This is a genomic window from Pseudomonas sp. FW305-25, from assembly GCF_017351415.1.
Classification (GTDB): Bacteria; Pseudomonadota; Gammaproteobacteria; order Pseudomonadales; family Pseudomonadaceae; genus Aquipseudomonas; species Aquipseudomonas chlororaphis.
Map to the genome: position 1 here is coordinate 1 of NZ_JACNDE010000009.1, position 56233 is coordinate 56233.

Here is a 56233-nt window from a genome sequence, read left to right on the forward strand (position 1 = left end):
CTCAGGGGGCATCGACTCCGGTCGGCTTCGCTTCGACCTCCATACGATGTCCTCGACTGCGTCGAGGGGCGCTGCGCGCCATCCCCCTGATGAACGCCTCCACTCGGCCTCCCGATGGGGCGGGTGGATCAAAAGCTAAAGCCTGGCGCGACCTACCGGTCGGCGCTAACCCCTGTAGCCGCTGCCGAGCCTGCGAGGCTGCGATCGACTGCGCAGCAGGCGCAGGGATCTTGAGCCCGCTGGAGGACCTTCGGTCCTATCGCAGCCTGCGGCAGCGGCTACAGGGTTCGCTACTCCTTACGGAGTATTGAGCTGAACCGGCATGACGCCGAGCATCGGGGTGTAGCAAATAGCCTGCTCCGTCGGGTTATCCACACTCAACACGCGTTTGCATCATGACGCCTGCCCAAGCGTTGATCCGCTGGTTTCACCACGCGGTTGGCGCGGGCCAACGGCCATGCAAAGGAAGCGAAATACGCTGGGAGGCGACTGTGCACATAGACGAAATAACCTTTGCCGTGACCGAAACCCTGGCCAGCCTGCTGGAGGTCGATTCCGGGTCGCTGGACGTCGAGCGCTCGTTCCACGAGATGGGCGTCGACTCGGTGCTGATCGTCGGCCTGTCCGCCGAGTTCGAGGACCGTTTCGGCATCTCCCTGGACCCTGAGCTGGCCTACCTGCACGACACCGTGAGCAAGGTCAGCCAGCACCTGTACGGCGTCATCAACCAAGGCGCGTTCGGCGCGGTGGGGGAGGTCAGTCATGGCTGATTCATTGCTCAATATCACCCGCCAGGAACTGCTGGAATTCGTCGGCCTCAACGAGACCGTGGTACGCGCCCAGGGCACTCGCATCGAAACCGCCAGCGGCCAGACCCTGATCGATTTCGTCGGCCAGTTCGGCGCGGTGCCCTTCGGTTATGGCGCGGCGCCTGTTACCGAGGCGATCCACACTTTTCTCGCCAGCGGCCAGGCCTCGCTGGTCCAGCCGCTGATCAACCCCGGCGCGGAAGAACTGGCGCGGCGCCTGATCGAGCTGGCGCCCGGCACCCACTCGAAGGTGACCTTCACCACCAGCGGCGCGGAAACCGTCGAAGCGGCGATCAAGCTGTGCCGCGCCGCGACCCAGCGCGAACTGGTGATTGGCACCCTGACCGGTTTTCACGGCAAGACCCAGGGCGCGGTCGGGGTTACCGGCAAGGCCACCTACCGCGAGCCGTTCCAGATCCGCGCCGACGGTTTCAGCCATGTGCCCTATGGCGACCTGGAGGCCCTCGAGGAACTGCTGAAAACCCGGCGCGCCGCGGCCTTTTTCGTCGAGGCGGTGCAAGGCGAGGCGGGCATGATCACCCCACCGCCAGGCTACCTGCTGGCGGCGCAGAACCTCTGCCGCCAATACGGCACTTTGTTCGTGCTCGACGAGATCCAGACCGGCCTGGGCCGTACCGGTGAGCTGTTCGCCGCCACCGCCCACGGTCTGGAGCCGGACGTGGTGCTGTTGGCCAAGGCCTTGGGCGGCGGCGTCGCGGCCATTGGCGCGTGCATCTACGGCGAGCAATGCTGGAGCCGCGATTTCGACCGGCACCACAGTTCCACCTTCGCCGTGAACGGCTTCAGCGCCGCCATCGGCCTGGCCGTGCTCGACCAGCTCACGGCCAACGACGGCGCCCAGCTCAAGCATGCGGCGGAGCAGGGCGCCTACCTGTACGCCGGGCTGTCGCGGCTGGTGCAGGACTATCCCGAGGTGTTCCACAGCCTCGACGGCCGCGGCCTGATGCTCGGCCTGAAGTTTCGCCGTTGGAGCGGCGAGCGCCTGTACACGCTGTCCCTGGCCAGCGCTTTCGGCGCCCTGGTGCCGATCGTCTGCGGCTACCTGAAAAGCCGGCATGGGGTGTACTGCCTGCCGACCCTCACCGAGGGCAACGTGCTGCGCATCCAGCCGCCGCTGTGCATCGAGCGCGCCGATATCGACCTGCTGCTCGAAGGCCTCAAGGCGGTGGCGGAATTGGTGGTGCATAACCAGCAACACCGCTTGATTCTCGAAGCCCACGGTTATGCCGGGCCACGGGGGGCCCTGAGCCCCTGGATCGCAGCGGGCAAACCACGCAGCAGCGGGCGTTGCCTGGGGCGCTTTGCCTTCCTGCTGCACCCGACCACCGCCGAGAGCGTCAACGGCGACAGCGTGGTGGATGGCCTGGGGCTGTCGGCGGCGGAAAAAACCTTTATGCAGGGCTGGCTCGACGACTTCTCCGAATGGGCCAAGCCCGACCTCGACGCCGGGGTGTCCTATCACGCCCGCCGGGTCTACAACGATGCCGGCGACTACGTCGAAGGCTGGCTGGTCGGCAGCCTGCTGCAACCGCGCGACCTGATGCGCCTGAGCCTGGGCAAGCGGCGCAAGCTGCTGGCCAACTACCTGGACAGCGTCGCCGAGCTGGAGGTGGATTTCGTCGGGTTGGGGGCCTACACCTCGGTGATTTCCAGTGCCGGCGTGGATGTCATCAATGAGCGGTTCCACACCACCACCGGCAACAGCCTGACGGCCATGGTTGGTGTCGATGCGCTGCTGAGCACTTGCGCCAACCGCGGCGCGCCGCTGGCCAAGCGCCTGACCGGGGTGATCGGTGCCTACGGTTCGGTGGGTCGCCTGGCCAGCCTGCGCCTGGGGCGCTTCTGCGAGCACCTGGTATTGCTCGGCAATGGGGCCAATCGGGGCGCCATGGACGAGCTGCGGCTGGTGGCCGGCGAGTTGTATCGCGATGCCTTGCTGCAGATCCAGGGCGGCCACAGCAGCGGCATCGCCAAGACCCTGGTGCTGCTCCTGCCGAGCCTGGCCAGCGTCGAGCAACTGCTGGATCGCGACCTTGGCGACGAGGAGCAATTGCGTACGCTGTTCGACAGCGTCGATGCCCTGGCCCAGGGCAAGCCGCAGGTGCAGCCGCCGCTGGTGATCACCGCGGACCTGGGCCACTGGCTGCCGCGTCTGGAAACCGTGCTCTCGGCCACCTCCAATGGCTCGGCCTTTATCGACCCGCTGGTGCTGCATCAGAACGCGATCATCTGCGACTGCGCGCAGCCGCCGGACATCGGCCACGTCACTCTGGCACTGCGCCCGGACGTCACGGTGATCGAAGGCGGCCTGATCCATCTGCCCGACCGCAGCCAGCGTTTCGGCCAACAGAACCTCACTGGTCTGCCCACGGGCGTGACCTTCAGTTGCCTGGCCGAAACCATGGTCCTGACCATGGCCGGCCTGCAGCGCGACTACAGCATCGGCAAGCGTCCTCCACTGGAGGATGCCGAAGCGATCTTCGACCTGGCCCGAGCCTTCGGTTTCGCCCCCGCGGTGGAGCAGTTGATCGAAAAAGCCGGTTAACCCTGACAACGAGAAAGGAGTCCACACCATGTCGATGCACAACGCCCGCAACGTCACCGAGAAGTACCTGCCGGGCCTGCTCGCCGCCCTCCGGGAGCGCGGCCTGATGGCCCTGGAGCAAGCCGATCCGGCCGTGCTCTGCGGGCTGTTTCGCGACTACCGCGCCGCCGGCCTGATCATCCCCGAGACCTACGGCGGCCTCGGCGCCTCGCCGGAGGAAACCGTGGAGATCCTGCGCGCCATCGGTTCGCTGTGCCCATCCCTGGCGGTGATGATGACCATGCACCACCACACCATCGCCACCATCGTGCAACTGGGCGGGTTGATCCCGGCGGCGGAAGAGCTGTTGTGGGGCATCACCCAGAACCAACTGCTGATCGCCTCGGCCTTCGCCGAGGGCAAGCCGGGCTCGGAGATCTTCAACCGCAGCGTCAAGGCGCGGCCGGTGGAGGGCGGTTTTGTCCTCGACGGCAGCAAGAAGCCCTGCACCATGAGCCACCACATGGACGTGATCGTGGTCGGCGTCGCCTGTGAACAGGACGACGGCAGCGTCAGCCAGGGCTTTGCCGTGGTCTTTGCCGATGGCAGCACGATCACCCGCGAACCCTTCTGGAACGCCACGGTGCTGCGTGCCACCGACAGCAACGAACTGGCGTTCAACGGCGTGTTCGTGCCCAGCGAGCGCATGTTGTTGGCCGACGGCGCCGACAGCGAAGAAGTGGCCGCCACCGCCATGGAAACCTCGCTCAACGGCCTGAGCTGGTTCCAGCTGATGGTCGGCGGCAGCTACCTGGGCGTGGCTTCGGCGCTGGTTGACCGGTTGCTGAGAAAGCCCTTCGCCGACCCCGCGCAACTGGCCCTGCTGTGCATCGAACTGGAGGGCGCCCATCAGGCGCTGCTCGGCACCGCCGGCGAATTGCAGGCACAACAGGATGCGCCGATGAACACCTACCACAAGGCGCTGTGCACGCGCTTCCTGGTGCAGGCGGCGATCGAGCGGGCGACCAACCTCAGCGTCGAGCTGTTGGGTGGCATGGCGTTCATCGCCTCCGACGAAGTGGCCTATCTGCTGGCGGCCTCCCGGGCGATCGGCTTCCACCCGATCTCCCGCAGCGCCGCCACGCCGTTGCTGGCGCAGTTCCTGCGCGAGTCCTACAGCGCCTGATTCGCCTGCTACCGCAGCCGGAGCTTCGGCGCCCCTGGCGTCGCTCCGGCCTCGGCAACATGCCTAATGGAGTAGAAGCATGAGTAGCGATTTTCTCTATCCGCCGCGCCCGGCCAATGTCGGTCGCGGGTTTCACTGCCTGGCTATTCCGCTGTTCAGCCTGCTGCTGGTGTTCAACACCGCGGCCATCGTCGTGATTCTGGCCCTGTCGTGCACCTTGCAGGCCGGGCGCCGGATGCTGTCGTGGCTGCCGGGAATGAAGGCTCTGGGCAACTGGCTGGTGACGAGCTATCACCGCTTGTTGCAACCCCTGGCCGACCGCTTGCTCAAGGACCCGCGGGACGAGCCGATCCTGGCCGCCGCCATCAGCCTGGGCCTGACCGCCGGGCCGGTGCTCATCGCCCAGCTGTGGCTCAAGGAAATCTCCTGGCTGCTGGTGCTGCTGTTCTACGCCTTCGTCTATGGGCCGAACATTCGCGGCTTTGTCCGCTCCTTCAGCGCCATGCATCAGGAAGGCCACGTGCCCGGTGGCATCTTCAAGCGTTCGAGCCTGCTCGATCGCTGGGTCGGCAATTCCTTCCTGTACATGTTCTTCGCCATTCCCATGGGCCTGATCCCCCATGCGGCGGCGCACCTGCAACAGCATCACCGGGAAAACGCCGGGCCGCTGGATGTCTACGCCACCGCGCGCTACGACCATGCCAGCGCCTGGGATTTCGCCGTGTATATGGTGCGCGAGGTGATGTACCAGCAGTTCATGGTTTCGCCCTGGCTGTACTTCAAGAGCAAACACAAGCGCAGCCAGGCCCGGGCCATGGTCATGGGCAACCTGGTGCATGTCGGGCTGTTCGTCGCGCTGGCGTGCTACAGCCTGCCGATCGCCGTGCTCTACATGCTGGTGCCCTGGTGCGCGAGCAACTTCCTGATGGGCGTCATCCACTGGAGCCAGCACGCCTTCTACGGCGGCCAGCAAGACCCCAAGGACTGGATGTACAACACCGTGACCCTGCTGGAAACACCGGTGAACATCCTCAACGAGGGTTACCACGCCTGCCACCATCACTGGTCCGTCGGCCACTGGTCGGAGAGCCCGGCGCTGTTCGAGCGGCTCAAGCCGGAACTGGCGGCCGCGGGTTCCATGGTGTTTCGCGACCTCAGCGTATTCGGCCTGTTCGTGCTGCTGATGCTGCGCCGCTTCGATGCGTTGGCGGACAAGCTCGACTGGTGGCAGCCGCTGGACCACGCAGAGAAAGTCCGCCTGCTGCAATTCCGGGTGCTGCCGGCGCCCATCGCGGCCCATGAACATGCCCATCAACGGCGCCTCGCCACACCGCGCAACGCCGACGAACCCACCCCCGCGCACAGCGCCCTGGGCCAGCCATGAACCGTCCCCTGACTTTGAAAGTCGCCGCCATCGAACGGGAAACCGACGACGCGGTCACCATTCACCTCAAGCAGCCGCTGCTGCGCAAAGTCCGCTACAGCGCCGGGCAGTACCTGACCCTGGAGGTCGACGTCGACGGCGCCAAGGGCTGCCGCGCCTATTCCATCAGCAGCACGCCGGGGCTGGACAAGACCCTGTCAATCACCGTCAAGCGCGTGGCCGGCGGCAAGGTTTCCAACCGCCTGGTGCAGGAGCTGAGCGCCGGCGACGCGGTGCAGACCCTCGGCACCCACGGCCGCTTCACCTTCGCCCCGCAGCCGGGCCGGGGGCGGCACCTGGTGCTGCTGGCGGCGGGCAGCGGGATCACGCCGATCTTCTCGATCCTCAAGTCGGCGCTGCACTTCGAGCCGGACGCCCAGGTGTCGCTGATCTACGGCAACCGCAATCAGCAGTCGGTGATCTTTCGCGACAAGCTCGACCAGCTGCGCCAGACCTTCGGCGAGCGCTTGCAACTGGTGCATGTGCTGTCGCGGCCGGACACCCCGGGGGCCCACGAAGGGCGCCTGACCCGGCAGCGGGTGATCGAGATTCTCGGCGCGCTGCCCGGCCCGCAAGCCCGCGAATACTACAGCTGCGGCCCCAGCGGCATGATGGACGAGGTGACCGCCGCCCTGGAGGCCCTGGGTATCGCCCCGGAAAGCGTGCACCAGGAGCGTTTCACCCCGGCCAAGGCGCCAGTGGCCAGCGGCGACACGGAAAAACGCGTGGAGCTGCTGATGCAGGGCCAGGCGTTCAGTTTCACGGTCGCCCCGGGCCAGACCCTGCTCGACGCGGCCCTGGCCAGCGGCGTGCAGCCACCGTTTTCCTGCCGCAGCGGTTTCTGCACGGCCTGCGTCTGCACCCGGCTGGCGGGGCAGGTACGCATGCGCGAGGACCATGGGCTGTCGGCGGACGAACTGAACCGGGGCCAGGCACTGTTGTGCGTGGGCTATCCATTGACGGACGACGTGCGCCTGCAAGTCGATTAGCGATACAGACAGAGGAAGGTCAATTCATGAATCATTCAACCCACCACGCCGCCGAGGACGAACTGCGGCTGGCCAAGCGCGCCGAACTGCGGGTCGACCGCGAGCGCCAGGCCCAGCTGCAGGCACTGATGCAGCCGCAGCCGCTGAAGTTCGTGCTCTGGTCGGTACTGCATGTGCTGGTCTGGTGCGCGGCGGCGCTGTACATCCTGCTCGGCGACAACCCCTGGGGCCTGGCGCTGGCGGTGCTGGTGCTGGGCAACCAGCTGCATGCCTTCACCGTGCTGCAGCACGATTGCGGGCATGCCAGCGGCTTTCGTTCGGCGGCGCTGAACCTGTGGGTCGGGCGCTTCATGGCCTGGTTCATCGTGTTCCCGTTTTCCTCCTTCACCGAGTGCCACAAATACCATCACCGCTACCTGGGCGACCCGGACAAGGACCCCGACGACTGGAACTACACCGGCGGGGTGAAGTGGATGTTCCTGCGCATCGCCGTGTTCGTGCCGCGCTTCATCTACTTTTCCCTGGTGCGCTACGGCAAGGCGGTGCGCAACCGGGTGCTGCGCGAGCTGGCGTTCAATCTGCTGTCGATGGCGGCGATCGGCGCCTGGTGCTACAGCCAGGGGCTGATGCTGCAATTCGTGCTGATCTTCATCGTGCCGCTGCTGTTGCTGGCGCTGGTGATCAACCCGATTTCCCGGGGCTATGAGCACTTCCCCATGGCCACCCTGGCGGTTGGCGACCCGGAGCGCCTGGACCTGGCGAAGAACACCGTGACCGTCAGCGACCGGCTGATCGGCCTGTTGTGGGCCAATATCAACTACCACGTCGAGCATCACATCTACCCCGGCGTGCCCTTCGTCAACCTGCCGCGGCTGGCGGCGCTGCTGGACAACAAGCCCTACCTGCGCGACCGCTGGCTGCTGGCGCGGATGTTCGCGCGACGTCCGGTAACAACTTGCGCCGAACCTCGGCGAGCGGCGTGAGCTACATTTACAGCGCCCGAAGGAGCGCCACTCACCGAGGATTCACGGATGACCTGTATTTTCTGCCAGATCGCGGCCGGCGAATTGCCCAGTGCCCTGGTCTATCGCGACACCCACTGCATGGCCTTCATGGATGTGCATCCGCTGGGGCAGGGGCACTTGCTGCTGATCCCGCTGGCCCATGTGGAAAAACTCGAGCAACTGCCCACGGTCATCCGCCAGCACCTGTACCAGGTGTTCGATACCCTGCTCGCCGCCCAGCGGCGCGCCGGCTTCGGGGTGGAAGGCACGCACCTGATCGTCAACGACGGCAAGGCCACCAACCAGCACATTCCCCACGCCCACCTGCACCTGGTGCCGCGGCAAAGGGGCGATGGGCTGGGTTTCGGCCTGCGCATGTTCATGCACTTCACCGGCATATTCGGCCGCCGCACGCCCCTGCAGACCCTGCGTCGCCAGGCCCTGGTGATCGCCGCCGAACTCGACCCGCAGGCGCTGGAGAACCTGGCGCACCGGACCAGCAGGCTGCACGCAACGTCAACCTAACCGCCAGGGCCGGTGAGCGGCCCACCCTCGATCCACAGAACTTCGGAATGAACAGCCGTGCATGCGCTGCGGGCGGTCTCGCCCGGCGTTTGTGCCGCCAGGAGTCAGGAACATGAGTGCGCTACTTCAGGAGCAGGCCGACCCCGCGCGGGTCTATCGGGTCGTGATCATCGGCGCCGGCTTCTCCGGCATCGGCATGGCGATCAACCTGCGCCAGCGCGGCGAACAGGACTTCCTGATCCTCGAACAGGAAGCCGGCGTCGGCGGCACCTGGTGGGTCAATCAGTACCCCGGCTGTGCCTGCGATATTCCTTCCCACCTCTATTCGTTTTCCTTCGAGCCCAACCCCGACTGGTCGCGGCGCTTTTCGCCGCAGCCGGAGATCCGCGATTACCTCAGGCACTGCGCCGACAAGTATCAGGTGCTGCAACACTGTTGCTTCAACACCGCGGTCACCGGCCTGCGCTGGCTGGAAGAGCGCGCCCTGTGGCAGGTGACGGATGCCCGTGGCGGCGTGCGTTTTGCCCAGGTGGTGGTGGCCGGCACCGGGGCCTTGTCGACCCCGGACTATCCCCGACTGCCGGGGCTTGAGCGCTTCAAGGGCCGGGTCTTTCATTCCCAGCATTGGGACCATGACTACGTCCTGGCCGGCAAGCGAGTGGGGGTGATCGGCACCGGCGCCTCGGCGATCCAGTTCGTGCCGCAGATCCAGCCGCGGGTGGCCAGCCTGGCGGTGTTCCAGCGCACGCCGCCGTGGATCATCCCCAAGCCGGACCGGGCCTTTTCCACGACCGCCCAGCGCCTGCTGCGGCGTTTTCCCGCGGTGCAGCGGCTGTTGCGCGGGCTGATCTACACCGCCCATGAAACCCGGGTGTTCGGCTTCGTGTTCAACCCGCGGCTGATGGCCTTGCACAAATGGCTGGCGCTCAACCTGTTGCGGCGCCAGGTCAAGGACCCGGAACTGCGCCGGCGACTGACCCCGGACTACGCCATCGGCTGCAAGCGCATCCTGCTGTCCAACGATTATTTTCCGGCCCTGGCCCAGGCCAACACCCGGCTGGTCACCAGCGGTATCCGTGAAGTCACCGAGGACGCGCTGATCACCGTCGACGGCCAGCGCCATGCCCTGGATGCGCTGATCTTCGGCACCGGCTTCAAGGCGCGCACGCCGTTCCCGGCGGGGATGATCCTCGGGCGTGGCGGGGTGGACATAGTCAACACCTGGCAGCAGGGCAGCGAAGCCTACAAGGGCACCACGGTCAGCGGCTTTCCCAATCTGTTCCTGTTGATGGGCCCCAACACCGGCCTGGGGCACAACTCCATCGTCTACATGATCGAGTCGCAGATCGCCTACATCCTCGGCGCCCTGGACACCCTGCAACGCCTGGGAGTGACCAGCGTCGATGTCGATCCACAGGCCCAGGCGCGCTTCAACCAGGGCCTGCGCCACCGGCTGCGCGGTGCGGTATGGAGCGTCGGCCGTTGCCAGAGCTGGTACATGGACCCCGACAGCGGGCGCAACGTCGCCCTGTGGCCAGGGTTCAGCTGGCAGTTCCGGCAGCAGACCCGTTATTTCGATGCCGAGGCCTATCGCCTCACCTCGCACCCCCAAGGAGTGAAACCATGAGCCATCCGGGCAAGAGCGTGTTTGTGTTCGGCCTGTACATGTTGTTGCTGGGCGCCGCGTTGGTGCTGGCGCCGAACCTGTTGTTGCCGTTGTTCGGCTTCGCCCTGACCGATGAGGTGTGGATCCGGGTGATGGGCCAGTTGGCCTTGTACCTGGGCGTCTATTACGTCTGGGCCGGCTACACCGAGCGGCGCGAGTTGATGGCCCTGACGGTGGCGATCCGCCTGTCGGTGCCGGTGTTTTTTGCCGCCTTCGTCGCCGCCGGGCTGGTGTCGCCGGTGCTGTTGCTGCTGGCCTTGCCGGACCTGTGCGGCGCGTTGTGGACCTGGCGCGCGCTGAAGGCTGCGCGGGCTTCCCGCCAGTCGCTGGGTAACGCCTGACCCCGCCAGTCTTCTGTTGCCTTGTCCCGCCAGCTAACCCTGGCGGGGTACTCCTTTGCAGTGATTACCGCGCGGCTGCATCCCCTCCATACTCGCCATCAGCCCTGGCGGGTGCCACCCATGTGGCGCCCGGAGACCTGCCGACACTTCAAAGGATCCACGATGAAGATTGAACTGATGCAACTGGCCGGTCGTGACGGCGACACGGCCTACAACCTCGAGCGGGTCCTGCAGGGCATTGCCGACTGTGATGACGACATCGACCTGCTGGTCTTCCCGGAAACCCAGATCAGCGGTTTCGCCAACCAGCAGCAACTGGCCGAGGTCGCCGAGCCATTGGACGGGCCGAGTATCCAGGCCGTATTGCGGGCGGTGCGCGCCAAGGGTATCGCGGTGGTGGTCGGCATCGCCGAAAAAGCCGCCGGCCATTACTACAACACCTCGCTGCTGGTGACCCCCGAAGGGGTGGCGACGAGTTATCGCAAGACTCACCTGTGGCCCGACGAGCGCGGCCTGTTCCAGCCCGGTGACCGTTACACCACCGTGCTCTGGCGGGGCGTGCGGGTCGGCCTGCTGATCTGCTACGACATCGAACTGCCGGAAAGCGCCCGCGCCCTCGGCCAACTGGGCGCCGAGCTGATTCTGGTGAGCAACGGCAACATGGACCCCTACGGCCCGGTGCACCGCACCGCGATCATGGCCCGTGCCCAGGAGAACCAGGCCTTCGCGGTGATGGTGAACCGGGTCGGCAGCGGCACCGGCGGCCTGGTGTTCGCCGGTGGCAGTGCGCTGGTCGATCCCTTCGGCCGGCTGCTGTTCGAGGCCGGCCGCGACGAGTGCCGGCAGGTGGTGCAGCTCGACCTCGGGCAACTCAAGGCCGCTCGCCGCGATTACGACTACCTGCACGACCGGCGCCTGCAACTGTCCGGCGAATACGTCGAGCACGCCGATGGCCGTCGCGAGCTGTTGATCCCTTAAACCCCATCGCTGTTTTTCCGCCGCTTTCGGCCCTGCCATAACAATCCATAATCAGCAGGCGAGGCGCACGTCCCTTGGGCGGGTGCCAACGCTCGGAGTCCTCAGATGAAAGCTATCCGCTGTTTGCCCCTGGCCCTGGCCGCACTGTTCGGTTTCGCTACGGCCCAGGCCGCCGAACCGAGCGTGCATTTCTACAACTGGTACGACTACATCGCCCCGGACACGCCCGGACAGTTCCACAAGGAAACCGGCATCAGCGTGCTGCAGGACACCTTCGACAACAGCGACGTGATGCAAAGCAAGCTGATGGCCGGGCGCAGCGGCTATGACGTGGTGGTGGCCAGCAGCGACCTGCTGCCGAACCTGATCAAGGCCGGGGTGCTCCAGGAACTGGACCGCAGCCAGCTCGGCAACTGGTCGCACCTGGACCCCGAGATGCTGGCCAAGGTGCAGAGCAACGACCCCGGCAACCGCTTCGCCGCACCCTACCTGTGGGGCACCACGGGCATCGGTTATGACGTCGACAAGGTCAAGGCGCTGCTCGGCGACCAGGCGCCGGTGGACTCCTGGGACCTGATCTTCAAGGAAGAGAACCTGGCCAGGCTCAGCCAGTGCGGGGTGGCCATGCTCGATGCACCGAACGAAATCATCCCCATCGCCCTGCATTACCTGGGCCTGCCCTACAACAGCCAGAACCCCGAGGATTACAAGAAGGCCGAGGCCTTGCTGCTCAAGGTCCGGCCGCATATCCGCTACTTCGATTCGTCGAAGTTCATCTCCGACCTGGCCAACGGCAACGTCTGCGTGGTGGTGGGCTGGAGCGGCGGGGTGTTCGATGCCCAGGTCGCCTCGCAGAAGGCTGACAACGGCCGCCGTCTGGTCTACAGCATTCCGCGCGAAGGCGGGCCGGTCTGGGTGGAGAACCTGGTGTTGCTCAAGGACGCGCCGCACCCACAGGATGGCCTGAAGTTCATCGACTACCTGTTGCGTCCGTCAGTGATTGCCCAGTCTTCCGACTACCTGGGCTACCCCAACGCCAACCGCGATGCCACAGCGCTGGTGGAGCAGAAAATCCGCGACAACCCGGGTGTCTATCCGTCCAGGGAAGTGATGGCCAGGCTGTTCCCGCTGGAACCGCTGCCGCTGAAAATGGAACGGGTGCGTACCCGGGTCTGGAGCAAGGTCAAGACCGGGAGCTGAGCCTGGGGGGAGTGGACAGCCATGCTGGCCAAGGGGAAAGGGGCGTCACGCAAGGAAGGAGCAGAACTGGCTACATCCGTGTAGCCAGTTCCGAAGGGACGGTACTACGCATTGTTCAATGAAGCTCCTGAGCAAAGTCGCAGTGAGCCAGGCGGGATATCTCGATTCATATCCACAACGGGTTCTTCATCGAACTCGAACCCGCTGCCTGAACGCCCGGTGTCGCTATTACTTGAGCGTTACATCGAGCATCGGCGGGATGTAACCGTAGTCGTACTCGGCTACCACGAAGGTCTGTTGCCCTTTGATCCTGATCCCGACCGTCGGTGCTTCGGTACCGCCGATACGAGTCTGCGTGCCGCTTTCGTCGGTCGGTACGCTGTCGATAAAGGAGGTCACCAGGCCGTTGGGCATCACACAGTGCGAGTAGGTCTGGAACGGCTGGGAGGACGGGTTGCCCAACACCAGGCCGGAACCGTTCAACGGCACGTAGGGACCGAACAGCGAGTCGGCGACAAAACCGTACACCCCGTCCGGCCCGGTCACGCCGTCGGCATAGGTGAAGGTGTGGCTGATGGTGAACAGGTAGTACTTGCCGTCCTGGAACACGAAGTGCGGGCGTTCGGTCTGGTCGTTGACGCCGACCGCGGTCAGCAGCGGCGGCAGCATTTCCCAGTCGTCGCCGTCTTCGTCACGGGCCACGGCGATACCGACGCAGGCGGTCTGGAAGCGGGAGTTGCCGACGTCTTCATAACCTGGCGGCACGTCGCCGATTTCTGCTTCGCCCACTGTGTGCGAGCCGCGCTCGCCGGCCACGTTGCCTTCGAACAGCATGTACAGCTTGCCGTCGTTGGGGTCGCGGAACGGCCATGGATCGCGGAAGCCCCAGAAGGGGTTCTGCGCTTCGGTCTGGTACATCTTGCCGTCGGCCTCGAACAGCGGCTTGACCTTCTCGAAGCCGACCATGCTGACGCCATGCTCGGTGGTCACCACCCGGCCACGCACCTTGACGATGGTCGCGCCCGGCGTGACGGCGGTGTAGTACAGATCCACTTCACCCTGTTCGTTCAACAGGATCGGCGTGCCGGCCCATTCGCGAACCGTGGGCGAAACACCTTCGGCCATCACCCGGCCACCCAGTTCCCAGTCCTTGCCGGTACGGGAAAACCAGTAGTACATCTTTGCCCGACCATGGCGGTCGTTCCAGTCGCGGGTGATGTCGTAGTTGCCGTTTTCGTCGATGTACTGCGGGTCGTTCGGATGACGATCCGCGGTCAGGGTGAAGATTACCGACCAGCCGTCGACCGAGGTCACGTTACCGTCCAGGTCGCGCAGCGGCATGGTGTCCCAGATGAACACCTCGTTGCTCAGTACCGGGAAATCCGCGCTGACCAGTGGCTGGGTCGTGGTGGGATCGTCCGCATGGACTTTCAGCGCATCGGCGCGAGTCCAGAGGCTGGGTTGATGGGGTGTTTTGCCGAATTTTTCAGTGTTGCTTTTCATAGGTAATACCTCGTCCGTGAATGGATTCACATAAATGCTCATCAAAAAATACTGTATGTACATACAGCAATTTCACCTTAAGCGAGGCGATTTTTCGGGTCAAGGGTAAATTTGCATTTATGCATAATTGCCGTTTTTGCTGGAGCTGATACGTTTCAGCTTGTTGTGTTTCCAGAAGTTTGTTTTTCGGCCTGATCAGCGACGATGCCAGCAAAATGCGCGCTTGGAACCGTTGGTCGGTCCGAGGGGCGCAGAAGGGGAAAGGAAGGGGGCGGAACAAGGTCAAGGGCGGGAGTCGAACCTGGGCGGATCGGTCAACGCCGCCGAGCGCTGCGAACATTGTCGCTGTCATGGCGCGGACGTAGCCTGAGCCCTCGTCGCCTGAATCACGGTCAGCAGAGGGGGATAGCTCTCATGAAGGGTGCAATCGACGCATGGGCACAACCGGCCAACGGCCGGGCGCGGCTGTTGCTGCCGGAGGTGGCGCGGTTGTTCGAGAAGTCAGGTTCCGCGTACTTGCTGGACCAGCCGCTGAGCATCGAGCAGACCGTCGAGCTGATGGACCAGGCCGGGGTCGAGAAGCTGATGCTGGCGGCCTGGTGCCGGCCGGAGCGCTGGGTGTTCAGCAACGATGAAATTGCTGCATTCACCCGCGCCTATCCCGAGCGTTTCGTCGGCGTGGCCACGGTGGACCTGAGCCGGCCGATGGCGGCGCTGGCCGAGCTGCAGCGGGCGGTGGACGAGCTGGGCTGCAAGGCCCTGCGCATTGTGCCCTGGCTGTGGAAACTGCCGCCCAACCACCGCCTGTACTACCCGCTGTACGCCAAGTGCGTGGAGCTGGGCATTCCCTTCTGCACCCAGGTCGGCCACACCGGCCCGCTGATGCCTTCGGAAACCGGGCGGCCGGTGCCTTATCTGGATGAGGTGGCGCTGGACTTCCCGGAACTGCGAATCGTCGCCGGGCACATCGGCCACCCCTGGACCGACGAGATGATCGGCCTGGCCTGGAAGCACGACAATATCTACATCGACACCTCGGCCTACCTGCCGGCCTATTACCCGCCGCAGCTGCTGCATTTCATGCGCACCTACGGGCAGGACAAGGTGTTGTTCGGCAGTAATTTCCCGCAGTTGCCGTTCGCCAAATGCATGCAGCAGGTCCAGGCCCTGGAGCTGCCGGAGCCGGTACGGGACAAGTTCCTGCAGGGCAATGCGCGGCGGGTATTCGGCTTGTAACGCAGCGCTTCAGGCGTGGTCCTGGTAGCGGCGTCGGCTGAAAAACAGCGAGCTGCCCATGGTCACCAGCGCCACGGCGGCCAGCCCGGTATCGATATCGCCCAACATGGGCGGCAAGAACAGTATCCACAGCAGCCCGGCGAGGCCCATGGCCAAGCCTGTCCATTTCCTCAGCGGGTAAGGCTTCATCCAGTAGTACAGCGGCATCAGCAGCAGGTATAGCAGTAGAAAGGGGATGTACTGCTTCATGAGTCTTGCTCGCCGCGGTCGAAGTTCGCTGGGCTGGCGGCCGTGGGCCGCTCTCTGTAGCTGGGACACGTCATGTTGCACTTCCTTGTCGATGGCATGAGGCGCGCCAGTGTCCATGGCGAGCGGCTTTTGTGCAAACGCGCGGTGTTATGCCAACCGCGCCAGGCAGCCCTCGAGAATATCCAGCCCTTCTTCCAGCACCTGCGGCTCAATGGTCAGCGGCGCCAGCAGGCGGATGATGTGCCGCGACTTGCCGCTGGGCATCAACAGCAGGCCGGCGTCCCGCGCGGCGCTGAGCAGTGCGCTCAGTTGCTCCGGGGCCGGCGAGCCGTCGGCCTTGACCAGCTCGATGCCACGCATGGCGCCGACCCCGGTCAGGCGCCCTAGATAAGGCGTCAGGCGCTCGGCCCGCCAGCGCTGGTAGCGGCTGACGATGGCCTGCTCCTGGCGTTCGCCCCAGGTTTGCAGATTGTGGTCGCTCATCTCGTCCAGGGTCGCCAGGGCTGCCGCGCAGGCGATGGGGTTGCCGGAATAGGTGCCCCCCAGGCCGCCCTTGGGCAGGTTGTCCAGCAGCGCCTTGCGCCCGAGCACCGCGCCCAGGGGCACACCGCCACCGATGCTTTTGCCCAGCAGGACCAGGTCCGGTTCGATCCCCAGCCGCGAGAAGGCGAAGCGCTGGCCGGTGCGGCCGAAGCCGGACTGGATTTCATCGGCGATCAGCAGGATGCCCTGTTCATCGCAGAAGCGTCGCAAGGCGCGGGCGAACTCGACGTCCAGGGCCAGGAAACCGGCCTCGCCCTGCACCGCTTCGACGATGAAACAGGCCACTTCGGCGACATCGATCTCCACGCTGAACAGCCGGTCCATGGCCTTCAGCGCCTCCTCGCAGGTCACGCCGTTGTCCGCGCTCGGGTAGGGCAGGTGATACACCGGGCCGGGCAGCACGCCGATCTTCTGCTTGTAGGGTGCGACCTTGCCGTTGAGGTTGAGGGTGGCCAGGGTGCGGCCATGGAAGCCGCCATCGAAGGCGATTACCGCGGTGCGCCTGGTGGCACCACGGACGATCTTCAAGGCATTCTCCGCCGCCTCCGCGCCGCTGTTGGTGAGCATGCCGCTGACCGGGTAACTCAAGGGCACGAAGCGCGCCAGCCGCTCCATGAACTCCACATAGGGCCCGTGGGGCGCCGCGTTGAACGCGTAGTGGGTCAGCCGGGTGGCCTGCTGCTGGATCGCCGCCACCACCCGCGGATGACAATGCCCCAGGTTGAGCACGCCGATCCCGCCGACGAAATCGATGTAGCGCTTGCCATTCTCGTCCCACACCTCGGCATTCTTGCCGTGGCTCAGGCGGATGGGGTGAACGATGGAAATCGACTGGCTGATGCTTTCGCTGCTCATGGGCTAAGGGCTCTGTCTGCCTGGAACATGCGGGCTATCTAAGCCAAGAGCGGGGTGGGGCCGCAAACGAAATAAAGTGCGGGGGTCAGTATGAAAATTCCGGATGTTGGATTGGGGCGGGATCAGTCGTTAAGCGGCGCGGCGTTCCTGGCCCTGGCCCGGCGCTGACGCAGCAGGGCGACCAGCACCACCAGCACCACGACCCCGAGGACAATCGGCAGGCGATAAGGCTTCAAATCACCGAACAGATGCTCCAGCGCATCGCCGGCCCAGTAGCCGCCGCAGACGAACAGCGTGGCCCAGAGCAGCGCGCCGAGCATGTTCAGCAGGGTGAAACGCAGCGGCGACAGACCGCTGGCGCCGATCACCACCGGGCCGACCCAGCGCATGCCATACATGAAACGCACCGCCAGCACCGAGGTCGAGGGGTAACGCCGGATCAGCCCGGTCACCCGCTCGATGGCGGCCTGCTGGCCCTTCAGGCGCGGCAACAAACGCCCGCCGAAATGCCGCCCGCTCCAGAACAGCAACTGGTCGCCGAACATCCCGCTGACCGTCGCCACGGCAATCACCACCCACAGGTCCAGCACTTGCTGATGCGCCGCCATGCCGCCCAGGAGCAGCACGGTTTCGCCTTCGAGCAGGCAGCCGAGGACGATCACCCAGTAACCGTAGGTCGCGAGCAGGGCATGCAGGTCGAGGTGTTCGAGCATGGGAATCCGGGAGCCTTTGAAGAGCTAATGGGGTGGTGCGATCAACCGGCTGAACCATAGCGTGTCCGAGCGAGTCCATTGTTGCGAATCGCTCGGCGGGGTTTAGTCTTCCTCTGGCGCCAGCATCCGGGTTTTCGGTGCGCCATTGGCGTTGTGCTGGTAGATCTCCCGGGGTTGGCCGTTGTCGTTGAAGAACACCTGGCCAATGCCCGCCGAGTTCCACAGCCGTTCGCCGGCCTCGCGATGTTCGGGGCTGTAGGGCACCACTCGCATCAGCCGGCGGCGGGTGAACCAGTTCAACGGCGAGCGTGGCGAATACAGCCAGCGGTTGAGGCGGTCGAACCATTCCAGCAGGGTCGGTGGAAACTCGTTCTTGATGCCGCTGCTGGTGATCTGCCAGATCTTCGGGCCGCCCTTGCGGTGGCGGATCAGCACTTCGTAGACGAAGGAGTAATGCACGTCGCCGGAGAGGATCACGTAGTTACCCGGGGTGCGCGAGTGGCGGAAAATATTCAGGATCACCTGGGCCGCGCCGCGGTGGGCCATCCAGTTTTCCGCGTCCACCAGCAGCGGGTGGCCGCACCAGCTGAAGACCTTCTGCACCGTCTCGATCAGCTTGACGCCGAACACCGGCGCCGGTGAAACGATGATCGCCGACGGGTGATCCAGCAGTTCATGCTGCAGCTCGCTCAGGGCTTCCCAGTCGAGCAGGCCCGAGGGCTGCGCCAGGTTGAACTCGCTGCGCCAGCGCCGGGTGCGGGTGTCCAGCACCACCAGCGCCGGGGTGGTGGGCAGGGTGTATTGCCATTGCTGGAAACGCAGCAATTCGTCGATCAGGGTGTCCTGGGTGGTGCTGTCCAGGTAGCGCGCATCGCCCTGGGCCTCGGCGCTCAGGGCGCGGGTGTGTTGCAGCGGTGTGGCGAAGGCATCCGGATTGTTGCCCCAGCCCTGGCACAGCATGTAGGCGATCAGCGCATTGCCGATGATGCGTTTGGAAAACGGGTGGCCGTAGGCGGTTTCTTCCCACTGGGCGCTGAGGTTCCAGTCGTCGGTGATGTCGTGGTCGTCGAAGATCATCAGGCTCGGCAGGTGGGCGAACACCCGCGCCACGCCGCCCAGGCCCTTGGCGAAAGCCTCGATCCGCAGTTGTTCGCGCTGGTAGCGCTGCTGTTCCTTGGCATCCAGCTGCGGCGGTCGTGGATCGATCAGGCGCCAGGGCAGCGGTGACCAGACCAGCAGGTACATGGCCATGACTTCGGCGAAGGTCACCAGGTGATTGTCGGCGCTGCTGCTGGTGAAGATCGGCTTCTTCACCCCGCCGAAGAAACGCTCGCGCAGGGTCTCGTTGCTTTTCAGCGCCGGCAGCAATTCGGCGCGTTTGTAATAGCTGGCGCGATGCCGGTAAAGCGCGGCGCTGTCGCTGACCACCGCGCCCTCCAGATGTTCGCCGAACAAGCCCAGGCGCTCGATCAGCGCATGAATCGCCCGCAGCATCGGCCCAGCCACGTCGTCGGCGTACACCTGGTCGCCGGTCATCAGCAGCAGGGCAGGGCGTTGCTGCGGCTCTGGCGTTTCCGCCAGCAGGCGATCGACGCAGAGCAGGCCCTCATCCGCCGAATGATGAGGCTTGCGACAGGAGCCATGGACCAACTGCTGGATACGGCTGTGCAGGACGAAATCCGGCTGCTGCTTTTGCCCATAAAGCAAATGTGGCGCCCACTCGGCGATCCCCGAACTGGAGCCGTCGGCGTTGGCGATCAGCAGGTCATAGTCGATGGGCACATCGCAAGGCAGGGGATTGTCCAGCGGCAGATCTATCAGATGGATAAACGCGTGCTGGCCTACGGGGATGACCTGGCACTGCTCGGCGCTGAGCGGGTAGTCGCGGATTTGCGCCTCGCTGCCTGCCTGCAAACGCAACGTCAGCTCCAGCGCCCGCGAGCCCGCCAGCCACAGCACCAGCCGCGTGGGTTCCAGGCGGCGCAGCAGGGGGCCAGCGAGGACGCAGGGCAAGTTGTTGCTAGCAGCGGTCGAGGGGGACGTTCGAGACACGCGAATTCAAAGCTCATACGGCAGACGGAAGCGCCGATAGTACCGCAGCTGATGTCGAAGATTTGTCAGCCAGTGCTCAGGTTGCTTGGGAGAGTCACGCAGGGAGGGGGTAAGAACTGCGCGGTGCTCGTAGAGGGCTACGGGGTCTCGGGTTTATTGATTTCTCGAAGCAGATCGGCAACAGGTAATTGCAGGGTGTTGGAGTAGTAGGCCTTGTAGCCGTAGGCGGTGATGAGTGCTTTGCACGGAATCGTCTTTTTGTTGGCTAACAAGGCGTTCAATTCTTCGACAGAGAGGTCGCGACGGGATTGTCCTTTGTCGAGGGTTTCACTCAAAAAAGCTTCAGTGAAAAAGATTGAAGTTGGTTGATTCGCTTGAGCCGCATCAGCCTGAATCCTGCCATAGGCAGAACGCGCAATTTCATGCTCAACAGAAAAGTCATAGTCACCGTCTAATGCACAAATAAATTGAGCTGAGGCAATACCTTCTCCCATACCTCTTCCGTAGAGATCCAGAAGGTTGATGTTTGATTCGTAGCGGATGATGTACAGCGAAAGATCCGCTTTGCGTTCGACAGAAATGAAACTCAAGTCTGCTGGCGGTTTCTCATGATCTTTTGCGCAGGAGGAACAGGCGATAGCCAGTAGAAGCAGCCATAGTCTTTTCATGTTTTTGCCAGCTTGTTGGTAATGGATTCAAAGATGATATCGCAGGCGGATTGTGAGCCCACAATTGGCCGCATGAACATACCAAATGCATTTGCATGATTAATATCCATGTTTAGATTCAAATCAGGCCCGCTATTCATTATCCATCTTTCACCAAAGTCCGCGACTTTGTCTGAATCGTCAGGTTTGGATGGTGTGGCTCTGATGTTGATCCACTTCTCCGCAACCGGTGTAGGCGCAGATCCGGCAATGTCAGAGCCAAGCCACACCAGCGTACCTTCTCCGACGGGGTCGAGAGTCACCAGTGTTGTTATGGTGTACCCCCAGTCAGCCATGGTTTTAGTCAAATGCCCGCTGTTCCAGCCTCCCAAGCTATGGCCAATAATGTAAATAGGGCACGATTTATAAGGGATAATATTCAGGACGTTTTTCTGGATATCTTTCTTTCCTCTAATCTGGTTGTACCCAAGCCACACGGATCTGTATTTTCCTTGTTTTTGTAAGGTATTGGCTCGCTTATCTAAGGGCTCTTGTGCGTATTTTATATTTTCATAAGGGCCAGAAAAATAATAACTTTCCTTATCCCCTGCACCCCCCACAAAAAACACAATGGCCTTGGTGCTCTCGATAGGAATGACTTTGTCACTCTTGTCTTTTTTATCTGTAAGCGTGTGCTCAGCTTTCAACTTAACGGGTTTACCGTTCGCCGAGGTAATGGTGTTGGCTTCCATGCGTCACTCTTCCAAAAACAACTTGATGCTTTCTGCAACATGCGAGCTGATTTCATGGGTGAAACCAGCGGCATCCGAAACCCCATGCTCAAGGCGCCCATCGGCCCGTTGGATCACGTAAGCATGATTGGGCATCGGTTCGCCCGTTACATCGTTCACCAGCTTCAAACGGTCAGTGAAGTTCACCGGCATGGGCAAGAGCCCGGTGAAGGGGGCGTTGACCACCGTGTCGCCAATGATGACGGTGCCGGAGCCCCCGATGATGATGTTGCCGTGCCCGCCGGTGCTGTCCAGCGTGGCGGCATTCAAGCCATTGATGAATACAGTGCTGGAAACCGCCCCGGTTATCGGGCTGCCGCAAGCTGATTGGTCACTCTTTCGAGCGGCGGCCAAGCCGTCGAAAATGACATTGGGCGAACCCGTGACGATAGGGTTGGTGCCGTGGCCGGGAAGCGGGCAGGCGGTTGGGTCGCTGACGCGGGCAGCGGGTTTACCACTCATGATCGGTCCTTGAAGTGTTGCAAGTCATCCAGTTGGGGCGCGCATGATGCAGTAACAAAGCGTCCTCTTCAAACTTGGATTCATTACGAACACTAGCCTTCACTGAGGTTTTCGCTCTACCCAATCAGTTGGCGGTGTCTCTGCCAAAACTCAAAAAAAAACCAGAAGAAACTGAGGGAAGACTATATTAAAGTCTTTAAGTGGAGCTTATTGTTAGCGTCGTTTCTCCCTGAGTCTGGATGAGAAAGTTAATGAGGCGAAGACGAAACATACTCTTCTCTGCTCGATTAAAATATGTACAGGTATTGCTAAATGTCTGAAATGTCTAAATTAAGGTGCGTTCAGGTGTGACTCTCTGTTAGAAGGGAACGCCTTGGTCAATGATACTAATGAGTGCTTCTTTGGCAAAGGGGATAGTGGTATGGAGTTTGGAATATATCAGTTGGTGCCATATTTTCTGTATACGGTGTGGGGTGATGAGTTGAAGTTGTTTGGTGAAATATATACGTGGTAAGTGTGTTGAGGGTGTTTTGATGTGGTTCGGTTTTTCTTAAAGAGACATGTTGTGTGGTGGTCCGTCTTTGTTTTCTTCCAGATATTTCTCTGCTTTTTCTGAGAATTCAAAAAATAAAGCCCAATACTCTTTTGAAATGTCTATTCCTTCGTTGAAGTTTTTTCCGTATCTTGCGCATAATGTATAATATCCAAACATATAGAAGGCGACATCTTCATTTATTTGTTTTGATTTAACAAGGAGTGCTATTTCTTCAAAGAAGGCCATGAGCTTTCTTTTTTTGTCCCATATTGATATGTCGGCAAGCTCTGGATGGTCTGAGTCTATTAGGCAGAGCACTTCAAAGAGATCTTTGTCATCGAAAAGTCTTCGGTGCTGAGTTAAAAAGAACTCAGTTCTTTTTAGTCTTGCTGCTGTATCTTTGTCTTGTATGTCTTTTGAGCGCTGCTCATCTAATCTACGTAGTTCTTGGTATATTTTGTATAGACCTACCGCACCAATTATTATTGCGGTCACTACACCTGCTGCTTGCCAATATACTGCCCACTCCGACATAGTCATACACGAGTTAAAAACAATGTCGCAATATCTTGAAGGCTCTGTCATTTATTAAGACTCAAGAGTCTCAAGGATGTCATGAACGATGTAGCGTTTTACGACACCTTGAGCGCTTATTACCTTGGAAACTCTCAGATATACTTTTCCTGATTCGCCTTCATTATGCTCTTGCATAGATTTAAGGGAAAGTCCTCTAACTCTACTGTCGTCAGGGTTAGCAAGGGCGAAAGAAATAACGCGTCCTTCTTCGTCAGAGTATAGTCTTCCGAAGTGGCTTAGGATGTTGACTTTAGTGACGTTTCCAATTATGTACTTGGTTTGTGTTTCCTCTTCCCTTGTGGTAACGAAGTCCAAGGTGTGACGGTCTAGAGTTAGTGTGTCTCCGACGCGAGGTCTATTGAAGTATATTTTTATATTTTCATCCCTGGAAATAGCTTTATGGATTAGATTCATTGGTGATTCTAATGCATCCGCAATTTCATGTATGAAAATTTCATTTGTTGCAGCGATTTTCTTTACATATGGTGTTTGTGGCTCTGTAGTAATGCCGACAGATGCAGAGAGAACCCAGGTTAAATAGTCCCAAAAAACTGCAGGTATTACAGAGTTGCCAATTTTTTTTACTATTCTTTGCTCGAATCTAATATCGACTTGCTCTTCAAAGCATCCTTTTTTTGATGAGTGAACAAAGGCTTTTGCTCCCTTGGCGCTTTGATTTTTTGTTCGAACCTCTTCATTGTTGGAGAGGGAGTGTGATACTAGATTTACTGTTCGTGCCAAACCATAAATAGTGTTGGCTGCATCGTAAATGTCAAGTATTCCTTCGTCTGCAACGCCGCCTTCAATGCGAAGTATTAGGCTTATTTCTTTTGCGTCCATGCGTTTTCCTGTAGTTTGGCTTTGGTGGTTATTTATATATTTTTTTGGTTTTTAGAAGCAGCTGCTCAGGGAGGGATGCTACTAATTTGACATTAATGTGTCCATTTTTCTTTCATCTATCTTGTGGCGTTGCGGCTTTATAACGGGGGCAGGAGGGGCATCGCGCTGTTGGAAATTTCCTGTATCTGGTTCCTTATTGATCCTCTTCATTCCTCGCGTTAGCTTGAGTTTGTTGCTGCCAACTCAGCAACCGGGCCTGGAAATCCGTAGAAACAATAGGCGCATAGGCGCCGCCTTGCATTAGAATGTCGGCGCTTTTTTGTGTCCGCACACTTTGTTATGGCGGCTGTGCGCGGGAGGTCTTCGGACCTGCCGGGTTCCTATTGTCCCGGTTTCCAGCCTGCGTACAGCTGCCACCCTTTCGCCTGGAAACGAATGTGGCAGCTCATCACATAGGAGCTAGTCGCATGGACGTTTTGACTCAGTATCTTCACCTCGCAATCTCCAGCCTTCCAGTAATTACTGGAGGTGCACAATGAGCACTTCAATCAAAACCCTCGGTACCGTCACCTTTGCCCCCACGGGTGAATCCCAACACCCACTGTTTCGCGTCAACCCCGATGTGCCGCTGCGCGAGGCGTTGGAGCATGTGTCTCAGTTGCTGTTCCACGCCAAGATGCTGGCCCTGGATGCGGCCATGGAGCGGGACGATCGTTATGCCTGGGCGTCCCATTACTTCAGTGAGATGGGCAAGGCGATTGTGGATGATCTGTGCCTTGGCGAGTGGTCGGTAGCGGACAGTTGTCGGTCCTGATGTGATCATCGTCGTCCGGGTATAAGCCCTGAATGAAGGCCCCATTGCTGGGCCTTCATACCAAAGCAAACGCGTAATGCCAACCGCGCTCGTTGGTTTCCTTCAAGCGCAGATGGAAGCCTCAAGAGAGGCACAATAACGTTATGGGGATACGGAAGGGAATTCTGGCTGCTATATGAGAGAGGGCAGGATGCCAAAAGGCCCTTAAAGGGCCTTTTTGTATTCAGGTGAAAAGCTCAATCGCTTTCATTGCACTAACCGATAACAGCATGATTCCCCCAAGTCCCCATACAATATAGTGCGATAGGGTGAGCCTTCTTTTAAGTGGCTGGGGAAAGGTATCTATCTCGTTAGCGTCCAGTATGCCTTTTTTGATATAGGAGGTAGGTCGGGCTAAGAAACCTGCCACCATACCGACCATTACAAGCCTTCCCCAGGGGCCCATGTGAAGATAGAACCTGCTCCCGGTTATTGCCTTGCAGTTTTTAACGTGGCCAAGTATTTCCTCCATGCGGGTGTACCCCCAATAGAGATAGATACCAGCCATGCTGAATATTCCAAGAAAAGTCAGGGCACATAAAACAGCAAAAAAATCATGTGGGGAGCTAATTAGGTTCATTTTCCTTTCTCATATATAAACTCTCCAATGCTTTCGCCCCCGGCTTCACCCAGTTTCCCTGCCGCATAAGAGCCCCCTCCGACGACTATCAGGCCGCACACCATGCTACCGATGCCACCTGTAGGGACTCCAATGGCTACACAGACAGTTCCAGTAGCGGCAGTACCTAAAGCCATTCCTGCAAACATTCCACCCGCTACTCCGCCGGTAAAGCTTCCGGTTTCCGTAAAGCGTACCTTCTCACAAGCCTGCTTATTCCCTGCTGAGCAAACGTCCTGAACCTTCACATAAGACGCTCCACCGCCCAACGCTGTCCCAAGCCAACCGCCCCACTTGATTACCTTGGAGGCTGTTGCAACACCTTCAATCTGTGTTGCGTATCCCGGTATCTGTCCCACCGCGCCTGCCTGAGTCCAGCGATGCACCAAGCTGCGGCTTGAAATATTCAAGGCACTCTTGAGTTTGGGGTGATCAGGGAAGGCAATGCTCATTTTCGTGACGGTTGTCAGGTTAGCGTCCAACTGCACGAACAGCTTTTTTCTTTCACTGAAGAACTCGACGCTACGAAGGTGGCCGTCTCGCAGGAAGAACTTCTGATGAAGCGCTTCGATATCCAGCAACGTTCTTTTCAAGCTATCCATATGGTTACCAACGGCCGCCGTGCTGACACCCAAGGCAGTCGAACCATAGGAAAGTATCGACTCAACCTGCTCCCGGTGCTTGAGCATAAAAGCCGCTTCCTCATCGCTCAGGGATGCCAATGCCGCGCTGACCTTTTCCGCCGCTTCCATCAGCAGCGCTTCTTCGCGAGTGCATTGGTAGTTGTCAGGATGACTGAGCACGACGAGTTGCCCAGGTTTGGCATCGTTTGAGAGTTGAGGATTGAGCCGGCGGAATTTCTCCAGCACCGCCTTATCGGCTTGACCGAACAACACCGTCTCCAGCGCCGCTCGGCTCATGGGCGTTTGCACGATATGAAAACCCGGCTCGACCAGATGCTGCGTGTCCTGCACGGACAACGGCGGTGAAACGATATCGCCGTGAGCAACGCTCAGGCCGCGCACCTGATCCCGCGGCACCGCATCGGCAAACTCGTTTTGCGGGTAGCCCTTATGAATGGCGTCGGCCCAGCGCTGGGTATTGATCACCGCCGGCCCGACGCAATCGCTGTCGAGCGGGATGGTCGGCTGATTCCCGGAGCAGACCGTCCACTGAGTGGCGATCAGTCGGTTGGCCCCGGTCGGGCAGCCACATTGCACCAGGCTGCCCTCCACCGCCGTGGCTTGCTGGTCATCCACCCAGGTGTGATGGCCCTCGGCGATAAAACCTACCGTCTGGCATACCGGGCACCAGACCGGGTCGGCAATGCGGGCCACTCGTTGATTCACGACAAAGGTGGTGCCCGAGCCGGCGATGACCTTGCCGCCGGTTGTGGTGGGGTCGCCTTCCCTGATGACAAAAGCCATGGCGTACGTTCCTGGTGAGAGATGGGCCCTCGAACGTAACGACGAATATCAGGCTGCTGAATCAGGCGATCCTGAAATGCCTATCTCCTCGGCTGGCCTCAGCCCCGTCGACTCATAACGACGCAAGACCGCTGTCCGCCCCTCGTACCAACACCTGCGGCTCCCCCTGCTTGATCACCCAACGAATCAACTCGGTGACGCTGATGCGGTGCTGGCGCTCGACCCATTCCAGGCCTTCGGGGCTGTAGTGCTCGCTGTAGCGGCTGAGGGTCAGGTGCTGCTGGTCGTCTGACAGGCGCAGGCTGACTTCGCGGCATTGCAGGGAGGCGTCGCCGTGTTTGGCCACGCGTTGCAGCAGGACCAGGGCGTCGGTTTCAGAAGTCATCATGAGTTGCTCCTTCACAGCGGTTTTTCGCGGGGCTGGTAGCGCCTTGCTTGCCTTCCTGCACGAAGGCGGCGCGGTGTTCGGCGTTCACGTCGCGCAGGGCGCTGTAGTAGTCGGGCATGGTTTTCAGGCTGTCGGTCAGCGGCAGCAGGGCGGCGCGGCCGTCCACTACGCCGCCGACCATGGCGACGGTGCCCAGGGTCTGCACGGTGTCGCTGTTGTCGCCGAAGGGGGAGACCACGAAGTTGAGGATCTTGCCCACGGAGTCGCGGCTGTTGTCGGTGCCCAGCAGCGGCAGTTCGACGATGGGACCGTTGCCGATGCCCCACACGCCGAAGGTCTGGCCGAAGTCGGCGGTGTGGCGTGGGATGCCGAGTGGGTCCGAGACGTTGAATAGGCCGAGCACGCCGACCGTGGTGTTGACCGCAAAGCGCCCCAGGCTGTTGACCGAGCGCTGCGGGTTGCCCTGCAGCAGGTCGTTGATGAAGACCTTGGGCTCGCCGAAGTTGCTCGCGAAGTTGTGCACACCCTGTTGCATGAAGTCGGGCAGATGGCGGTAACCGCGGGCGACCGGTGCCAGTGCGTAGTCGTCGACGGCCTTGTTGAAGGCGAACACGCCACGGTTGACCGGCTCGGCGGGGTCATAGATCGGATAGTCGACCTTCGCGCAGGCGATTTGGGTAGTGGGGCCCGGGCTGGTACAGCCCGCCAGGTAGGACAGGGACAGCAGCAGGGCGGTATGACGAGGCAGGCGGGCGGAACACAGGAATGAGCGCATGGGCGGCGGACCTTGGGAACAGGGAGGCCGATGCTGGCATGGGCGTTTTGCTTAAAGATGTCTGCTTTATTGCGGGGTTGTCGGTTTGTTACCGCGTTGAAATATATGACGGGCCGCGTCCAATGGTTTTGAATGACAGCTCATTCCGAGCTTGAGTGATACACACTGGTGAGCAGTCTGTTGATCGTGGACGACGACCTTGAGGTCCTCGCGCTGCTGAAGAAATTTTTTGTGCAACACGGCTACTCGGTGGAAGTCGCCACCGAGGGCGCTTCGCTGTGGGCGGCGCTGGAGCGGCAGGTGCCGGACCTGATCATTCTCGACCTGATGCTGCCGGGGGAAAACGGCCTGACCCTGTGCCAGCGCCTGCGCCAGCAGCACGCCGTGCCGGTGATCATGCTGACCGCCATGGGCGAATTGAGCGACCGCGTGGTGGGGTTGGAAATGGGCGCCGACGATTACCTGAGCAAACCCTTCGATGCCCGCGAGTTGCTGGCCCGGGTGCGCGCGGTGCTGCGTCGGGCCGGGGAGAGTCGGCCGGTGACCGGGGAGGTGCCGCGCCCGTTGATCCGGTTCGCCGACTGGCAACTGGACCTGACCCGCCGTGAGCTGCGCTCGCCGGACCAGGTGATGATCCCGCTGTCGGCGGGGGAGTTCGACCTGCTGCTGGTGTTCGTCGAGCATCCGCAACGCATCCTCACCCGCGAGCAGTTGCTCGATCTGGCGCGCGGGCAGGCCCATGACGCCTTCGACCGCAGCATCGATGTGCAGGTCAGTCGCCTGCGGCGCAAGCTGGAGTTCGACACCAAGCGCCCGGCGATGATTCGCACGGTGCGCAATGGCGGTTATCTGTTCACCCCCAGCGTGACCCGCCAATGAGAGCAAGACACAGACCGGGCGGCCCGCGCGACACCATCGCCCGCTGGATCGCCCTGACCACCCTGATGGCGATGCTCACCGCGCTGGCCTTCAATGCGCTGTTCGTGCAGTTGGCCGGGGTCTGGGCCAAGCCGCCGTTGAGCGAATCCGGCCTGGTGGAAAAGATCGCGTCCATCAGCAATCTGATCGACGCTTCGGAGCCGACGCAACGCGCGCGCCTGGCCGAGTCGGTCAGCGACCACGGCCTGAGCGTGACCTGGCATCCTACGCGACGGGATATCGAGGTGCCGGTAGTCGATGAGCCGGAGTACCGCGAGGGTTCGACGAAACTCAAGCAACTGCTCAGGCCGGGGGCAGGGCACATTGAAGCCTACCAGCCCAGCGACTGGCCGGAGCCGGGCGGACCTTATGCGTTGTTGATCCAGATGAGCGACGGCTCCTGGCTGATGTTCTCCTCGGTCTCGCGCAACTGGGGGCTGGACGAGGGGCCGCGTAACCTGATCGTGATCGGGCTGGTGTTGTTGTCCACCGTCCTGGTCGCCCTGATCGCCACCCGCCGCCTGGCCAGGCCCTTGCAGCAGTTCGCCCTGGGCGCGCGGCGCTTTGGCGTGGACTTTCGCGCGCCGCCCATCGAGCCGGTCGGGCCCCACGAGATTCGCCAGGCGATCCTCGCGTTCAACGCCATGCAAGCCCAGTTGCAGCACTTCATCAAGGACCGCACGCAGATGCTCGCGGCGATCTCCCATGACCTGCGTACCCCCCTGACGCGCATGCGCCTGCGCGGCGAGTTCATCGAGGACCCCGAGCAGCAGCGCCGGCTGTTCCATGACGTCGACGAGATGCAGGCGATGATCAACTCGGCCCTGGATTTCTTCCGTGACGACGCGCGGCTGGAGGAGGCGACGTCCTTCGATCTGGCGGAACTGCTGCAAACCCTGGTCGACGATTACCGCGACCAGTCCATCGACATCGCGTTCAGCGGCCCGCCGCGCCTGGTGTATTTCGGCCGCCCGCTGGGGCTCAAGCGGGTCATGAGCAACCTGCTGGAAAACGCCATCAAATACGGCAGCGAACCGGCGATTGAAGTGCTGGCGGATGCCGAGCAGGTGAAGGTCTGTGTGCTGGATCGCGGGCCGGGGATTCCCGTCGAGTGGCAGGAACAGGTGTTCGAGCCGTTCTTCCGCATGGAAAGCTCGCGCAACCGCAACACTGGCGGCGTCGGCCTGGGGCTTTCCGCGGCGCGGGCGATCGTGCTGGAGCACGGTGGCGAGCTGCGCTTGCGCAACCGTGACGGTGGCGGGTTGCAGGCCTGTGTGTTGTTGCCGATGACATACCTGTAGGAGCGAGCTCGCTCGCGATAGCGCCCGACCGGACGGCCCGGCCGCTGGCCGCTACGCGGATCGCGAGCAAGCTCGCTCCTACAGGGGACACAAGTTAGGGCGAGGGGGGATTGGGCATGGGGTTGTCCCGGTACACCCGCTCGTCTTCCTCCATCACCCGCGACGCCCGGCCGACCAGCACCGGGTCGGGTTGATGGGCCACGCGCAGGTTCTTGCCCGGATAGTCGAGGGAATGCAGGAAGTGGCGGATGCAGTTGATCCGCGCGCGCTTCTTGTCGTCCGACTTGATCACCGTCCAGGGCGCATCGGCGGTGTCGGTGTGGAAGAACATCGCCTGCTTGGCGGCGGTGTATTCGTCCCACTTGTCCAGCGACTTGATGTCGATGGGCGAGAGTTTCCAGTGCTTGAGCGGGTCGTCGCGGCGCGAAATGAAGCGGCGCAGTTGCTCGTCGCGATTGACCGAGAACCAGTACTTGAACAGCAGGATGCCGCTGTTGCACAGCATGCGCTCCAGCTCGGGCGTCTGACGCATGAACTCCAGGTATTGCAGGGGCGAGCAGAAGTCCATGACCCGCTCGACCCCGGCGCGGTTGTACCAGGAGCGGTCGAAGAACACCATTTCCCCGGCGGTGGGCAGGTGCTGGATATAGCGTTGGAAATACCACTGGCCCTGTTCCTGCTCGCTGGGCTTTTCCAGGGCGACGATCCGCGCGCCCCGCGGGTTCAGGTGCTCCATGAAGCGCTTGATGGTACCGCCCTTGCCCGCGGCATCACGCCCTTCGAACAGCACCACGACGCGCTGCCCGGTTTCCTTGACCCAGCTTTGTACCTTGAGCAGTTCGATCTGCAATTCCTGCTTGGCCTTTTCATATTCGGCGCGGCGCATGCGGCTGCGGTACGGGTAACTGGCCGGCAGCTTGGCGGTGGAACTGTCTTCATTACTGCCATGGGGCGCGCTGGCCACCTGCAGGGCGACCGGCTGCTGGCTGATGGCGCTGATTTCCGCCTCGGCGGTTTTGGCCGCGGCAGGTTTGGTGGTAGCGCGTGGCCGGCGCGGGCGTGGGGTGGCGGGCTTGCGTGGGGCGCTTTTGCTGCTGGCCGTGACCGTCGGTTTGGCTGTGGGTGTGGCTTTTTCGGGAAGATGGTTGGGAAGGGGACGCGCGGTGGATTCTTCGCTCATATCGGGCCTGTCTGATCGCTCCAATGTCTTTCAGACAGTCTATGGCACACAAGTCAGGGCTTCTTGATGCGCATCAAGGAAGCTTTTGAGCTGGTTTGCATTGGTGCTTTTTAGTCCTCTGTAGGAGCGAGGCTTGCCCGCGAAACAGACGCTGCACAGTACCAGTCTCTCCCCGCCATCGTTCATCGCGAGCAAGCTTCGCTCCTACGGAATCCTGGCGCGCAGGGGCTGCGGCACTTTTCTGTAGGCGAAAAAAAAGACCTTGAATTTCAAGGTCTTTTTTAAGTTTGGTGCCCCGAGGGAGACTCGAACTCCCACTTCTCTCGAAAACGGATTTTGAATCCGCCGCGTCTACCAATTCCGCCATCAGGGCTCAATGGCGGCGAAGTATAGAGACGTGCCTACCGTTGGTCAATCAGGTTTCATGGTCAATTTTGGCTATTTCCGCTAAACTTTCCGGCCCTGCTAGACGAACCCCATCATGCGTGTTGCTGACTTTACCTTCGAGCTCCCTGATTCGCTGATCGCCCGCCATCCCCTGGCCGAGCGTCGCGCGAGCCGCCTGTTGACCCTGGATGGGCTCACTGGCGCCCTGGCCCACCGTCAATTCACTGATTTGCTTGAGCATTTGCGCCCGGGCGACTTGATGGTGTTCAACAATACCCGGGTGATTCCGGCGCGCCTGTTTGGCCAGAAGGCCTCCGGCGGCAAGCTGGAAATCCTCGTGGAACGGGTGCTCGACAGCCACCGTGTGCTGGCGCATGTGCGCTCCAGCAAGTCGCCGAAACCGGGCTCGAAGATCCTCATTGACGGCGGTGGCGAGGCCGAGATGCTGGCCCGCCACGACACCCTGTTCGAGCTGGGGTTTGCCGAGGAAGTGCTGCCGCTGCTGGAGCGCGTCGGCCATATGCCGTTGCCTCCTTATATAGACCGCCCGGACGAAGACTCGGACCGCGAGCGTTATCAGACCGTGTATTCCGAGCGCCTGGGCGCGGTGGCCGCGCCGACCGCGGGGCTGCACTTCGACCAGCCGCTGCTGGAAGCGATTGCCGCCAAGGGCGTCGAGCGCGCGTTCGTGACCCTGCATGTCGGCGCCGGGACCTTCCAGCCGGTGCGGGTGGAGCGCATCGAAGATCACCATATGCACAACGAATGGCTGGAAGTCAGCCAGGACGTGGTGGATGCGGTAGCCGCCTGCCGCGCGCGCGGCGGTCGGGTGGTGGCGGTGGGGACCACCAGCGTGCGTTCCCTGGAAAGCGCGGCGCGCGATGGCGTGCTCAAGCCGTTCAGCGGCGACACCGACATCTTTATCTACCCGGGCCGGCCGTTCCATGTGGTCGATGCCCTGGTCACCAACTTCCATTTGCCCGAATCCACGCTGTTGATGCTGGTTTCGGCGTTCGCCGGTTACCCCGAAGCCATGGCCGCCTACAAGGCTGCCGTCGAGCATGGATACCGCTTTTTCAGCTACGGTGATGCGATGTTCATCACCCGCAATCCCGCGCCACGCGGCCCTGAGGATCAAGCATGAGTCGCACCTGTCGTATGTCTTTCGAGCTGCTCGCCACCGATGGCAAGGCTCGTCGCGGTCGTCTGACCTTCCCCCGCGGCACTGTGGAAACCCCGGCCTTCATGCCCGTGGGCACCTACGGCACGGTCAAGGGCATGCTGCCGCGGGACATCGTCGCCACTGGCGCCGAGATTATCCTGGGCAACACCTTCCACCTGTGGCTGCGCCCGGGCACCGAAGTGATCAAGAAGCACGGCGACCTGCATGATTTCATGCAGTGGAAAGGCCCGATCCTCACCGACTCCGGCGGTTTCCAGGTGTTCAGCCTGGGCGCCATGCGCAAGATCAAGGAGGAGGGCGTGACCTTCGCCTCGCCGGTCGACGGCGCCAAAGTCTTCATGGGCCCGGAAGAGTCGATGCAGGTCCAGCGCGACCTGGGCTCGGACATCGTGATGATCTTCGACGAATGCACCCCGTACCCGGCCGACGAAGACGTCGCGCGGGTGTCCATGGAGCTATCGCTGCGCTGGGCCCAGCGCTCGAAGAACGCCCATGGCGACAATACGGCGGCGCTGTTCGGCATCGTCCAGGGCGGCATGCACCAGGACCTGCGCATGCGCTCCCTGGAAGGCCTGGACAAGATCGGCTTCGACGGCCTGGCCATTGGCGGCCTGTCGGTGGGCGAGCCCAAGCACGAGATGATCAAGGTGCTGGACTACCTGCCAGGCCAGATGCCAGCAGACAAACCTCGTTACCTTATGGGTGTTGGCAAGCCGGAAGATCTGGTTGAGGGTGTGCGCCGCGGTGTGGACATGTTCGATTGCGTGATGCCAACCCGTAATGCCCGCAATGGGCACTTGTTCATTGACACTGGCGTGCTGAAGATCCGCAACGCGTTCCATCGCCATGATGATTCGCCGCTGGATCCGACCTGCGATTGCTATACCTGCCAGAACTTCTCCCGTGCTTATCTGCATCATCTGGACAAGTGCGGCGAAATGCTGGGGAGCATGCTCAATACCATCCATAATTTGCGTCATTACCAACGGCTTATGGCTGGTTTGCGCGAGGCTATTCAACAGGGTACATTGGCCGCCTTTGTCGATTCCTTCTATGCCAAACGCGGGTTACCCGTGCCGCCTTTAGAATAAGTTCTAAAGACGTTTAGACCCACTTTTGCAATTATCCGGAGTGTTACATGAGCTTTTTTATCTCGACTGCAATGGCTGATGCTGCTGCACCTGCTGCTGGCCCCGCCGGCACTGGCTTTGAGTGGATTTTCCTGGTCGGTTTCCTGGTCATCTTCTACCTGATGATCTGGCGTCCACAGGCCAAGCGCGCCAAAGAGCAAAAGAACCTGCTGGGCAGCCTGCAGAAAGGTGACGAAGTTGTGACTACTGGCGGTATCGCCGGCAAGATCACCAAAGTGACCGATGACTTCGTAGTGCTGGAAGTTTCCGACACTATCGAGATGAAGTTTCAGAAAGGCGCTATCGCTGCCACGCTGCCAAAAGGCACGCTGAAGGCGATCTAAGTTTCATCTTTTACCAATCGACGGGGCGCGCAAGGCGCCCCGCTTCATAAACGGGCGGCGTGATGCTGAACAAATACCCTCTGTGGAAATACGTACTGATCCTGGCGGTGCTGGCGATCGGTTTTATTTATTCCGCTCCCAATCTATACCCTGATGATCCGGCCATTCAGGTCAGCGGCGCGAGCACCGCGTTGCAGGTCACTCAGGCGGATCTGGATCGTGCGAGCAAAGCGCTCACCGACGCAGGGATCAACGTCAAGGCAGCGACCATCGCGGCCAAGGGCAAGGGCGGCCTGTTGCGTCTGACCAAGCAGGAAGACCAGCTTCCAGCCAAGGACGTCGTGCGCAAGGCCCTGGGTGACGACTACGTCGTTGCATTGAACCTGGCACAAACCACCCCGCAATGGCTGCGCAACCTCGGCGCGCATCCGATGAAGCTGGGCCTGGACTTGTCCGGTGGTGTGCACTTCCTGCTGGAAGTGGACATGGAGAAAGCCCTCGACGCACGCCTGAAAGTCTACGAAGGCGATGTGAAGAGCCTGCTGCGTAAAGAGCGTCTGCGCTATCGCAGCCTGCCGCAGCTGGGCGGTGCCATTCAGCTGGGCTTCAGCGACGAAGCGACCCGTGAACAGGCCCGTGCGCTGATCCGCAAGAACTTCAACGATTTCGACATTGTTCCGGCTGACCTCAATGGTCAGGCGGTGCTGCGTCTGGCGATGACCCCGGCCAAGCTGGCGGAAATCCGTGAATACTCCATCAAGCAGAACTTGACCACGGTACGTAACCGCGTCAACGAGCTGGGTGTTGCCGAGCCTCTGGTTCAGCGCCAGGGCGCCAACCGTATCGTGGTTGAGCTGCCGGGCGTGCAGGACACCGCTGAAGCCAAGCGTATCCTGGGCAAGACGGCCAACCTTGAGTTCCGTCTGGCCGCCGAGCCGGGCGCTTCGAAAGCCACTTCCGAGTCTTTCGAGTTCCGTGAAGGCAATCGTCCTCCTGCGCTGATCGAGCGTGGCCTGATCATCACCGGGGACCAGGTGACCGACGCCCAGGCGGGCTTCGACGAGCATGGTCGTCCACAGGTGAACATCAAGCTCGATGGCCACGGCGGCGAGCTGATGAGCCGTTCGACTCGCAGCAACGTCGGTCGCAGCATGGCGGTGATCTTTATCGAGCAGAAGCCGACCACCACTTACACCAAGCAAGTGGTCGACGGTGTCGAGAAAGACGTGGCGGTACAGAGCTTCAAGGAAGAGAAGAAGATCATCAGCCTGGCGACCATTCAGTCGCCGCTGGGTAGCCAGTTCCGCATCACCGGCCTGAACGGCCAGGGCGAGTCCTCTGAGCTGGCGCTGCTGCTGCGTGCCGGTGGCCTGGCCGCGCCGATGTACTTCGCCGAAGAGCGCACCATCGGCCCGAGCCTGGGTGCCGACAACATCACCAAGGGTATCGATGCGTCGCTGTGGGGCATGCTGTTCGTGTCGCTGTTCATCATCGCCATCTACCGTTTCTTCGGCATCATCGCCACCGTGGCGCTGGCGCTGAACATGGTGCTGTTGCTGGCCCTGATGTCCTTGCTGGGGGCTACGCTGACCCTGCCGGGTATCGCCGGTATCGTGCTGACCATGGGTATGGCGGTGGACGCCAACGTACTGATCTTCTCGCGGATACGTGAAGAGATCGCCGCCGGCATGACCGTGCAGCGGGCAATCAACGAAGGCTTCGGCCGGGCATTCACCGCGATTCTCGACTCCAACCTGACCACATTGCTGGTCGGCGGGATTCTCTTTGCCATGGGCACCGGCCCGGTCAAGGGCTTTGCGGTGACCATGTCCCTCGGGATCTTTACCTCGATGTTCACGGCCATCTGGCTGACCCGCGCGATGGTCAACCTGATCTTCGGCGGTCGTGACTTCAAGAAGTTGTGGATTTAAGGGGCTGCCATGTTACGTACTATCAACTTCATGGGCGTGCGGAACGTTGCGTTCGGCGTCACTTTGCTCCTGACCGTTCTGGCGTTGTTCAGCTGGTTCCACAAGGGGTTGAACTACGGCCTGGACTTTACCGGCGGTACGCTCATCGAGCTGACCTACGAGCGTCCGGCGGATGTGATGAAGGTTCGTGCTCAACTGAGCGAGTCCGGCTATCACGAAGCGATCGTGCAAAGCTTCGGTGCGACCACCGACCTGCTGGTGCGGATGCCGGGTGAAGACCCGCAACTGGGCCACCAGGTGGCGGAGGCGCTGCAGAAGACCGGCGGCGACAACCCGGCGCAGGTCAAGCGCGTCGAGTTCGTTGGCCCGCAAGTGGGTGAAGAGCTGCGCGACCAGGGCGGCCTCGGCATGCTGATGGCGCTGGGCGGCATCCTGATCTACCTGGCCTTCCGCTTTCAGTGGAAGTTCGCGGTCGGCGCCATCGTCTCCCTGATCCACGACGTGGTGGTGACCGTGGGTATCCTGTCGTTCTTCCAGATCACCTTCGACCTGACGGTGCTGGCGGCGGTACTGGCGATCATCGGCTACTCGCTCAACGACACCATCGTGGTGTTCGACCGGGTGCGTGAGAACTTCCGTGTGCTGCGCAAGGCCAGCCTGATCGAGAACATCAACATCTCGACCACTCAGACCCTGTTGCGCACCATGGCGACCTCGATCTCCACCCTGCTGGCGATCGCGGCACTGCTGTTCTTCGGTGGCGACAACCTGTGGGGCTTCTCCATCGCCTTGTTCGTTGGTGTTCTGGCGGGTACCTACTCGTCGATCTACATCGCCAACGTGGTGCTGATCTGGCTGAACCTGAGCAGCGAGGACTTGATTCCTCCGGCCAATACCGAGAAGGAAGTCGACGACCGTCCATAACGGTTTTCCCTTCCCGGTAAGCAGTCGAAAAGGCGCGAGTATTGAACTCGCGCCTTTTTTTATGCTCCAAGGCTGGGAGAAGCGCGGGCTTGTCCCGCTTGTGAAGGTCAGGAGGTTCACGTGAACAAGTCGATGCTAGTTGGTGCGGTATTAGGTGCCGTCGCTGTGACTGCTGGGGGGGCTGTTGCCACCTACAAGCTGGTCAATAGTGGCCCTGAGTATGCGCAGGTGCTGGCAGTTCAGCCGGTCAAACAACAGATCAAAACACCGCGTGAAGTGTGCAAGGACGTCACCGTGACCCGTCAGGCTCCGGTGAAGGATCAGCATCAGATCGCCGGTACGGTGGTCGGTGCGCTGGCCGGTGGCCTTCTGGGCAACCAGATCGGCGGCGGCACAGGTAAGAAGATCGCCACGGTCGCCGGTGCGGTCGGCGGTGGTTACGCCGGTAACAAGGTGCAGGAAGGCATGCAGGAGCGTGACACCTACACCACCACTCAGACTCGCTGCAACACGGTCAACGACATCAGTGAAAAGGTCGTGGGTTATGACGTGAAGTACGAACTGAATGGCAAGCAGGGTCAGGTGCGTATGGACCGTGATCCAGGCAGCCAGATTCCGGTCAACAAGGAAGGTCAGTTGATCCTGGGCCAGAACCAGCCGGTGCAATAAGCCTTTCGGCGTCAATCAAAAAAAGCACCCTGCGGGGTGCTTTTTTATTGCCTGTGGCTTGGGTTTGCTTCTACAGAAAGAGTGTTTTCCGACAAATCCCAGGCATAAAAAAAGCACCCCGAGGGGTGCTTTTTTGTCGCTGGCGCTTAGCGCTTCAGCGAAGCCGGCAGGTGCGGCTGGATGGCGGTGAGGACCGCCTTGAAGCATTTGGTGTTGCCGGCAACCACGTGGCCTTTTTCCAGGAAGTCGTGACCGCCGGTGAAGTCGCTCACCAGGCCGCCGGCCTCTTGGATCAGCAGGGCGCCCGCCGCCATGTCCCACTCGGACAGGCCCGACTCCCAGAAGGCGTCGAAACGACCGGCAGCCACGTAGGCCAGGTCCAGGCTGGCAGCGCCGGCGCGGCGGATGCCGGCGGTCTGGCCGACCAGGGCGCGGAACATGCCCAGGTAGTTGTCGAGGTTGTCCATCTGGTCGTCACGGAACGGGAAGCCGGTACCCAGCAGGGCGCCATCCAGGCTGGTGCGGCCGCTAACGCGCAGGCGACGACCGTTCAGTTGGGCGCCGCGACCACGGCTGGCGGTGAATTCTTCCTGGCGCACCGGGTCCAGAACCACGGCGTGTTCCAGGCGACCGCGGTATTTGCAGGCGATGCTGACAGCGAAATGAGGAATGCCGCGCAGGAAGTTGGTGGTGCCGTCCAGCGGGTCGATGATCCACAGATAGTCTTCGCCTTCGCCGCTGCCAGCGTGCAGACCGGTTTCTTCGCCGAGAATACCGTGAGTCGGGTAGGCTTTGCGCAATGCGTCGATGATCTTCTGCTCGGCAGCACGATCAACTTCGGATACGTAGTCTTTGGCGTCTTTTTCGTCGACCTTGATGGTATCCAGGCGCTCGATGGAGCGGAAAATCAGTTCACTGGCGCTGCGGGCGGCGCGCAGCGCGATATTCAGCATTGGCTGCATGGATAGGTCACCTAAGGTTGTTAAAGAAAGCCGAGCATTCTAGCAGAAAACTTTTGCAGATGAAGGTCGACATTCGCTCCGCTTGCCTTGAACTGCCGCCCGGGCCCGTAAATACGCGCACATTTTGACGAGTGGCGGTTCGTCTGGAGCTGGTCGGCTTCTATAAGGTGCGATCCAGAAGCAGTTATTTTTGAGGCGGGAGTGCTGGCTGTTCTGTAAGATTTGCTCCCCTTTCCCGTGTCCGAGAGCGCCTCCCTTGCTGCAGAACATTCGTGTCGTCCTGGTCAATACCAGTCATCCCGGGAACATCGGCGGGGCTGCGCGTGCCATGAAGAACATGGGGCTGTCGCGGCTGGTGCTGGTCGAGCCGCAGATTTTCCCGTCCCATGAGGCCGATGCGCGCGCCTCCGGCGCTACCGACATTCTGGAAAACGCTCAAGTTGTCGCCACCCTGGAAGATGCCCTGGCCGGCTGCACCCTGGTGTTTGGCACCAGTGCCCGTGACCGGCGTATTCCCTGGCCGTTGCTCGATCCCCGGGAGTCCGGGGTCAAGGTGGTGCAGGAGGCAGGGCAGGGTGCCGAAATTGCCTTGGTCTTCGGTCGTGAGGATTCCGGCCTGACCAATGACGAATTGCAGCGATGTCATTTTCACGTGCATATCCCTTCGGACCCGGAGTTCAGCTCGCTGAACCTGGCGACGGCGGTGCAGGTACTGGCTTATGAAGTGCGTATGTCCTGGCTGGCGGCCGAAGGCCAGCCGAGCAAGGTCGAGAAGGATGAAGTGGCGTCGCCGCGCAGTGATGAGCTGGCGACCATGGATGAGCTGGAGCGGTTCTACGAGCATCTGGAGCAGACGCTGGTGGCCATTGACTTCCTCGATCCGGAAAAGCCACGGCACTTGATGGCGCGCCTGCGCCGGTTGTACGGACGCAGCTCGGTGAGCCGGGCGGAAATGAATATTTTGCGTGGCATCCTCACGGAGACCCAGAAAGCGGCCCGTGGCGAGCTCCTTAAGCGGAAGAATGATGATGTTTGAGCGTTTGCGTGAAGATATCCAGAGTGTTTTCCATCGTGACCCGGCGGCGCGTAATGCGTTCGAGGTCCTGACCTGCTACCCGGGCATGCACGCCATCTGGATTCATCGCCTGTCCGGCGCGTTGTGGGGTATGGGTTGGAAGTGGCTGGCGCGCCTGGTGTCGAACTTCGGGCGCTGGTTGACCGGGATCGAGATTCACCCGGGGGCCAAGGTCGGGCGCCGTTTCTTTATCGACCACGGCATGGGCATCGTCATTGGCGAGACCGCCGAGATCGGTGACGACGTCACCCTCTATCAGGGGGTGACCCTGGGCGGCACCAGTTGGAACAAGGGCAAGCGTCATCCGACCCTGGAAGATGGCGTGGTGGTGGGGGCGGGCGCCAAGGTGCTGGGGCCGTTCACTGTAGGGGCGGGCGCCAAGGTCGGCTCCAATGCGGTGGTGACCAAGGCGGTGCCGGCGGGCGCCACGGTGGTGGGTATTCCCGGGCGCATCATCGTCAAGTCCGATGACGAGCAGGAAGCCAAGCGCAAGGCCATGGCCGAGAAGCTCGGTTTCGACGCCTATGGGGTCAGCGAGGACATGCCGGACCCGGTGGCGCGGGCCATTGGCCAGTTGCTCGATCACTTGCAGGCCGTCGATGGACGTCTGGAGGGTATGTGCGGGGCCTTGAAGGATCTGGGCAGTAACTACTGTGCCAAGGATCTGCCGGCGCTGCGCGATGAGGACTTCGCGGGCGTCAAGGACAAGGGCGACAGCCAGGTCGGCTGAGCCTTTCGGGCGCTTTGGCGTTGATCGCGAGCGGGCTCGCTTTGTCGAAATGAGCCTGCTCGTGCAGCGCCCAAAAGGGCGTTGGCAACCCATTAGTCACCGAGCAAATCCAGGGCGTGCCATTACCCTGCAGACTTTGCTATGATTCGCGCGCTCTTTTGCGGGTAAACCTGACTAAAGTAGTAGGTCTTATAGTTGACTTAATTACTCGGGAATTGCATACTCGCTCCCATCCCGAAACACTCCGTGGTACTTGTCCATGCGACTGACTACAAAAGGCCGATACGCGGTAACAGCCATGCTTGACTTGGCGTTGCACGCGCAACATGGGCCGGTGTCCCTGGCCGATATCTCTGAGCGCCAAGGCATCTCCCTGTCCTATCTCGAACAGCTCTTCGCCAAGCTGCGCCGCAGCAATCTGGTGTCCAGCGTGCGTGGTCCAGGCGGTGGCTACCAGCTGTCGCGTGACATGCAAGGCATTCAGGTGGCCCAGGTGATCGATGCGGTGAACGAGTCGGTCGATGCAACCAAATGCCAGGGCCAGGGCGATTGCCATTCCGGCGACACCTGTCTGACCCACCACCTGTGGTGCGATCTGAGCCTGCAGATTCACGAATTTCTGAGCGGTATCAGCTTGGCTGACCTTGTGACTCGCCGTGAGGTGCAAGAAGTAGCCCAGCGTCAGGATCAGCGCCGCTGTAATGGCAAGGCGCAGCACCTGGACAAGATTGAAGCGTCCGCCGTCGAATGACAGCCAAAGAGCTAGCGGCACGCCAGCCAGCCTGATTTAGGAGAGAGTCCATGAAATTGCCGATTTACCTTGATTACTCAGCGACCACCCCGGTTGATCCGCGTGTCGCGCAAAAGATGAGTGAATGCCTGCTGGTCGACGGAAACTTCGGTAACCCGGCGTCCCGCTCCCACGTGTTCGGCTGGAAAGCCGAAGAGTCGGTGGAAAATGCCCGTCGCCAAGTGGCTGACCTGGTCAATGCCGACCCGCGTGAAATTGTCTGGACCTCCGGTGCCACCGAGTCCGACAACCTGGCAATCAAGGGTGTCGCGCATTTCTACCACACCAAGGGCAAACACCTGATCACCTCGAAGATCGAGCACAAGGCTGTCCTGGACACCATGCGCCAACTCGAGCGTGAAGGCTTCGAAGTCACCTACATCGAGCCGGGCGAAGACGGCCTGATCACTCCGGCCATGGTTGAAGCCGCCCTGCGCGATGACACCATCCTGGTTTCGATCATGCACGTGAACAACGAAATCGGCACCATCAACGACATCGCCGCCATTGGCGAGCTGACTCGTTCCAAAGGCATTCTGTTCCACGTCGACGCGGCTCAGTCCACCGGCAAGGTCGACATCGACCTGCAGGCGCTGAAAGTCGACCTGATGTCCTTCTCTGCCCACAAGACCTACGGTCCTAAAGGTATCGGTGCGCTGTACGTCAGCCGCAAGCCGCGGGTTCGCCTCGAAGCGACCATGCACGGCGGCGGTCACGAGCGCGGCATGCGTTCCGGCACCCTGGCCACCCACCAGATCGTTGGCATGGGCGAAGCCTTCCGTGTAGCCAAGGAAGACATGGCTGCCGAAAACCTGCGCATCAAGGCATTGAGCGACCGCTTCTACAAGCAGGTCGAGCACCTGGAGGAGCTGTACATCAACGGCAGCATGACCTCCCGCGTACCGCACAACCTGAACCTGAGCTTCAACTACGTCGAAGGCGAGTCGCTGATCATGGCGCTCAAGGACTTGGCGGTTTCCTCCGGTTCGGCCTGCACCTCGGCTTCGCTGGAGCCTTCGTATGTACTGCGCGCCCTGGGCCGCAACGACGAACTGGCACACAGCTCGATCCGCTTCACCTTCGGCCGCTTCACCACCGAAGAAGAAATCGATTATGCCGCGCAGAAAGTCTGCGAGGCCGTAACCAAGCTGCGCGCTCTGTCGCCGCTGTGGGACATGTACAAAGACGGCGTCGATATCTCGAAGATCGAGTGGGCGGCACACTAAATATAGAAGCCGCCAGGTACAGCTCCTGTAGCGACGCGGCGACTGACGCAGGCGTAACTACAGGGGCTCAAGAGCGGCCCTGATGAGTGAGGATTAAGAATCATGGCTTACAGCGAAAAGGTCATCGACCACTACGAGAACCCGCGCAACGTCGGCAAGATGAACGCGGAAGATCCTGATGTCGGCACCGGCATGGTCGGCGCTCCGGCGTGCGGCGACGTGATGCGCCTGCAGATCAAGGTCAACGAACAGGGCATCATCGAAGACGCCAAGTTCAAGACCTATGGTTGCGGTTCGGCTATCGCCTCCAGCTCCCTGGCTACCGAGTGGATGAAAGGCAAGACTCTGGATGAAGCAGAGACCATCAAGAACACTCAGCTGGCTGAAGAGCTGGCCCTGCCGCCAGTGAAAATCCACTGCTCGGTACTCGCCGAAGACGCCATCAAGGCCGCCGTTCGCGATTACAAGCAGAAGAAAGGCCTGATCTGATTTTCGCGGATCAGCTTTCACAGATTGAGCGACAAGTAAGGAGTCACGATGGCTATCAGCATGACAGAAGCGGCTGCTCAACACGTGCGGCGCTCCCTCAACGGGCGCGGCAAAGGTGATGGGATTCGTCTGGGTGTTCGCACCACGGGCTGTTCCGGCCTTGCCTATGTCCTGGAGTTCGTCGACGAGATCGGTGAAGACGATCAGGTGTTCGAGAGTCATGGCGAGAAAGTGATCATCGATCCGAAAAGCCTGACCTACCTGGATGGCACCGAACTGGACTTCGTCAAGGAAGGGTTGAACGAGGGCTTCAAGTTCAACAACCCCAACGTGCGCGGTGAATGTGGCTGCGGCGAAAGCTTCAACATCTGAGGCGGCTCGTGGGTACTCCTTGTCATTTCGCTTTATTTGAGCTGCAACCGAGCTTCCGCCTGGATCTCGAGCAGCTGGCCACGCGCTACCGTGAGTTGGCGCGTGCCGTTCATCCGGACCGCTTCGCTGACGCTTCCGAGCGTGAGCAGCGCCTGGCGCTGGAACAATCCGCCAGCCTCAACGAGGCCTACCAGACTCTCAAGAGTCCTCCCAAGCGCGCGCGATACCTGCTCGCGATGGGCGGCCATGAGCTGCCGCTGGAGGTCACGGTGCACGATCCGGAGTTCCTCCTGCAGCAGATGCAGTGGCGCGAAGAGCTCGAGGATCTGCAAGACGAGGCCGATCTGGCCGGTATCGCAGCTTTCAAGCGCCGCCTGAAAGTGGCCCAGGATGAATTGAACGAAAGCTTCGCAGCCTGTTGGGATGATGCTGCGCAACGCGAACAGGCCGAGCGCCTGATGCGGCGCATGCAGTTCCTCGACAAGCTCACCTACGAAGTGCGCCAGTTAGAAGAGCGCCTCGACGATTAACCCAGTGCCGCTCCGGTCGCACGCCTGATATACAGATAAGTCCAGATAAACATGGCCCTACTGCAGATCGCTGAACCCGGCCAAAGTCCTCAACCGCACCAGCGTCGCCTGGCTGTGGGGATCGACTTGGGTACTACCAATTCGCTGGTCGCTGCCTTGCGCAGTGGTCTTTCCGAGCCGCTGGCCGACGCCAGCGGGCAGGTCATCCTGCCGTCTGCCGTGCGCTATCACGCCGACCATGTCGAGGTGGGCGAGTCTGCCAGGCTGGCGGCGTCTGCCGATCCCCTGAACACCGTGTTGTCGGTCAAGCGCTTGATGGGGCGTGGTCTGTCCGACGTCAAGCAGTTGGGCGAGCAGCTGCCATACCGCTTCGTCGACGGCGAGTCGCACATGCCGTTCATCGACACCATCCAGGGCCCGAAAAGTCCGGTGGAAGTCTCCGCCGATATCCTTAAGGTCCTGCGCCAGCGCGCCGAGTCGACCCTGGGCGGTGAGCTGGTGGGGGCGGTGATTACCGTTCCGGCCTATTTCGACGATGCGCAGCGTCAAGCGACCAAGGATGCAGCCAAGCTGGCCGGTCTCAATGTGTTGCGTCTGCTCAACGAGCCGACCGCGGCGGCCGTGGCCTATGGTTTGGATCAACACGCCGAAGGCGTGGTGGCCATTTATGACTTGGGTGGCGGGACTTTCGATATTTCCATTCTGCGCCTGACCGGCGGTGTCTTCGAAGTGCTGGCCACCGGTGGCGACAGCGCCCTGGGCGGCGACGATTTCGATCATGCGATCGCCGGCTGGATCATCGAGAGCGCTGGGCTGTCCGCCGATCTCGATCCGGGCAAGCAGCGCAATCTGCTGCAAATCGCCTGTGCCGCCAAGGAAGCGCTTACCAATGCCCCATCGGTCGACGTGACCTATGGCGCCTGGTCGGCGCCGCTGACCCGCGAAGCCTTCGATGCCCTGATCGAGCCGATGGTGGCGCGCAGCCTCAAGGCCTGCCGTCGCGCCGTGCGTGATTCCAATGTCGAGCTGGAAGATGTCCAGGCGGTAGTCATGGTCGGCGGTTCGACTCGTGTTCCGCGGGTTCGCGAAGCCGTCGCCGAAATGTTCGGTCGCCAGCCGCTGACCGAGATCGACCCGGACCAGGTGGTGGCCATTGGTGCCGCGATCCAGGCCGATACCCTGGCCGGCAACAAGCGCGATGGTGGCGAACTGCTGCTGCTTGATGTGATTCCGCTGTCCCTGGGGCTGGAAACCATGGGTGGGTTGATGGAGAAGGTGATTCCGCGTAACACCACCATCCCTGTTGCCCGGGCCCAGGACTTCACCACTTACAAAGATGGCCAGTCGGCCATGATGATTCATGTGTTGCAGGGCGAGCGCGAGCTGATCAGCGACTGCCGTTCCCTGGCGCGTTTCGAACTGCGCGGTATTCCGGCCATGGTCGCCGGGGCAGCGAAGATCCGCGTGACCTTCCAGGTCGATGCCGACGGTCTGCTGAGCGTGTCCGCTCGTGAACTGGGCTCGGGCGTCGAAGCCAGCATCCAGGTCAAGCCCTCCTACGGCCTGACCGATGGCGAAATCGCCAGGATGCTCAAGGATTCCTTCCAGTACGCCAGCGACGACAAGGTCGCCCGCGTGCTGCGTGAGCAGCAGGTCGATGCCCAGCGCCTGATCGAGGCGGTGCAGGGTGCTTTGGACGCGGACGGCGAGCGTCTGTTGGATGCCGAAGAGCGCATGGTCATCGAGCTGCAAATGCAGGAATTGAGTGAATTGATGCGTGGCACCGATGGTTACGCCATCGAGCAGCAGACCAAGCGTCTGTCGCAAGTGACCGATGCTTTTGCTGCCCGCCGCCTGGACTCGACGGTGAAAGCCGCTCTGGCGGGGCGCAATCTGAATGAAATCGAGGAATAACTGATGCCGCAGATCATTTTTCTGCCACACGCCGTGTTTTGCCCGGATGGCCTGGTTGTAGAGGCTGCCCCGGGTACCTCGATTCTTGAAGTGGCGCATGACAACCACATCGAGATCGAGAGCGCCTGCGGCGGCGTCTGCGCCTGCACCACCTGCCATTGCATCGTTCGCGAGGGTTTCGACTCGCTGAACGAAGCCGACGAGCTGGAAGAAGACTTGCTGGACAAAGCCTGGGGCCTGGAGGCGCAATCGCGTCTATCCTGCCAGGCGATCGTCGGCGAGGAAGACCTGACCGTCGAAATTCCGAAATACTCGCTCAACCATGCAGCCGAAGCGCCGCACTGATTCAAGGAATCATCATGAGTCTGAAATGGGTTGATGTGCTGGAAATCGCGATCCAGCTGGCTGAATCCAAGCCGGATGTGGATCCGCGGTACGTAAACTTTGTCGATCTGCACCAATGGGTTCTGGCACTGCCGGAATTCAGCGACGATCCGGCTCGCGGTGGCGAGAAGGTTCTTGAAGCCATTCAGGCCGCCTGGATCGAAGAAGCAGACTGAGTCTGTCCTGTACGCAGTTAGGCAATCCCTATAAACCCGCGTATAATTCGCGGGTTTAATTTTTCGCTTTAATCACCGTTTCTGGAGTTACACCATGGCTGTTCAACGTACTTTCTCCATCATCAAGCCTGACGCTGTTGCAAAAAACGTCATCGGCGAGATCGTTACCCGTTTCGAAAAAGCTGGCCTGCGCGTTGTAGCTTCGAAAATGAAGCAACTGTCCAAAGCCGAAGCTGAAGGCTTCTACGCTGAGCACAGCGCTCGTGGCTTCTTCGGCGAGCTGGTTGCTTTCATGACTTCCGGTCCGGTTGTCGTTCAGGTTCTGGAAGGCGAAAACGCTATCGCTCTGAACCGTGAGCTGATGGGCGCTACCAACCCTAAAGAAGCTGCTGCCGGCACCATCCGCGCTGACTTCGCTGAATCCATCGACGCCAACGCCGTTCACGGTTCGGACTCCGAAGCCGCTGCTGCACGCGAAATCGCTTACTTCTTCGCTTCCACCGAAGTGACCACTCGCTAAGCCAAAGGCCCGTGAGTGAAGGTGAAACCATGACTACATCGACTGGCAAAACTAACCTGTTGGGTCTGACTCAACCGGAAATGGAAAAATTCTTCGACTCAATCGGGGAGAAGCGTTTCCGTGCCGGTCAGGTAATGAAATGGATTCACCACTTTGGCGTCGATGATTTCGACGCCATGACGAACGTCGGCAAGGCCTTGCGCGAAAAGCTCAAGGCCGTTGCCGAAATTCGTGGTCCGGAAGTGGTCAGCGAGGACATCTCCAGCGACGGCACCCGCAAGTGGGTGGTGCGCGTGGCGTCCGGCAGCTGCGTCGAGACCGTTTACATTCCCCAGGGAAAACGCGGCACCTTGTGCGTTTCGTCCCAGGCAGGCTGTGCCCTGGACTGCAGTTTCTGCTCCACCGGCAAGCAAGGCTTCAATAGCAACCTCACCGCCGCGGAAGTCATCGGCCAGGTGTGGATTGCCAACAAATCCTTTGGCAGCGTCCCGGCGACCGTCGACCGTGCCATCACCAACGTGGTGATGATGGGCATGGGTGAGCCGCTGCTGAACTTCGACAACGTCATCTCGGCCATGCACCTGATGATGGACGACCTGGGCTACGGCATCTCCAAGCGCCGCGTGACCCTGTCGACCTCCGGCGTGGTACCGATGATCGATGAGCTGGCCAAGCACATCGACGTTTCCCTGGCGTTGTCCCTGCACGCACCGAACGATGCGCTGCGCAACCAGCTGGTACCGATCAACAAGAAGTACCCGCTGAAGATGCTGCTCGAGTCCTGCCAGCGCTACATGTCGTCGCTGGGCGAGAAACGTGTGCTGACGATTGAGTACACGCTGCTCAAGGACGTCAATGATAAGGTTGAACACGCTGTCGAGATGATCGCGTTGCTCAAGGACATTCCTTGCAAGATCAACCTGATCCCGTTCAACCCGTTCCCGCATTCCGGTTATGAGCGGCCGAGCAACAACGCCATTCGCCGGTTCCAGGATCAACTGCATCACGCAGGCTTCAACGTCACCGTGCGCACCACGCGCGGCGAAGACATCGATGCGGCCTGTGGACAACTGGTCGGGCAGGTGCTGGATCGCACCCGTCGTAGCGAACGTTATATCGCCGTGCGCGAGTTGAGCGCCGACGCCGATATGCCGCAAAGCGCTGCGAATCGTACCTGAGAGAGGATCTCCATGACCTTGCGCGTCGCGCTGCTTCTGCTTTTTGTCAGCCTGTCGGCTGGCTGTGTTCTTTCGGGGGATTTCAACCCGATGAAGACAAGCAAGGGGCGGGACGAGGCGCGTGAGGCTTATGTTCAGCTGGGCTTGGGATATCTGCAACAAGGTATGACCGAGCGGGCGAAAGTACCGCTGAAAAAGGCCCTGGAGCTGGACGAGTCCGACGCTGATGCCAATGCCGCCCTGGCGCTGGTGTTCCAGGCTGAAATGGAACCCGAGCTGGCGGACCAGCATTACCGCAAGGCCCTGGCTGCGCGTCCCTCCGATGCCCGTATCCTGAACAACTACGGCAGTTTTCTCTTTGAAGAAAAACGTTACAAAGATGCTTATCAGCGCTTTGAACAGGCGGCTGCTGATACCCTGTACCCCGAGCGATCCCGAGTATTCGAGAACCTTGGCATGACCGCCGCGATGCTGGGTGAGCGTGACCTGGCCCGGCAACACCTGGAAAAAGCCCTGCGCCTGAACCGCCAGCAGCCTCGCGCATTGCTGGAAATGGCTGAGTTGTCTTTCGAAGACAGGCATTATGTGCCCGCACGCGACTATTACGATCGTTTTAGCCTGCTGAGCGAGCAAAATGCACGTAGTCTATTGCTCGGCGTTCGGCTGGCAACGGTGTTTGAAGATCGCGACAAGGCCGCCAGTTACGGCCTGCAATTAAAACGACTCTATCCCGGTACGCCGGAATATCAGCAATACCTGTCGGAGCAATGATGAAAGCGGCGCATCCCGAAGTTCTAGCAGCGACTCGCGTCAACCCCGGTGAGACCCTGCGTCAGGCCCGCGAAAGCAATGGTTGGTCGCTGGCTGAAGTGGCCCTCAAGCTCAATCTGACCGCAAACTCGTTGAGCAACCTGGAAGCCGGCGCTTTCGACAAACTGCCGGGGCATACCTTCGCCCGCGGTTATATCCGTGCCTATGCCAAGTTGCTGGGGATGGACCAGGCCGTTCTGGTCCAGGCCTTCGACCAATACACGGGCACCGATTCCCAGGGCAGCAATGTGCACAGCCTCGGCCGTATCGAAGAGCCAGTACGGGTTTCCCACACCATTTTGCGCATCGTCAGCCTGTTGCTGCTGATCGCGGTGATCGGTGGTGGCTTTATCTGGTGGCAGGATCAAACGTCCGTGCGCACCAAGGAGCTGGTTGGCCTCAATCAGGAACATGTCGAAGTCGAAGGGGCCGACGGTACCACGCAGATTCATCCGATCGACGAGCCGGAAGACCAGGCGGTCGTGGAAGGTCAGACCGAGGGCGAAACCGCCCTGGCCCTGCCTGAAACCCCGGCTCCAGGCCAGGCCGCTGCGGATGCCGCGGCCCCTGCGCCAAGCGCTCCGGCTGCCACACCTGCGGCCCCGGTTGCTCCTGCTCCAGTGGTCGTGGCACCGGTGGCACCAGCACCGAGCGCTCCGGCCGCGCCTGCCCCTGTAGCGCCTGTGGTCGCAGCAGCGACTATTCCGGCTGCCCCGGCAGCTCCAACTGCGCCCGCCGCCGCGCCTGTAGCCGGCGCGGGTCAGGTACAGATCCAGTTCACAGCCGATTGCTGGACCCAGATCACCGACGGCAGCGGTAAAGTGCTGTTGAGTGGCCTGAAGCGCAAGGGCGAGACCGCCGATGTTTCCGGCAAGCCGCCATTTGCCGTGCGCCTGGGTTATGCCCGTGGTGCGCAGGTCAGCTACAACGGACAAGCGGTCGATGTGGCTCCGTTCACCAGTGGCGAGACTGCTCGCCTGAAGTTAGGTCAATAAGTCATGCACGGCGAATCTCCAATCAAACGTCGCGAGTCCCGCAAGATCTGGGTCGGCTCGGTACCCGTGGGTGGCGATGCCCCCATTGCCGTGCAGAGCATGACCAACAGCGACACCAACGATGTGGCGGCCACTGTGGCCCAGATCAACCGTCTGGAAGCCGCCGGTGTCGATATCGTGCGGGTTTCCGTACCGGATATGGACGCGGCCGAAGCTTTTGGCCGTATCAAGCAGCAGGTCAAGGTGCCGCTGGTTGCCGACATCCACTTCGACTACAAGATAGCCTTGCGCGTGGCCGAACTGGGCGTCGATTGCTTGCGGATCAACCCCGGCAACATCGGTCGTGAAGACCGCGTGCGTGCGGTGGTGGATGCGGCCCGTGATCGCGGGATCCCGATCCGTATCGGCGTCAACGCCGGTTCCCTGGAAAAGGACCTGCAGAAGAAATATGGCGAGCCCACCCCGGCGGCGCTGGTGGAGTCTGCCCTGCGTCACGTCGAGCACCTTGAGCGCCTGAACTTCAAGGACTTCAAGGTCAGTGTGAAAGCCTCCGACGTGTTCATGGCCGTCGAAGCCTATCGCCTGCTGGCCAAGGAAATCATCCAGCCGCTGCACCTGGGTATCACCGAAGCCGGCGGTTTGCGTTCAGGCACGGTGAAATCCGCCGTGGGCCTCGGTATGCTGCTGGCCGAAGGGATTGGCGATACTATTCGCATCTCGTTGGCGGCCGACCCGGTCGAAGAAGTGAAAGTCGGCTACGACATTCTCAAGTCCCTGCATCTGCGTTCCCGTGGCATCAACTTCATCGCCTGCCCGAGCTGCTCGCGGCAGAATTTCGATGTGGTCAAGACCATGAACGAACTGGAAGGGCGTCTCGAGGATCTGCTGGTACCGCTGGACGTGGCAGTCATCGGTTGTGTGGTCAACGGTCCGGGCGAAGCCAAAGAGGCGCATATCGGCCTGACCGGCGGGACGCCGAACCTGATTTACATCGACGGCAAGCCGTCGCAGAAACTGACGAATGACAATCTTGTGGATCAACTGGAAAAGCTGATCCGCGAGAAAGCGGCCGAAAAGGTCGAAGCCGACGCAGCGCTGATCGCGCGCGGCTAATCGAACGAATTAAGGATTTTTTGTGAGCAAGTCTCTGCAAGCCATTCGTGGCATGAACGACATCCTGCCCGAGCAGACGCCCCTGTGGCGCTATTTCGAGGGCACCGTTGCGCGGTTGCTGGATAACTACGGTTACAAGCAGATCCGTATGCCGATCGTCGAGTTCACCGAGTTGTTCAAGCGCTCCATCGGTGAAGTGACCGACATCGTCGAAAAAGAGATGTACACCTTCGACGACCGTAACGGCGACTCCCTGACCCTGCGTCCGGAAGGCACCGCGGCGTGCGTGCGCGCTGTGCTCGAGCATGGCATCACTGGCGGTGGCCAGGTGCAGAAACTCTGGTACATCGGCCCGATGTTCCGTCACGAGCGTCCGCAGAAAGGCCGTTATCGCCAGTTCCACCAGATCGGTTGCGAAGTCTTCAACCTCGACGGTCCGGACATCGACGCCGAACTGATCGTGCTGACCTGGCGCCTGTGGGGCGAACTGGGTATCCGTGACGCGGTCAAGCTCGAGCTGAACAGCCTGGGAACCGCCGAAGCCCGTGCGCGTTATCGCGATGCGCTGGTGACGTTCCTCTCGGCACGCATGGACAAGCTCGACGAAGACAGCCAGCGTCGCCTGAAAACCAACCCGCTGCGCGTGCTCGACACCAAGAACCCGGACACTCAAGCCGTACTGGTGGACGCGCCGAAGCTGGCCGATTACCTGGACGAAGAGTCCCGCGTGCACTTCGAGGGGCTCAAGGCCCGTCTGGATGCCGCTGGTATCCCTTATGTGATCAACCCGAAGCTGGTGCGCGGGCTGGATTACTACAGCAAGACCGTTTTCGAATGGGTCACCGACAAGCTCGGTGCCCAGGGCACCGTCTGTGCCGGCGGCCGCTACGACGGCCTGGTCGAGCAGATGGGCGGCAAGCCTACCCCAGGTGTCGGTTTCGCCATGGGAATCGAGCGTCTGGTACTGCTGCTGGAAACCCTGGAGCAGATCCCGGAAGAGATCTCGCGCCAGGTCGACGTTTACCTCTGCGCCTTCGGGGAAGCCGCCGAACTGGCTGCTCTGGCGCTGAGCGAACGGGTTCGTGATCAATTGCCCAACCTGCGCCTGCAGATCAACGCTGGCGCCGGCAGCTTCAAGAGCCAGTTCAAAAAGGCCGACAAGAGCGGTGCGTTGTACGCATTGATCCTCGGTGACGACGAACTGGCCCAGCAAGTGGTAGGTTTCAAACCCCTGCGTGGCCAGGGCGAACAACAAAGCATTGCCTGGGATGCGCTCGCTGCACACCTGGCCACCTGCGTCGTGCAGGGTTGAAGCTGTCAAACAGCCGATTTAGCGAATAAGGAGTATTGGGGTGTCGAGTACCGAAGATGAACAGCTGGCGGATTTGAAGGACTGGTGGCAGCGCAACGGCAAGCCCCTGGTCACCGGCGGCCTGTTGGCGCTGGTCATCGTGTTCGGCTGGCAGGCCTGGCACAAGTATCAGAACAATCAATCGCAAGGCGCCTCGATGCTCTATCAGCAATTGCTGGAGACCACGCTGACGCCTGACGGCAAGCCGGATGCAGCCCGTGTTGCAGACCTGGCCGGCAAGCTCAACAGTGAGTTCGGCGGTACTGCCTACGCGCAATACGGCAGCCTGTTCGTCGCCAAGGTGGCGGTCGACACCGGCAAGCTGGACGACGCAGCGACCGAGCTCAAAGCCATCGCCGACAAGCCGGCCAACCCGACGCTGGGCGAAATCGCCCGTCAGCGCCTGGCTCAGGTCCTGGCGGCGCAGAACAAGGCCGATGAAGCGCTGAAGCTGCTCGAAGGCGATGCCGACAAGGCATTCCTGGCCACTCGCGAAGAGCTCAAGGGCGACCTGCTGGTCCAATTGGGCCGTACCGACGAAGCCCATGCTGCGTATGAAAAAGCCAAGGCCGCGCTGTCCGATGAAGCGGCGGTCGGTGGCCTACAAATCAAGCTGGACGACCTGGCCAAAGGGGATGCGTGACGTGATCCGTTGGAAACATGCAGCATTGCTGGCTCTGGCCGTTCTGGCCGCGGGTTGCAGCAGCAACAGCAAGAAAGAATTGCCCCCTGCCGAACTGGTCGACTTCAAAGAAGAAGTGGTCCTGCAGAAACAGTGGAGCCGTTCGGTCGGTGACGGCCAGGGCGAAACCTACAACATGCTGGTTCCGGCGATCGACGGCAGCACCATCTACGCCGCCGACGTCACTGGCGTGGTAGAGGCACTGGATCGCATGAACGGCGACGTCAAATGGAAACAGGACCTGGAGTTGCCTGTGTCCGGTGCCGTTGGCGTGGGTTATGGCCTGGTCATGATCGGTACCCTCAAGGGCGAAGTGGTCGCTCTGGACGCTTCGAGCGGCGAAGAGAAGTGGCGCGCGCGGGTGACCAGTGAAGTACTGGCTCCGCCGTCCACCAATGGCGATGTGGTGGTGGTCCAGACCCAGGATGACCGTGTGATCGGCCTCGATGCCGCCACCGGCAACCAGATGTGGGTCTACGACAGCACCCCAGCGGTACTGACCCTGCGCGGCACCAGTGCGCCAATCACCACCAATCGCCTGGCGGTCGCCGGTCTGTCGACCGGTAAAGTGGTGGCCCTGGATATCCGCAACGGCGTGCCGGTGTGGGAGCAGCGCGTGGCTATTCCGCAAGGTCGTTCCGAGCTGGATCGCGTGGTCGACATCGACGGTGGCCTGCTGTTGTCCGGCGGCACCCTGTATGTCGCCAGCTACCAGGGTCGCGTAGCGGCGCTGGACCTGGAAAGCGGTCGTCCGCTCTGGCAGCGCGATGCTTCCAGCTATGCGGGTGTCGCTCAAGGTTTCGGCAGCGTCTATGTGAGCCTGTCCTCCGGCACCGTCGAAAGCATCGACGAGCGTTCCACCACTGCGTTGTGGAGCAACGACTCGCTGGCCCGCCGTCAACTGTCGGCCCCGGAAGTCTTCTCCAGCTACGTGGCGGTCGGTGACCTGGAAGGTTACCTGCACCTGCTGAGCCAGGTTGACGGTCGCTTCGTTGGCCGTGAGCGTATCGACAGCGATGGTCTGCGTGCGCGTCCGCTGGTAGTGGGCAACATGATTTATGTGTATGGCAACAGCGGCAAACTGGAAGCCCTGACCATCAAGTAATGGTTTGACTATGCTTGGGGTTGATCCCCAAGCGGCCTTGCCCCGGCAAGGTTCGCAGCACGTCACGTGCTGCCCCGAGCACCAGCCGCTGCCTCGCAGCGGCTTTTGTATTTTCTGAATTAACGCAGTGGAGAGCCGCATGGTTCCCGTAATCGCCCTGGTGGGCCGACCGAACGTCGGCAAGTCCACCTTGTTCAACCGCCTGACTCGGACTCGCGACGCCATTGTCGGCGACCTGTCCGGTCTGACCCGTGATCGCCAATACGGTGAGGCCAAGTGGCAAGGGCGTACCTACATTCTGATCGACACCGGCGGTATCTCCGGTGACGAGCATGGCATGGACGAAAAGATGGCCGAGCAGTCGCTGCTGGCCATCGAAGAAGCCGATGTCGTCCTGTTCCTGGTAGATGCCAAGGCCGGTTTCACCGCGGCCGACCAGATGATCGGCGAGCACCTGCGCAAACGTAACAAGACCTCTTACGTGATCGCCAACAAGGTCGACAATATCGACCCTGACATGGCACGTGCCGAGTTCGCCCCGCTGGGCATGGGCGACGCGATCCCGATCGCCGGTGCTCACGGTCGTGGTATCACGCAGATGCTGGAAATCGCCCTGCGCGAGTTCCCGAAAGACGACGCAGACGAGCCGGAAGAGGGCGAGGAAGAAGTCGTAGCCGAAGGCGAGGAAGCCAAGCGCATTCCGGGTCCGAGCGAAAAAGACGGGATCAAGATCGCCATCATCGGTCGGCCGAACGTGGGCAAGTCTACCCTGGTCAACCGCATGCTCGGCGAAGACCGGGTCATCGTCTACGACCAGCCGGGCACCACCCGCGACAGTATCTACATTCCCTTCGAGCGTAACGAAGAGAAGTACACGCTGATCGACACCGCCGGTGTGCGCAAGCGCGGCAAGATCCACGAGGAAGTTGAAAAGTTCTCGGTGGTCAAGACCCTGCAGGCGATCAAGGACGCCAACGTGGTGATCTTCGTCATGGACGCCCGCGAAGGCGTGGTCGACCACGACCTGAACCTGCTGGGCTTTGCCCTGGAAGCAGGCCGGGCCCTGGTCATCGCCCTGAACAAATGGGATGGCATGGACCCGCGCGAGCGTGACTATGTGAAGACCGAGCTGGAGCGTCGGCTGTTCTTCGTCGACTTCGCCGACATCCACTTCATCTCGGCGTTGCACGGTACTGGCGTGGGCAACCTCTACCAGTCGGTGCAGAACTCCTTCAAGTCCGCGGTAACCCGCTGGCCGACCAGCCGCCTGACGCAGATCCTCGAAGACGCCGTGAGCGAGCACGCGCCACCGATGGTCAACAACCGTCGCATCAAGCTGCGTTATGCCCACCTGGGTGGTGCCAACCCGCCGCTGATCGTGATCCACGGCAACCAGGTGGAGAAGGTGCCGAAGTCCTATGTGCGCTACCTGGAAAACACCTACCGGCGTGTTCTGAAGCTGGTCGGTACGCCGATCCGCATCGAATTCAAGGGCGGCGAAAACCCGTACGAAGGCAACAAGAACACGCTCACCGACCGTCAGGTCAACAAGAAGCGTCGTTTGATGACACACCACAAGAAGGCCGAGAAGAAGCGCAAGGACAAGCGCTGACACAGCGCTTCGAGTTGCAAGCCACAAGCTACAAGTAGAAAAGTGGCAAGGGCTTTCAGCTTATGGCTTACAGCTTGTAGCAGCGATTAAAAAGGGTCCTTGAGGGACCCTTTTTTAATCGCCGCCCTTTGGGCTATTCTCGGGACCTCCCCGAGCCGCCGTAGAGCCGGGTGTTCAGCAGGGAACCACCCATGATCACCAGTAAGCTGCCGAATGTCGGCACCACCATCTTCACGCAAATGTCGCAGCTCGCCGTGGAAACCGGCGCGCTGAACCTGTCCCAGGGTTTTCCCGATTTCGATGGCCCGCAGGCCCTGCTCGATGCGGTTGCCCGGCATATCGCCAGCGGCCATAACCAATACGCACCGATGACCGGCCTGCCAGCCTTGCGCCAGCAAGTGGCGGCCAAGATCGCCCGCAGTTATGGCGTGCAGGTGAATGCCGATACCGAGGTAACCATCACTCCAGGGGCCACCCAGGCGATCTTCTGCGCCATCCAGGCGGTGATCCAGCCCGGTGATG

At 61.0% G+C, this 56233-nt stretch carries 58 protein-coding genes and 1 tRNA gene (1 of these 59 cut by a window edge); 41 read left to right on the forward strand and 18 right to left on the reverse strand.

The window, feature by feature from the left end:
• Window positions 1-491: 491 nt before the first annotated feature.
• The 11 genes from J4E58_RS10880 (at window position 492) to J4E58_RS10930 (ending at window position 12666) form a co-directional block, all read left to right on the forward strand.
• Complete coding sequence (locus tag J4E58_RS10880; protein ID WP_087089996.1) at window positions 492-770, forward strand: acyl carrier protein; 279 nt, start codon at window positions 492-494, stop codon at window positions 768-770.
• A complete protein-coding gene (locus J4E58_RS10885; protein WP_087089998.1) occupies window positions 763-3375 on the forward strand; it encodes an aminotransferase class III-fold pyridoxal phosphate-dependent enzyme in 2613 nt (870 codons plus the stop codon). The genes J4E58_RS10880 and J4E58_RS10885 overlap by 8 nt, the downstream gene beginning before the upstream one ends.
• A gap of 28 nt (window positions 3376-3403) precedes the next feature.
• Window positions 3404-4540: an acyl-CoA dehydrogenase family protein gene (locus J4E58_RS10890; protein WP_087090000.1), complete on the forward strand. Its 1137-nt coding sequence runs from the start codon at window positions 3404-3406 to the stop codon at window positions 4538-4540.
• A 79-nt stretch (window positions 4541-4619) separates the two neighbouring features.
• Window positions 4620-5924 carry a fatty acid desaturase gene (locus tag J4E58_RS10895; protein ID WP_087090002.1) on the forward strand — a complete coding sequence of 435 codons (1305 nt, stop codon included), beginning with the start codon at window positions 4620-4622 and terminating at the stop codon, window positions 5922-5924.
• Entirely contained in the window at window positions 5921-6952 is a 1032-nt protein-coding gene (locus J4E58_RS10900; protein ID WP_087090004.1) for a ferredoxin--NADP reductase, read from the forward strand. The genes J4E58_RS10895 and J4E58_RS10900 overlap by 4 nt, the downstream gene beginning before the upstream one ends.
• Before the next feature lie 26 nt (window positions 6953-6978).
• Entirely contained in the window at window positions 6979-7935 is a 957-nt protein-coding gene (locus J4E58_RS10905) for a fatty acid desaturase (protein ID WP_053262531.1), read from the forward strand.
• Between the two features lie 48 nt (window positions 7936-7983).
• Entirely contained in the window at window positions 7984-8481 is a 498-nt protein-coding gene (locus J4E58_RS10910; RefSeq protein ID WP_087090006.1) for an HIT family protein, read from the forward strand.
• A gap of 112 nt (window positions 8482-8593) precedes the next feature.
• A complete protein-coding gene (locus J4E58_RS10915; protein WP_087090008.1) occupies window positions 8594-10108 on the forward strand; it encodes an NAD(P)/FAD-dependent oxidoreductase in 1515 nt (504 codons plus the stop codon).
• Window positions 10105-10488, forward strand: a complete 384-nt coding sequence (locus J4E58_RS10920) for a hypothetical protein (protein ID WP_007929460.1) — start codon at window positions 10105-10107, stop codon at window positions 10486-10488. The genes J4E58_RS10915 and J4E58_RS10920 overlap by 4 nt, the downstream gene beginning before the upstream one ends.
• Window positions 10489-10650: 162 nt before the next feature.
• Window positions 10651-11466: a carbon-nitrogen hydrolase family protein gene (locus J4E58_RS10925; RefSeq protein ID WP_087090010.1), complete on the forward strand. Its 816-nt coding sequence runs from the start codon at window positions 10651-10653 to the stop codon at window positions 11464-11466.
• Between the two features lie 105 nt (window positions 11467-11571).
• Complete coding sequence (locus tag J4E58_RS10930; protein WP_087090012.1) at window positions 11572-12666, forward strand: polyamine ABC transporter substrate-binding protein; 1095 nt, start codon at window positions 11572-11574, stop codon at window positions 12664-12666.
• Window positions 12667-12894: 228 nt separating this feature from the next.
• Here J4E58_RS10930 and J4E58_RS10935 read toward each other — a convergent pair whose 3' ends face one another.
• Together J4E58_RS10935 and J4E58_RS10940 are read right to left on the reverse strand one after the other, a co-directional pair.
• A complete protein-coding gene (locus tag J4E58_RS10935) occupies window positions 12895-14169 on the reverse strand; it encodes a glycoside hydrolase family 68 protein (RefSeq protein WP_087090014.1) in 1275 nt (424 codons plus the stop codon).
• Window positions 14153-14509 (reverse strand): hypothetical protein, encoded by a 357-nt coding sequence (locus J4E58_RS10940; RefSeq protein WP_143481880.1) that lies wholly within the window; start codon window positions 14507-14509, stop codon window positions 14153-14155. Before J4E58_RS10940 ends, J4E58_RS10935 begins: the two co-directional genes overlap by 17 nt.
• Before the next feature lie 74 nt (window positions 14510-14583).
• Here J4E58_RS10940 and J4E58_RS10945 point away from each other — a divergent pair, with 74 nt between their 5' ends.
• Window positions 14584-15405 (forward strand): amidohydrolase family protein, encoded by an 822-nt coding sequence (locus J4E58_RS10945; protein ID WP_087090016.1) that lies wholly within the window; start codon window positions 14584-14586, stop codon window positions 15403-15405.
• Between the two features lie 9 nt (window positions 15406-15414).
• On the opposite strand, the gene J4E58_RS10950 is transcribed toward J4E58_RS10945, so the two are convergent.
• The 9 genes from J4E58_RS10950 to J4E58_RS10990 form a co-directional block, all read right to left on the reverse strand.
• Entirely contained in the window at window positions 15415-15654 is a 240-nt protein-coding gene (locus tag J4E58_RS10950; RefSeq protein WP_023967206.1) for a hypothetical protein, read from the reverse strand.
• A gap of 147 nt (window positions 15655-15801) precedes the next feature.
• Window positions 15802-17052: an aspartate aminotransferase family protein gene (locus J4E58_RS10955; protein WP_087090017.1), complete on the reverse strand. Its 1251-nt coding sequence runs from the start codon at window positions 17050-17052 to the stop codon at window positions 15802-15804.
• A gap of 122 nt (window positions 17053-17174) precedes the next feature.
• On the reverse strand, window positions 17175-17765 hold the full coding sequence (locus J4E58_RS10960; protein ID WP_087090019.1) for a DedA family protein: 591 nt from the start codon (window positions 17763-17765) through the stop codon (window positions 17175-17177).
• Window positions 17766-17867: 102 nt separating this feature from the next.
• Window positions 17868-19817: an alkaline phosphatase D family protein gene (locus tag J4E58_RS10965; RefSeq protein ID WP_087090021.1), complete on the reverse strand. Its 1950-nt coding sequence runs from the start codon at window positions 19815-19817 to the stop codon at window positions 17868-17870.
• 137 nt (window positions 19818-19954) lie between these two features.
• Complete coding sequence (locus J4E58_RS10970) at window positions 19955-20485, reverse strand: hypothetical protein (RefSeq protein WP_256583093.1); 531 nt, start codon at window positions 20483-20485, stop codon at window positions 19955-19957.
• A complete protein-coding gene (locus J4E58_RS10975; RefSeq protein ID WP_087090025.1) occupies window positions 20482-21216 on the reverse strand; it encodes an alpha/beta hydrolase in 735 nt (244 codons plus the stop codon). Before J4E58_RS10975 ends, J4E58_RS10970 begins: the two co-directional genes overlap by 4 nt.
• Before the next feature lie 3 nt (window positions 21217-21219).
• Window positions 21220-21717, reverse strand: coding sequence for a PAAR domain-containing protein (locus J4E58_RS10980; protein ID WP_081363157.1), 498 nt, complete (start codon window positions 21715-21717; stop codon window positions 21220-21222).
• A 550-nt stretch (window positions 21718-22267) separates the two neighbouring features.
• Window positions 22268-22747: a hypothetical protein gene (locus J4E58_RS10985; RefSeq protein ID WP_256583092.1), complete on the reverse strand. Its 480-nt coding sequence runs from the start codon at window positions 22745-22747 to the stop codon at window positions 22268-22270.
• Between the two features lie 93 nt (window positions 22748-22840).
• Window positions 22841-23668, reverse strand: a complete 828-nt coding sequence (locus J4E58_RS10990) for a hypothetical protein (protein ID WP_143481881.1) — start codon at window positions 23666-23668, stop codon at window positions 22841-22843.
• A 535-nt stretch (window positions 23669-24203) separates the two neighbouring features.
• Between J4E58_RS10990 and J4E58_RS10995 the strand changes: the two genes are divergently transcribed.
• Window positions 24204-24482 (forward strand): DUF3077 domain-containing protein, encoded by a 279-nt coding sequence (locus J4E58_RS10995; protein ID WP_087090029.1) that lies wholly within the window; start codon window positions 24204-24206, stop codon window positions 24480-24482.
• Between the two features lie 223 nt (window positions 24483-24705).
• Here the strand turns inward: J4E58_RS10995 and J4E58_RS11000 are convergent, their stop codons facing one another.
• From J4E58_RS11000 to J4E58_RS11015, 4 genes are all read right to left on the reverse strand, one after another.
• The gene (locus tag J4E58_RS11000) at window positions 24706-25029 is read right to left on the reverse strand and encodes a hypothetical protein (RefSeq protein WP_256583091.1); all 324 of its coding nucleotides are present in this window, start codon (window positions 25027-25029) and stop codon (window positions 24706-24708) included.
• 68 nt (window positions 25030-25097) lie between these two features.
• Window positions 25098-26567, reverse strand: a complete 1470-nt coding sequence (locus tag J4E58_RS11005; RefSeq protein WP_087090033.1) for a PAAR domain-containing protein — start codon at window positions 26565-26567, stop codon at window positions 25098-25100.
• 112 nt (window positions 26568-26679) lie between these two features.
• The gene (locus J4E58_RS11010) at window positions 26680-26955 is read right to left on the reverse strand and encodes a hypothetical protein (protein ID WP_087090035.1); all 276 of its coding nucleotides are present in this window, start codon (window positions 26953-26955) and stop codon (window positions 26680-26682) included.
• Window positions 26942-27730 (reverse strand): VacJ family lipoprotein, encoded by a 789-nt coding sequence (locus J4E58_RS11015; RefSeq protein ID WP_062824734.1) that lies wholly within the window; start codon window positions 27728-27730, stop codon window positions 26942-26944. Before J4E58_RS11015 ends, J4E58_RS11010 begins: the two co-directional genes overlap by 14 nt.
• A gap of 168 nt (window positions 27731-27898) precedes the next feature.
• On the opposite strand from J4E58_RS11015, the gene J4E58_RS11020 reads away from it, so the two are divergent.
• Window positions 27899-28609 (forward strand): response regulator, encoded by a 711-nt coding sequence (locus J4E58_RS11020; protein WP_009045463.1) that lies wholly within the window; start codon window positions 27899-27901, stop codon window positions 28607-28609.
• Window positions 28606-29949 carry an ATP-binding protein gene (locus J4E58_RS11025; protein ID WP_087090037.1) on the forward strand — a complete coding sequence of 448 codons (1344 nt, stop codon included), beginning with the start codon at window positions 28606-28608 and terminating at the stop codon, window positions 29947-29949. Before J4E58_RS11020 ends, J4E58_RS11025 begins: the two co-directional genes overlap by 4 nt.
• Window positions 29950-30043: 94 nt before the next feature.
• On the opposite strand, the gene ppk2 is transcribed toward J4E58_RS11025, so the two are convergent.
• Window positions 30044-31129, reverse strand: coding sequence for a polyphosphate kinase 2 (ppk2, locus tag J4E58_RS11030; protein WP_087090040.1), 1086 nt, complete (start codon window positions 31127-31129; stop codon window positions 30044-30046).
• Window positions 31130-31417: 288 nt separating this feature from the next.
• Window positions 31418-31502: transfer RNA gene (locus tag J4E58_RS11035), tRNA-Leu, on the reverse strand.
• A 108-nt stretch (window positions 31503-31610) separates the two neighbouring features.
• Between J4E58_RS11035 and queA the strand changes: the two genes are divergently transcribed.
• The 6 genes from queA (at window position 31611) to J4E58_RS11065 (ending at window position 37697) form a co-directional block, all read left to right on the forward strand.
• Window positions 31611-32660 (forward strand): tRNA preQ1(34) S-adenosylmethionine ribosyltransferase-isomerase QueA, encoded by a 1050-nt coding sequence (gene queA, locus J4E58_RS11040; RefSeq protein WP_087090042.1) that lies wholly within the window; start codon window positions 31611-31613, stop codon window positions 32658-32660.
• A gap of 14 nt (window positions 32661-32674) precedes the next feature.
• On the forward strand, window positions 32675-33790 hold the full coding sequence (gene tgt, locus J4E58_RS11045; RefSeq protein WP_162096445.1) for a tRNA guanosine(34) transglycosylase Tgt: 1116 nt from the start codon (window positions 32675-32677) through the stop codon (window positions 33788-33790).
• 47 nt (window positions 33791-33837) lie between these two features.
• A complete protein-coding gene (gene yajC / locus J4E58_RS11050) occupies window positions 33838-34173 on the forward strand; it encodes a preprotein translocase subunit YajC (protein ID WP_007929510.1) in 336 nt (111 codons plus the stop codon).
• A gap of 62 nt (window positions 34174-34235) precedes the next feature.
• Window positions 34236-36104: a protein translocase subunit SecD gene (secD, locus tag J4E58_RS11055; protein ID WP_007929511.1), complete on the forward strand. Its 1869-nt coding sequence runs from the start codon at window positions 34236-34238 to the stop codon at window positions 36102-36104.
• 9 nt (window positions 36105-36113) lie between these two features.
• The gene (gene secF, locus J4E58_RS11060) at window positions 36114-37028 is read left to right on the forward strand and encodes a protein translocase subunit SecF (protein WP_007929512.1); all 915 of its coding nucleotides are present in this window, start codon (window positions 36114-36116) and stop codon (window positions 37026-37028) included.
• 120 nt (window positions 37029-37148) lie between these two features.
• Window positions 37149-37697: a glycine zipper 2TM domain-containing protein gene (locus J4E58_RS11065; RefSeq protein WP_007929513.1), complete on the forward strand. Its 549-nt coding sequence runs from the start codon at window positions 37149-37151 to the stop codon at window positions 37695-37697.
• Window positions 37698-37843: 146 nt separating this feature from the next.
• On the opposite strand, the gene suhB is transcribed toward J4E58_RS11065, so the two are convergent.
• A complete protein-coding gene (gene suhB / locus J4E58_RS11070) occupies window positions 37844-38659 on the reverse strand; it encodes an inositol-phosphate phosphatase (protein WP_007929514.1) in 816 nt (271 codons plus the stop codon).
• 256 nt (window positions 38660-38915) lie between these two features.
• Here suhB and trmJ point away from each other — a divergent pair, with 256 nt between their 5' ends.
• From trmJ to J4E58_RS11170, 20 genes are all read left to right on the forward strand, one after another.
• Complete coding sequence (trmJ, locus tag J4E58_RS11075) at window positions 38916-39695, forward strand: tRNA (cytosine(32)/uridine(32)-2'-O)-methyltransferase TrmJ (RefSeq protein WP_087090044.1); 780 nt, start codon at window positions 38916-38918, stop codon at window positions 39693-39695.
• Window positions 39688-40464 (forward strand): serine O-acetyltransferase, encoded by a 777-nt coding sequence (gene cysE / locus J4E58_RS11080; protein ID WP_007929518.1) that lies wholly within the window; start codon window positions 39688-39690, stop codon window positions 40462-40464. The genes trmJ and cysE overlap by 8 nt, the downstream gene beginning before the upstream one ends.
• A 259-nt stretch (window positions 40465-40723) precedes the next feature.
• Window positions 40724-41215, forward strand: a complete 492-nt coding sequence (gene iscR, locus J4E58_RS11085; RefSeq protein ID WP_009045442.1) for a Fe-S cluster assembly transcriptional regulator IscR — start codon at window positions 40724-40726, stop codon at window positions 41213-41215.
• 50 nt (window positions 41216-41265) lie between these two features.
• Entirely contained in the window at window positions 41266-42480 is a 1215-nt protein-coding gene (locus J4E58_RS11090; RefSeq protein WP_009045441.1) for an IscS subfamily cysteine desulfurase, read from the forward strand.
• 102 nt (window positions 42481-42582) lie between these two features.
• Window positions 42583-42969 (forward strand): Fe-S cluster assembly scaffold IscU, encoded by a 387-nt coding sequence (gene iscU / locus J4E58_RS11095; RefSeq protein ID WP_007929523.1) that lies wholly within the window; start codon window positions 42583-42585, stop codon window positions 42967-42969.
• A gap of 48 nt (window positions 42970-43017) precedes the next feature.
• On the forward strand, window positions 43018-43341 hold the full coding sequence (gene iscA / locus J4E58_RS11100; protein ID WP_007929524.1) for an iron-sulfur cluster assembly protein IscA: 324 nt from the start codon (window positions 43018-43020) through the stop codon (window positions 43339-43341).
• A gap of 8 nt (window positions 43342-43349) precedes the next feature.
• Window positions 43350-43871, forward strand: a complete 522-nt coding sequence (hscB, locus tag J4E58_RS11105; RefSeq protein ID WP_007929525.1) for a co-chaperone HscB — start codon at window positions 43350-43352, stop codon at window positions 43869-43871.
• A 51-nt stretch (window positions 43872-43922) separates the two neighbouring features.
• Window positions 43923-45785: a Fe-S protein assembly chaperone HscA gene (gene hscA, locus J4E58_RS11110; protein ID WP_087090046.1), complete on the forward strand. Its 1863-nt coding sequence runs from the start codon at window positions 43923-43925 to the stop codon at window positions 45783-45785.
• 3 nt (window positions 45786-45788) lie between these two features.
• Window positions 45789-46130 carry an ISC system 2Fe-2S type ferredoxin gene (fdx, locus tag J4E58_RS11115; protein WP_009045439.1) on the forward strand — a complete coding sequence of 114 codons (342 nt, stop codon included), beginning with the start codon at window positions 45789-45791 and terminating at the stop codon, window positions 46128-46130.
• A 14-nt stretch (window positions 46131-46144) separates the two neighbouring features.
• Window positions 46145-46345: a Fe-S cluster assembly protein IscX gene (gene iscX, locus J4E58_RS11120; RefSeq protein ID WP_007929528.1), complete on the forward strand. Its 201-nt coding sequence runs from the start codon at window positions 46145-46147 to the stop codon at window positions 46343-46345.
• A 94-nt stretch (window positions 46346-46439) separates the two neighbouring features.
• Window positions 46440-46865 (forward strand): nucleoside-diphosphate kinase, encoded by a 426-nt coding sequence (gene ndk / locus J4E58_RS11125; protein ID WP_007929529.1) that lies wholly within the window; start codon window positions 46440-46442, stop codon window positions 46863-46865.
• Window positions 46866-46894: 29 nt separating this feature from the next.
• On the forward strand, window positions 46895-48043 hold the full coding sequence (gene rlmN, locus J4E58_RS11130; RefSeq protein ID WP_007929531.1) for a 23S rRNA (adenine(2503)-C(2))-methyltransferase RlmN: 1149 nt from the start codon (window positions 46895-46897) through the stop codon (window positions 48041-48043).
• A gap of 12 nt (window positions 48044-48055) precedes the next feature.
• The gene (gene pilW / locus J4E58_RS11135) at window positions 48056-48814 is read left to right on the forward strand and encodes a type IV pilus biogenesis/stability protein PilW (protein WP_053262508.1); all 759 of its coding nucleotides are present in this window, start codon (window positions 48056-48058) and stop codon (window positions 48812-48814) included.
• Entirely contained in the window at window positions 48814-49848 is a 1035-nt protein-coding gene (locus tag J4E58_RS11140; RefSeq protein ID WP_087090048.1) for a RodZ family helix-turn-helix domain-containing protein, read from the forward strand. Before pilW ends, J4E58_RS11140 begins: the two co-directional genes overlap by 1 nt.
• Before the next feature lie 3 nt (window positions 49849-49851).
• Complete coding sequence (ispG, locus tag J4E58_RS11145) at window positions 49852-50961, forward strand: flavodoxin-dependent (E)-4-hydroxy-3-methylbut-2-enyl-diphosphate synthase (protein ID WP_007929536.1); 1110 nt, start codon at window positions 49852-49854, stop codon at window positions 50959-50961.
• Window positions 50962-50983: 22 nt separating this feature from the next.
• Complete coding sequence (gene hisS / locus J4E58_RS11150; RefSeq protein WP_009045435.1) at window positions 50984-52273, forward strand: histidine--tRNA ligase; 1290 nt, start codon at window positions 50984-50986, stop codon at window positions 52271-52273.
• A 40-nt stretch (window positions 52274-52313) separates the two neighbouring features.
• Entirely contained in the window at window positions 52314-52955 is a 642-nt protein-coding gene (locus J4E58_RS11155; RefSeq protein WP_007929540.1) for a tetratricopeptide repeat protein, read from the forward strand.
• Window positions 52948-54099, forward strand: a complete 1152-nt coding sequence (bamB, locus tag J4E58_RS11160; protein WP_009045434.1) for an outer membrane protein assembly factor BamB — start codon at window positions 52948-52950, stop codon at window positions 54097-54099. Before J4E58_RS11155 ends, bamB begins: the two co-directional genes overlap by 8 nt.
• A 139-nt stretch (window positions 54100-54238) precedes the next feature.
• Complete coding sequence (der, locus tag J4E58_RS11165) at window positions 54239-55711, forward strand: ribosome biogenesis GTPase Der (RefSeq protein WP_007929542.1); 1473 nt, start codon at window positions 54239-54241, stop codon at window positions 55709-55711.
• A gap of 191 nt (window positions 55712-55902) precedes the next feature.
• Window positions 55903-56233, forward strand: partial view of a pyridoxal phosphate-dependent aminotransferase gene (locus tag J4E58_RS11170; protein WP_087090050.1) — the beginning only. 818 nt of this gene lie beyond the right edge of the window; the window shows 331 of its 1149 coding nt (coding positions 1-331); it begins with the start codon at window positions 55903-55905; the stop codon falls past the right edge of the window.

Excerpts from the sequence above, each read along its gene's own strand:
- J4E58_RS10885 (WP_087089998.1), top strand. The coding sequence starts at position 763 with ATGGCTGATTCATTGCTCAATATCACCCGCCAGGAACTGCTGGAATTC.
- J4E58_RS10890 (WP_087090000.1), top strand. The coding sequence starts at position 3,404 with ATGTCGATGCACAACGCCCGCAACGTCACCGAGAAGTACCTGCCGGGC.
- J4E58_RS10895 (WP_087090002.1), top strand. The coding sequence starts at position 4,620 with ATGAGTAGCGATTTTCTCTATCCGCCGCGCCCGGCCAATGTCGGTCGC.
- J4E58_RS10900 (WP_087090004.1), top strand. The coding sequence starts at position 5,921 with ATGAACCGTCCCCTGACTTTGAAAGTCGCCGCCATCGAACGGGAAACC.
- J4E58_RS10905 (WP_053262531.1), top strand. The coding sequence starts at position 6,979 with ATGAATCATTCAACCCACCACGCCGCCGAGGACGAACTGCGGCTGGCC.
- J4E58_RS10910 (WP_087090006.1), top strand. The coding sequence starts at position 7,984 with ATGACCTGTATTTTCTGCCAGATCGCGGCCGGCGAATTGCCCAGTGCC.
- J4E58_RS10915 (WP_087090008.1), top strand. The coding sequence starts at position 8,594 with ATGAGTGCGCTACTTCAGGAGCAGGCCGACCCCGCGCGGGTCTATCGG.
- J4E58_RS10920 (WP_007929460.1), top strand. The coding sequence starts at position 10,105 with ATGAGCCATCCGGGCAAGAGCGTGTTTGTGTTCGGCCTGTACATGTTG.
- J4E58_RS10925 (WP_087090010.1), top strand. The coding sequence starts at position 10,651 with ATGAAGATTGAACTGATGCAACTGGCCGGTCGTGACGGCGACACGGCC.
- J4E58_RS10930 (WP_087090012.1), top strand. The coding sequence starts at position 11,572 with ATGAAAGCTATCCGCTGTTTGCCCCTGGCCCTGGCCGCACTGTTCGGT.
- J4E58_RS10935 (WP_087090014.1), bottom strand. The coding sequence starts at position 14,169 with ATGAAAAGCAACACTGAAAAATTCGGCAAAACACCCCATCAACCCAGC.
- J4E58_RS10940 (WP_143481880.1), bottom strand. The coding sequence starts at position 14,509 with ATGTTCGCAGCGCTCGGCGGCGTTGACCGATCCGCCCAGGTTCGACTC.
- J4E58_RS10945 (WP_087090016.1), top strand. The coding sequence starts at position 14,584 with ATGAAGGGTGCAATCGACGCATGGGCACAACCGGCCAACGGCCGGGCG.
- J4E58_RS10950 (WP_023967206.1), bottom strand. The coding sequence starts at position 15,654 with ATGAAGCAGTACATCCCCTTTCTACTGCTATACCTGCTGCTGATGCCG.
- J4E58_RS10955 (WP_087090017.1), bottom strand. The coding sequence starts at position 17,052 with ATGAGCAGCGAAAGCATCAGCCAGTCGATTTCCATCGTTCACCCCATC.
- J4E58_RS10960 (WP_087090019.1), bottom strand. The coding sequence starts at position 17,765 with ATGCTCGAACACCTCGACCTGCATGCCCTGCTCGCGACCTACGGTTAC.
- J4E58_RS10970 (WP_256583093.1), bottom strand. The coding sequence starts at position 20,485 with ATGAAAAGACTATGGCTGCTTCTACTGGCTATCGCCTGTTCCTCCTGC.
- J4E58_RS10975 (WP_087090025.1), bottom strand. The coding sequence starts at position 21,216 with ATGGAAGCCAACACCATTACCTCGGCGAACGGTAAACCCGTTAAGTTG.
- J4E58_RS10980 (WP_081363157.1), bottom strand. The coding sequence starts at position 21,717 with ATGAGTGGTAAACCCGCTGCCCGCGTCAGCGACCCAACCGCCTGCCCG.
- J4E58_RS10990 (WP_143481881.1), bottom strand. The coding sequence starts at position 23,668 with ATGGACGCAAAAGAAATAAGCCTAATACTTCGCATTGAAGGCGGCGTT.
- J4E58_RS10995 (WP_087090029.1), top strand. The coding sequence starts at position 24,204 with ATGAGCACTTCAATCAAAACCCTCGGTACCGTCACCTTTGCCCCCACG.
- J4E58_RS11000 (WP_256583091.1), bottom strand. The coding sequence starts at position 25,029 with ATGGCTGGTATCTATCTCTATTGGGGGTACACCCGCATGGAGGAAATA.
- J4E58_RS11005 (WP_087090033.1), bottom strand. The coding sequence starts at position 26,567 with ATGGCTTTTGTCATCAGGGAAGGCGACCCCACCACAACCGGCGGCAAG.
- J4E58_RS11010 (WP_087090035.1), bottom strand. The coding sequence starts at position 26,955 with ATGATGACTTCTGAAACCGACGCCCTGGTCCTGCTGCAACGCGTGGCC.
- J4E58_RS11015 (WP_062824734.1), bottom strand. The coding sequence starts at position 27,730 with ATGCGCTCATTCCTGTGTTCCGCCCGCCTGCCTCGTCATACCGCCCTG.
- J4E58_RS11025 (WP_087090037.1), top strand. The coding sequence starts at position 28,606 with ATGAGAGCAAGACACAGACCGGGCGGCCCGCGCGACACCATCGCCCGC.
- ppk2 (WP_087090040.1), bottom strand. The coding sequence starts at position 31,129 with ATGAGCGAAGAATCCACCGCGCGTCCCCTTCCCAACCATCTTCCCGAA.
- queA (WP_087090042.1), top strand. The coding sequence starts at position 31,611 with ATGCGTGTTGCTGACTTTACCTTCGAGCTCCCTGATTCGCTGATCGCC.
- tgt (WP_162096445.1), top strand. The coding sequence starts at position 32,675 with ATGTCTTTCGAGCTGCTCGCCACCGATGGCAAGGCTCGTCGCGGTCGT.
- yajC (WP_007929510.1), top strand. The coding sequence starts at position 33,838 with ATGAGCTTTTTTATCTCGACTGCAATGGCTGATGCTGCTGCACCTGCT.
- secD (WP_007929511.1), top strand. The coding sequence starts at position 34,236 with ATGCTGAACAAATACCCTCTGTGGAAATACGTACTGATCCTGGCGGTG.
- secF (WP_007929512.1), top strand. The coding sequence starts at position 36,114 with ATGTTACGTACTATCAACTTCATGGGCGTGCGGAACGTTGCGTTCGGC.
- suhB (WP_007929514.1), bottom strand. The coding sequence starts at position 38,659 with ATGCAGCCAATGCTGAATATCGCGCTGCGCGCCGCCCGCAGCGCCAGT.
- cysE (WP_007929518.1), top strand. The coding sequence starts at position 39,688 with ATGTTTGAGCGTTTGCGTGAAGATATCCAGAGTGTTTTCCATCGTGAC.
- iscR (WP_009045442.1), top strand. The coding sequence starts at position 40,724 with ATGCGACTGACTACAAAAGGCCGATACGCGGTAACAGCCATGCTTGAC.
- J4E58_RS11090 (WP_009045441.1), top strand. The coding sequence starts at position 41,266 with ATGAAATTGCCGATTTACCTTGATTACTCAGCGACCACCCCGGTTGAT.
- iscU (WP_007929523.1), top strand. The coding sequence starts at position 42,583 with ATGGCTTACAGCGAAAAGGTCATCGACCACTACGAGAACCCGCGCAAC.
- iscA (WP_007929524.1), top strand. The coding sequence starts at position 43,018 with ATGGCTATCAGCATGACAGAAGCGGCTGCTCAACACGTGCGGCGCTCC.
- hscA (WP_087090046.1), top strand. The coding sequence starts at position 43,923 with ATGGCCCTACTGCAGATCGCTGAACCCGGCCAAAGTCCTCAACCGCAC.
- fdx (WP_009045439.1), top strand. The coding sequence starts at position 45,789 with ATGCCGCAGATCATTTTTCTGCCACACGCCGTGTTTTGCCCGGATGGC.
- iscX (WP_007929528.1), top strand. The coding sequence starts at position 46,145 with ATGAGTCTGAAATGGGTTGATGTGCTGGAAATCGCGATCCAGCTGGCT.
- ndk (WP_007929529.1), top strand. The coding sequence starts at position 46,440 with ATGGCTGTTCAACGTACTTTCTCCATCATCAAGCCTGACGCTGTTGCA.
- rlmN (WP_007929531.1), top strand. The coding sequence starts at position 46,895 with ATGACTACATCGACTGGCAAAACTAACCTGTTGGGTCTGACTCAACCG.
- pilW (WP_053262508.1), top strand. The coding sequence starts at position 48,056 with ATGACCTTGCGCGTCGCGCTGCTTCTGCTTTTTGTCAGCCTGTCGGCT.
- J4E58_RS11140 (WP_087090048.1), top strand. The coding sequence starts at position 48,814 with ATGAAAGCGGCGCATCCCGAAGTTCTAGCAGCGACTCGCGTCAACCCC.
- ispG (WP_007929536.1), top strand. The coding sequence starts at position 49,852 with ATGCACGGCGAATCTCCAATCAAACGTCGCGAGTCCCGCAAGATCTGG.
- bamB (WP_009045434.1), top strand. The coding sequence starts at position 52,948 with ATGCGTGACGTGATCCGTTGGAAACATGCAGCATTGCTGGCTCTGGCC.
- der (WP_007929542.1), top strand. The coding sequence starts at position 54,239 with ATGGTTCCCGTAATCGCCCTGGTGGGCCGACCGAACGTCGGCAAGTCC.